The 57,671-nt window shown below is 36.7% G+C and carries 53 protein-coding genes (2 of these 53 running past the window's edge); 7 read left to right on the top strand and 46 right to left on the bottom strand.

What is annotated here, in order from left to right:
• From CS063_RS02710 to CS063_RS02685, 5 genes are all read right to left on the bottom strand, one after another.
• Positions 1-374, bottom strand: partial view of a DUF2815 family protein gene (locus tag CS063_RS02710; RefSeq protein WP_042679885.1) — the 5' portion only. 187 nt of this gene lie to the left of the window's left edge; only the first 374 of its 561 coding nucleotides appear in the window; the start codon lies at positions 372-374; its stop codon lies off the left edge, out of view.
• A gap of 4 nt (positions 375-378) precedes the next feature.
• A complete protein-coding gene (locus CS063_RS02705) occupies positions 379-1,506 on the bottom strand; it encodes a DUF2800 domain-containing protein (RefSeq protein WP_042679887.1) in 1,128 nt (375 codons plus the stop codon).
• The gene (locus CS063_RS02700; RefSeq protein ID WP_042679889.1) at positions 1,503-1,820 is read right to left on the bottom strand and encodes an rRNA biogenesis protein rrp5; all 318 of its coding nucleotides are present in this window, start codon (positions 1,818-1,820) and stop codon (positions 1,503-1,505) included. The genes CS063_RS02705 and CS063_RS02700 overlap by 4 nt, the downstream gene beginning before the upstream one ends.
• Before the next feature lie 318 nt (positions 1,821-2,138).
• A complete protein-coding gene (locus CS063_RS02690) occupies positions 2,139-2,501 on the bottom strand; it encodes an RNA polymerase sigma factor (RefSeq protein WP_308415411.1) in 363 nt (120 codons plus the stop codon).
• 291 nt (positions 2,502-2,792) lie between these two features.
• The gene (locus CS063_RS02685) at positions 2,793-3,002 is read right to left on the bottom strand and encodes a hypothetical protein (protein ID WP_042679895.1); all 210 of its coding nucleotides are present in this window, start codon (positions 3,000-3,002) and stop codon (positions 2,793-2,795) included.
• A 271-nt stretch (positions 3,003-3,273) separates the two neighbouring features.
• Between CS063_RS02685 and CS063_RS02680 the strand changes: the two genes are divergently transcribed.
• Genes CS063_RS02680 through CS063_RS02655 form a run of 6 tightly spaced genes read left to right on the top strand, consistent with a single transcriptional unit; the run spans position 3,274 to position 11,430 of the window.
• A complete protein-coding gene (locus CS063_RS02680; protein ID WP_021401135.1) occupies positions 3,274-3,492 on the top strand; it encodes a helix-turn-helix domain-containing protein in 219 nt (72 codons plus the stop codon).
• Positions 3,493-3,516: 24 nt separating this feature from the next.
• Positions 3,517-4,755 carry an ABC-three component system protein gene (locus tag CS063_RS02675; RefSeq protein ID WP_099448166.1) on the top strand — a complete coding sequence of 413 codons (1,239 nt, stop codon included), beginning with the start codon at positions 3,517-3,519 and terminating at the stop codon, positions 4,753-4,755.
• Positions 4,739-4,978 carry an ABC-three component system middle component 7 gene (locus CS063_RS02670; RefSeq protein WP_021401094.1) on the top strand — a complete coding sequence of 80 codons (240 nt, stop codon included), beginning with the start codon at positions 4,739-4,741 and terminating at the stop codon, positions 4,976-4,978. The genes CS063_RS02675 and CS063_RS02670 overlap by 17 nt, the downstream gene beginning before the upstream one ends.
• Positions 4,956-6,593, top strand: coding sequence for a DUF2326 domain-containing protein (locus tag CS063_RS02665; protein ID WP_099448165.1), 1,638 nt, complete (start codon positions 4,956-4,958; stop codon positions 6,591-6,593). Before CS063_RS02670 ends, CS063_RS02665 begins: the two co-directional genes overlap by 23 nt.
• 19 nt (positions 6,594-6,612) lie before the next feature.
• Positions 6,613-8,922 (top strand): site-specific DNA-methyltransferase, encoded by a 2,310-nt coding sequence (locus CS063_RS02660; RefSeq protein ID WP_042679902.1) that lies wholly within the window; start codon positions 6,613-6,615, stop codon positions 8,920-8,922.
• Positions 8,923-11,430, top strand: a complete 2,508-nt coding sequence (locus CS063_RS02655) for a DEAD/DEAH box helicase (protein ID WP_099448164.1) — start codon at positions 8,923-8,925, stop codon at positions 11,428-11,430.
• Between the two features lie 539 nt (positions 11,431-11,969).
• On the opposite strand, the gene CS063_RS02650 is transcribed toward CS063_RS02655, so the two are convergent.
• The 23 genes from CS063_RS02650 to CS063_RS02555 all read right to left on the bottom strand — a co-directional run bounded on the left by CS063_RS02650 (position 11,970) and on the right by CS063_RS02555 (position 41,143).
• Positions 11,970-18,299, bottom strand: coding sequence for an NACHT domain-containing protein (locus CS063_RS02650; RefSeq protein ID WP_099448163.1), 6,330 nt, complete (start codon positions 18,297-18,299; stop codon positions 11,970-11,972).
• Between the two features lie 18 nt (positions 18,300-18,317).
• Positions 18,318-19,049 carry a Fic/DOC family protein gene (locus tag CS063_RS02645; protein ID WP_099448162.1) on the bottom strand — a complete coding sequence of 244 codons (732 nt, stop codon included), beginning with the start codon at positions 19,047-19,049 and terminating at the stop codon, positions 18,318-18,320.
• A gap of 1 nt (position 19,050) precedes the next feature.
• A complete protein-coding gene (locus tag CS063_RS02640) occupies positions 19,051-19,575 on the bottom strand; it encodes a hypothetical protein (protein ID WP_099448161.1) in 525 nt (174 codons plus the stop codon).
• Between the two features lie 103 nt (positions 19,576-19,678).
• Complete coding sequence (locus CS063_RS02635; protein WP_099448160.1) at positions 19,679-20,086, bottom strand: hypothetical protein; 408 nt, start codon at positions 20,084-20,086, stop codon at positions 19,679-19,681.
• Positions 20,087-20,623: 537 nt separating this feature from the next.
• On the bottom strand, positions 20,624-24,577 hold the full coding sequence (locus CS063_RS02630) for a P-loop NTPase (protein ID WP_099448159.1): 3,954 nt from the start codon (positions 24,575-24,577) through the stop codon (positions 20,624-20,626).
• A gap of 74 nt (positions 24,578-24,651) precedes the next feature.
• Positions 24,652-24,951 (bottom strand): zinc ribbon domain-containing protein, encoded by a 300-nt coding sequence (locus CS063_RS18105; RefSeq protein WP_334293212.1) that lies wholly within the window; start codon positions 24,949-24,951, stop codon positions 24,652-24,654.
• A complete protein-coding gene (locus tag CS063_RS18000) occupies positions 24,952-25,200 on the bottom strand; it encodes a recombinase family protein (protein ID WP_334293206.1) in 249 nt (82 codons plus the stop codon). It abuts the gene before it with no gap.
• Between the two features lie 51 nt (positions 25,201-25,251).
• Positions 25,252-25,740, bottom strand: a complete 489-nt coding sequence (locus CS063_RS17995; RefSeq protein WP_330400955.1) for a recombinase family protein — start codon at positions 25,738-25,740, stop codon at positions 25,252-25,254.
• Positions 25,715-25,903, bottom strand: a complete 189-nt coding sequence (locus tag CS063_RS17990; RefSeq protein ID WP_330400957.1) for a hypothetical protein — start codon at positions 25,901-25,903, stop codon at positions 25,715-25,717. The genes CS063_RS17995 and CS063_RS17990 overlap by 26 nt, the downstream gene beginning before the upstream one ends.
• A gap of 83 nt (positions 25,904-25,986) precedes the next feature.
• A complete protein-coding gene (rlmD, locus tag CS063_RS02620; RefSeq protein WP_099448158.1) occupies positions 25,987-27,354 on the bottom strand; it encodes a 23S rRNA (uracil(1939)-C(5))-methyltransferase RlmD in 1,368 nt (455 codons plus the stop codon).
• Between the two features lie 9 nt (positions 27,355-27,363).
• Positions 27,364-27,555 carry a hypothetical protein gene (locus CS063_RS02615; RefSeq protein WP_099448157.1) on the bottom strand — a complete coding sequence of 64 codons (192 nt, stop codon included), beginning with the start codon at positions 27,553-27,555 and terminating at the stop codon, positions 27,364-27,366.
• Positions 27,552-28,097: a CRISPR-associated protein Cas4 gene (locus CS063_RS02610; RefSeq protein WP_099448156.1), complete on the bottom strand. Its 546-nt coding sequence runs from the start codon at positions 28,095-28,097 to the stop codon at positions 27,552-27,554. Before CS063_RS02610 ends, CS063_RS02615 begins: the two co-directional genes overlap by 4 nt.
• Complete coding sequence (locus CS063_RS18190) at positions 28,094-28,366, bottom strand: PD-(D/E)XK nuclease family protein (protein WP_099448155.1); 273 nt, start codon at positions 28,364-28,366, stop codon at positions 28,094-28,096. The genes CS063_RS02610 and CS063_RS18190 overlap by 4 nt, the downstream gene beginning before the upstream one ends.
• Complete coding sequence (locus tag CS063_RS02600; protein ID WP_099448154.1) at positions 28,363-29,301, bottom strand: 3'-5' exoribonuclease YhaM family protein; 939 nt, start codon at positions 29,299-29,301, stop codon at positions 28,363-28,365. The genes CS063_RS18190 and CS063_RS02600 overlap by 4 nt, the downstream gene beginning before the upstream one ends.
• 147 nt (positions 29,302-29,448) lie before the next feature.
• Positions 29,449-30,771, bottom strand: coding sequence for a S1C family serine protease (locus CS063_RS02595; protein WP_099448153.1), 1,323 nt, complete (start codon positions 30,769-30,771; stop codon positions 29,449-29,451).
• Positions 30,772-30,855: 84 nt separating this feature from the next.
• The gene (locus CS063_RS02590) at positions 30,856-32,367 is read right to left on the bottom strand and encodes a HAMP domain-containing sensor histidine kinase (protein WP_099448152.1); all 1,512 of its coding nucleotides are present in this window, start codon (positions 32,365-32,367) and stop codon (positions 30,856-30,858) included.
• Positions 32,319-32,999, bottom strand: coding sequence for a response regulator transcription factor (locus CS063_RS02585; RefSeq protein ID WP_099448151.1), 681 nt, complete (start codon positions 32,997-32,999; stop codon positions 32,319-32,321). Before CS063_RS02585 ends, CS063_RS02590 begins: the two co-directional genes overlap by 49 nt.
• A gap of 12 nt (positions 33,000-33,011) precedes the next feature.
• On the bottom strand, positions 33,012-35,423 hold the full coding sequence (locus CS063_RS02580; RefSeq protein WP_099448150.1) for an endonuclease MutS2: 2,412 nt from the start codon (positions 35,421-35,423) through the stop codon (positions 33,012-33,014).
• 109 nt (positions 35,424-35,532) lie between these two features.
• A complete protein-coding gene (locus tag CS063_RS02575; protein WP_099448149.1) occupies positions 35,533-36,234 on the bottom strand; it encodes a C40 family peptidase in 702 nt (233 codons plus the stop codon).
• Positions 36,235-36,340: 106 nt separating this feature from the next.
• A complete protein-coding gene (gene trmL / locus CS063_RS02570) occupies positions 36,341-36,829 on the bottom strand; it encodes a tRNA (uridine(34)/cytosine(34)/5-carboxymethylaminomethyluridine(34)-2'-O)-methyltransferase TrmL (protein ID WP_180270650.1) in 489 nt (162 codons plus the stop codon).
• Positions 36,830-36,905: 76 nt separating this feature from the next.
• Entirely contained in the window at positions 36,906-37,817 is a 912-nt protein-coding gene (locus CS063_RS02565; protein ID WP_180270649.1) for an alpha/beta hydrolase, read from the bottom strand.
• 136 nt (positions 37,818-37,953) lie between these two features.
• The gene (locus CS063_RS02560) at positions 37,954-40,131 is read right to left on the bottom strand and encodes a DNA topoisomerase III (RefSeq protein WP_099448146.1); all 2,178 of its coding nucleotides are present in this window, start codon (positions 40,129-40,131) and stop codon (positions 37,954-37,956) included.
• 19 nt (positions 40,132-40,150) lie between these two features.
• Entirely contained in the window at positions 40,151-41,143 is a 993-nt protein-coding gene (locus CS063_RS02555; protein WP_099448145.1) for an asparaginase, read from the bottom strand.
• Between the two features lie 207 nt (positions 41,144-41,350).
• On the opposite strand from CS063_RS02555, the gene CS063_RS02550 reads away from it, so the two are divergent.
• Positions 41,351-41,839: a GNAT family N-acetyltransferase gene (locus tag CS063_RS02550; protein WP_099448144.1), complete on the top strand. Its 489-nt coding sequence runs from the start codon at positions 41,351-41,353 to the stop codon at positions 41,837-41,839.
• Positions 41,840-42,158: 319 nt separating this feature from the next.
• Here the strand turns inward: CS063_RS02550 and spo0A are convergent, their stop codons facing one another.
• From spo0A to CS063_RS02460, 18 genes are all read right to left on the bottom strand, one after another.
• The gene (gene spo0A, locus CS063_RS02545) at positions 42,159-42,983 is read right to left on the bottom strand and encodes a sporulation transcription factor Spo0A (protein ID WP_099448143.1); all 825 of its coding nucleotides are present in this window, start codon (positions 42,981-42,983) and stop codon (positions 42,159-42,161) included.
• Positions 42,984-43,102: 119 nt separating this feature from the next.
• Positions 43,103-44,386 carry a SpoIVB peptidase gene (gene spoIVB / locus CS063_RS02540; protein ID WP_099448142.1) on the bottom strand — a complete coding sequence of 428 codons (1,284 nt, stop codon included), beginning with the start codon at positions 44,384-44,386 and terminating at the stop codon, positions 43,103-43,105.
• A 107-nt stretch (positions 44,387-44,493) separates the two neighbouring features.
• Positions 44,494-46,185 (bottom strand): DNA repair protein RecN, encoded by a 1,692-nt coding sequence (gene recN / locus CS063_RS02535; protein WP_099448141.1) that lies wholly within the window; start codon positions 46,183-46,185, stop codon positions 44,494-44,496.
• A gap of 19 nt (positions 46,186-46,204) precedes the next feature.
• Positions 46,205-46,657 (bottom strand): arginine repressor, encoded by a 453-nt coding sequence (gene argR / locus CS063_RS02530; RefSeq protein ID WP_099448204.1) that lies wholly within the window; start codon positions 46,655-46,657, stop codon positions 46,205-46,207.
• Between the two features lie 7 nt (positions 46,658-46,664).
• Positions 46,665-47,525, bottom strand: a complete 861-nt coding sequence (locus CS063_RS02525) for an NAD(+)/NADH kinase (RefSeq protein ID WP_099448140.1) — start codon at positions 47,523-47,525, stop codon at positions 46,665-46,667.
• A gap of 12 nt (positions 47,526-47,537) precedes the next feature.
• A complete protein-coding gene (locus CS063_RS02520) occupies positions 47,538-48,341 on the bottom strand; it encodes a TlyA family RNA methyltransferase (protein WP_099448139.1) in 804 nt (267 codons plus the stop codon).
• A 4-nt stretch (positions 48,342-48,345) separates the two neighbouring features.
• Positions 48,346-50,220: a 1-deoxy-D-xylulose-5-phosphate synthase gene (gene dxs, locus CS063_RS02515; RefSeq protein ID WP_099448203.1), complete on the bottom strand. Its 1,875-nt coding sequence runs from the start codon at positions 50,218-50,220 to the stop codon at positions 48,346-48,348.
• A gap of 81 nt (positions 50,221-50,301) precedes the next feature.
• Positions 50,302-50,889 carry a hypothetical protein gene (locus CS063_RS02510; RefSeq protein WP_099448138.1) on the bottom strand — a complete coding sequence of 196 codons (588 nt, stop codon included), beginning with the start codon at positions 50,887-50,889 and terminating at the stop codon, positions 50,302-50,304.
• A 697-nt stretch (positions 50,890-51,586) separates the two neighbouring features.
• Positions 51,587-52,036, bottom strand: a complete 450-nt coding sequence (locus tag CS063_RS02505; protein ID WP_099448137.1) for a divergent PAP2 family protein — start codon at positions 52,034-52,036, stop codon at positions 51,587-51,589.
• 9 nt (positions 52,037-52,045) lie between these two features.
• On the bottom strand, positions 52,046-52,921 hold the full coding sequence (locus CS063_RS02500) for a polyprenyl synthetase family protein (protein WP_099448136.1): 876 nt from the start codon (positions 52,919-52,921) through the stop codon (positions 52,046-52,048).
• Positions 52,918-53,139: an exodeoxyribonuclease VII small subunit gene (xseB, locus tag CS063_RS02495; RefSeq protein ID WP_099448135.1), complete on the bottom strand. Its 222-nt coding sequence runs from the start codon at positions 53,137-53,139 to the stop codon at positions 52,918-52,920. Before xseB ends, CS063_RS02500 begins: the two co-directional genes overlap by 4 nt.
• The gene (gene xseA / locus CS063_RS02490) at positions 53,132-54,343 is read right to left on the bottom strand and encodes an exodeoxyribonuclease VII large subunit (RefSeq protein WP_099448134.1); all 1,212 of its coding nucleotides are present in this window, start codon (positions 54,341-54,343) and stop codon (positions 53,132-53,134) included. The genes xseB and xseA overlap by 8 nt, the downstream gene beginning before the upstream one ends.
• Positions 54,344-54,345: 2 nt before the next feature.
• Positions 54,346-54,780, bottom strand: coding sequence for a transcription antitermination factor NusB (gene nusB, locus CS063_RS02485; RefSeq protein ID WP_180270648.1), 435 nt, complete (start codon positions 54,778-54,780; stop codon positions 54,346-54,348).
• A gap of 63 nt (positions 54,781-54,843) precedes the next feature.
• On the bottom strand, positions 54,844-55,230 hold the full coding sequence (locus tag CS063_RS02480; protein ID WP_099448132.1) for an Asp23/Gls24 family envelope stress response protein: 387 nt from the start codon (positions 55,228-55,230) through the stop codon (positions 54,844-54,846).
• A 110-nt stretch (positions 55,231-55,340) separates the two neighbouring features.
• Positions 55,341-56,201, bottom strand: coding sequence for a SpoIIIAH-like family protein (locus CS063_RS02475; protein ID WP_099448131.1), 861 nt, complete (start codon positions 56,199-56,201; stop codon positions 55,341-55,343).
• 11 nt (positions 56,202-56,212) lie between these two features.
• A complete protein-coding gene (locus CS063_RS02470; RefSeq protein ID WP_099448130.1) occupies positions 56,213-56,773 on the bottom strand; it encodes a hypothetical protein in 561 nt (186 codons plus the stop codon).
• Positions 56,774-56,784: 11 nt separating this feature from the next.
• Positions 56,785-57,363 (bottom strand): stage III sporulation protein AF, encoded by a 579-nt coding sequence (locus tag CS063_RS02465; protein WP_099448129.1) that lies wholly within the window; start codon positions 57,361-57,363, stop codon positions 56,785-56,787.
• Positions 57,293-57,671, bottom strand: partial view of a stage III sporulation protein AE gene (locus CS063_RS02460; RefSeq protein WP_099448128.1) — the final stretch only. Its footprint extends 884 nt past the window's final position; only the last 379 of its 1,263 coding nucleotides appear in the window; its start codon lies beyond the right edge, outside the window; the stop codon is at positions 57,293-57,295. Before CS063_RS02460 ends, CS063_RS02465 begins: the two co-directional genes overlap by 71 nt.

Raw genomic sequence — 57,671 nt, 5'->3', positions numbered from 1 at the left:
GAACGATCAAGGATTGGATTGACGTTTCTGTCTACAATTTGTGGAGCAGTATTGCTGTTGGCATTGATAAAATAGCTGTTGGCATAAGCCTCATCATCCGGACGATCAATGTCGCCATCACGCAGAGGGAGCTTGAGAACTGCTTTATTGGGAATCTTCCCACCGAATTTACCTTTACCTTCCTCTATGGCGGCATTCACTGCTTCGTTGATAGCGCTTAAGGTTTTAGTATCACTCTTAGGGATAATCAGGCTCACACTGTATTTTTCAGTACCGCCATTGATAGATTTAGGTTCCCAGACATTGGCATAAGAGAGTCGTACAACTCCTGTGATTACTTTCGTTGGGTTCGTTCTTTTTACTGTTTTTGACATAGTATTATACCTCCATAAAATCATTTTTTGCTGATGATGTGTTCATTTCAGGACGCTTGTCTGAAACTGGTACTAGCGTCGGTTTGCCTGGTGGCTTCATAATTAGTCCACCAATGACTTCATTAAATTTTGTCTTGCCCATCAATTTCTCCATTTCAGTAATAGTGATGAGACTTTGCTTGTATATGTCGCGATAACCTGCATTCTTTGCCGCTTCTGCGACCGCTTCTTCATCTTTGTATTTACGGTTGGAACGGCCTTCGACTACTTTAAAGCCGGGCCACTTCTTTCCATGATTAACTGCTGCATCTGTCGCATAGGCTATAATCTCATTTGTCCATCTGGTGAGATCACCGATAGAAGATAGAATCTCAGCAATTTCTTCATCTGATAAAAGTGGCGGTAGCGCAAACTCAAATGTAGCCAGTTTCATTTTCGCTTCTGCTCTTGCTCGACATTTCACTGCAGCCCGACAAAATTGACACCACTCTCCGGGGCAATAGTTTCCGTCACCAGCGAAGGCCAGTTCAGCTTTAGGTTTCAAAACTTCTTCAGCCCATCGATACAAGCTTTCTTTTGAGACTGTGGACGTGCTGATATTTTCACGACGAGGTTGATAAATTGTCATTAAAACCATCTCGATGTCATAAATACCATCAAAGAGACCTAGTGCACCAAGGGCATATAGTTTCATTTGAGGATTGTCCTCTGCGCTGACTAAGACACCCTGACCATACTTAAAATCAATAATGTGAAGAGTTCCGTCAGCGATAATTACACAATCCCCGGTCCCAAAGCCATCAGGAACATACTTTGAAAAATCAAGCCGCTGTTCTATCAAGATTAAGGGGTCACTACATGTCTGCTTGGCTTGCTCAATCACTTCAAGCACATACTCTACATATCCATCGGTGTAATTATCCATCTCATCTGAGTCATATGGAGAAACCGGCTTTTTTGATCTCATCTTAAGCGCCTTGCGGAGTTTATGTTCACTTAACGCATGGGCAGCTGTGCCTTCAGCTGCAGCTTCACCGCTGTTGTCATCAAACTCCAGCTCCAACCTTGCCGATGGTGTACAGTTCATCCAGCGATGAGCTCCAGATGCAGAGAGAATTGCATGTTTACTCATTTCAATCCCTCCGCATCTGCAAGCAGTGCAGCATACTTGCTTGGATCAATCTGGCTGAGTTTTGATGCACCATACTTTTCTAGAAGTGCTCTTACTTCAGCTGTAAATCCGTCATGGCTTTTTTCCGCAAGTACTGCCCTTACTTCTTCTAAAGTGATCTGCTTTTCTTCAGGCTGTTTTTCAGGCTTTGGTTGCTCTGGCTTTGTACCCTCATTAGGACCATTACTTGCTATTGCATCAGCTACAGCCTGAACACTATCTGCCAACGATCTAAGATCTGACACCACATCGAGAAGAAGCTTAACCTTACTCATGGCCTACACCTCCTTCCTTGATTTCCTTAATTTCTACCGTCTCAACTGAGTCGCCGGGAGTAATTACTAGCAGACTAACTTTCTTTCCAAATAGGAAATCAAGCATTCTCGTTCGGATTGTCTTCCGACTGCTTTGAATTACTGAACTTCTTTCGCCACCGGGCCTTGCCACATTGATAGTAACTTTGTGTTTAAGGCTCATATTCCATCTCCTTTCCGGGGGCGATTCATCTGCCCCTCACCGATAAGCGAAAAAGAGAGTTCTTTCGAACCCCCTTTTGAGAAAAGATTTTTTATAACGGGTCCTTGCGAACCCTATTAGGATAGAATTTTTCTAAGTCGTTCTTGAAGCTTCTTAAGGCGACCGCGAATAGCCGCTTCTGTGACACCTTCTTCTGCTGCTATATCAGTGTTGGATCTTTTCTCAAGGTACACTTTTTTGAAGAGTTCTTTTTGCTGAGGTAAAAGACACTCCATTGCCTTGGTTAACTTGTCCAACATATTTTGATGCTGAGCTTCATCTTCTGCTTGGGTAATTAGATGTTCAGGATTCGTAGTATCATCTGCAAGATACTTATTGCGGTCATTTGCCGCTTCCTCTTCACCATCATGATAAGCATCCAGATGTGTTGTCACTCGATAATCGTACCGGCGCTGCTCGTCCACTTCGTCATCATCCATAGTATGTAAAAGCTCGATGTCCGCTTCGGTGACTCCATCTTCGCCTAGAGTTATAACAATCTTTGTTCCTTCAGCAGTGTAATAGATGTAGTTAGTTCTCTTCTTTTTACTTGTTTTGTACGCTCTTTTCATAATTTGACTCCTTTGGTTTTCAAAATTTGGCTTTGAAAAATCCGCAGAAGCCGAAAAGATCCGTAGAACAAAAAAGGACGCCAAGATAGTTCTCTAGTGTGAGAACTTATCCTGGCCGTCGTGCAGCTCTGCGGATTTTTTATTTAGTTAGCTATCTTTCTATGCTACATTAGCATGACTTTCTACATGAAAAGCAGAATCGCTTAATCGAGTGACTATCGTCACAACACCATCACGTTCAATTCTTAAAGTTCCTCCAATAGGTATTTGTGTACTGGTTTTACAGCGTTTATATAACACTTCTATGAGACCTGTTGTTGCATTGCCCTTGCAAGCTATGCGACCATTACAATCACGAATTTCTTCCATGACTTTACCCCCTTTTCAAAAAGTTCAGCTTGTCTTACCGTCTAACTAAATTTTATAAAGTCATACACTTTAAATCCTCAGCTACAACTCCGCTGACACTCCGCTAGGACTCCACAAATAACAATTCGTTTTTATGATGTCAAACGAACTAAGCGTTCGTAAAGATTGAATAAGCATATTTAAATAATTGATTGTATTTCGCTTAGTAAATTGCTATAATAATAAAGACACGTCTTTGGATACCATCCAATTGTGCTTGGAGGCGATTATAATGGCTTTTAGTTATAACAAATTGTGGAAACTTTTAATAGATAAAAAAATGATGAAAAAGGATTTAATGGCAATAACGAACTTAACGTCGACAACGATAGCAAAAATGAGTAAAGATCTGCCGGTAAGCATGGATGTGTTAGGAAGAATCTGTAAAGCCCTTGATGTCAACATTGGAGATATTGTTGACTACGTCGATGACGATACTTCAACAGATTAAATTCAATGAAAGGAGGCGCAATATATGAAAAAGCTATGTTTTGGTACTTTTGCAACAATTTTAAAGATTTGTAGCGCAAAAAGAATTTCACAAAAACTTCTATGTGGTACCATGCTACTTTCTATTGCGCCTACTTATGATATTCGTGGTGAGGACGGTACTGTTTCAGATTTAATTCTGGGTAAAAAGAATCTATCGCCTAATATAACTGATAAAGCTCCAACAGTAGACCCACGCGCTGTTTCTAATTACTTTAAACAGCACATTCTTAACATGTTGGATAGCAATAAAAGGAGCCTCATCATTCTTGCTCTGAAAGACATTATTGCGTCTGATAATACAATTGAGCCTGACACAATAGTCGAAATAGTGAATGGCATGACCAAGAAATCTATAGTAAGACGTGATGCTTTTGTTTTTGAAGACTTTATCGCCGGAGTTTTTCTTTACACAGTATTAAATGTCGAGAACCGAAATTGCGAAGATAGCGTGAAAGAGACAACTGCCGAGTACATACAGTCCTTTGAAGATCAAAAAATGGATATTAGTTTCATTACAACGTATAGCAATTTGTCTATGGAAACTGCTTACGAAATTGCGATTGATGCCCGCTCTTTAGTGTTGCTTGCAGAAACAGGTGGCAAATGCCAAAAGTGCGGAAGAGTTTTAGGTATAAAAAAAGAAGGCAACGACGTTAACTATGCTAAAGTCGTTCACCTTTCAGAAACTGATGAAGTGGTTTTATGTGTTGAATGTGAGCGCGAAATTCAAAATGCTTCTGAGGAAGTAAAATTAGCTTTACTATCAGAAAAGCATGACTTGGAAGTTCTTATGGCTGCAAGAGATGCAACCTCGAGATATACAATAGAAAAGCAAATCGAACAAGTACTTCGGGAAGTTGACTTAATGGATGTTACTGATGATACACAACTCAAAATTGAACCTGTAAAAGTTGAGAATAAAATCACTGAAAAACGTTTGAAAGAAAGAGTGCTTTTTGATGTTCGGCGGTTGTATCAGGGAGTCAATGATGCATTAGATCGGTTGGCCGGAGAAAACAAGCTGAACGTCGATAAATTTGCAAAAAGCGTCAAACGGATGTATGAAGATGCAAGTGAATCACATATATCTCAAAGCGCAATATACAACCTACTTGTTGAAACTTTGTTTGAAAAAACCGGCCGCAAATATAGAGAAGCTTGCGAGATAATAATCTCCTACTTCGTTCAAAGGTGTGAGGTGTTCGATGAGATTACCAAATAAAGTAACTTCCTATACAAACAGCGTTATTTCTCTTTTCCCAGATATTTTAGAGGCATTAGCACAACAGGATATGTCACCTAAAGAGTTATTTGAACTAACTAGATATCGTGAAAAGGACATGGCTGATTTCCTGAGTGCTTTAGACTGCTTGTTTGCATTAGGTAAAATTGGACTAATTGAAGAAGGGAGGGTGCTACGATATGTTGATAGAGATTCAATGTGATAAATTTGCTCCAGAGCATCAAATTATCCGGTTTAACTCAGGCTTAAATACAGTTCTAGGTAGCGCAGGCGGTAGCAATGCAATCGGAAAATCAACATTCCTATGGATTATAGATTATGTATTCGGCGGTGAAAGCTACTACTCCCTGACAGATGATATAAAAAAGGAAATAGGCCCACATACCATCTATTTCACTTTCGAATTTGAGGGACAGCCATATTATTTCTATAGAAGCACTGACGATCCTAAAAGTGTATATCGAATCGATAAAGAGCGCCATTTCATAACAAAATTGACGCTTGACGAATTTCGAAGATTTCTGTTTCAGGAATATAAAATTGGGCTACCAGCCCTTACGTTTTCAGAAATAACCGAACGTTTTTTCCGTATCTATGGACGTGAAAATACACTAGAAAAGTATCCATTGTTAGTGAAACCTCGTGAGCAAGATGAAAAGGCTGTGGATTTTCTATTGAAGCTATTTGGTCATTACAAAATCCTTGCTTCTATCAAATTTATGGAGGAAGAACTCGGAATTAAAGCTTCACAGCTTAAATCTCGTCAGCGTCAAAAGGTGGACATAGATAAAATCGAAAGTAACCAAAAGACTATCGAGTCATTGAGAAAGAGACTCCAAAAGCTAATGAAAAACAGCGAAGAGGCTCAATTAGCAATGTTTGGGTTTGATACACAAACATTCGAACGAATAACAGCTGTTCAAAAAGAATTGAATAGCATAATACGTAAGCGCAATCGTCTGCAATCACAGCTAAATGCTATAAAAAGCAATATAACAGACAGCAAGGCTGAAACCGCAAGTGAATTTGAATCCTTGCTACGCTTCTTTCCAAATGCAAATTTAAAAGCATTTGAAGAAATTGAACATTTTCATATAAAAATCAGAGAGATTTTAGGCGAAGAAATGGATCAGGAAATCTATCGATTACAACCACTAATCGAAGAATATGATAAGGAAATCAGACGCCTAAATCGAAAAATCGAAGAGTCCGGTATAGCAAAAGAGATGTCTGAGAGAGTACTCTCTCAGTGTGTTAATGTATCAAAAAGCATTGATAGACTTGAAGAAGAAACAGCCGAGTTGATTCATCAAAAAGAGTTGCAGGATGCTCGAGCTGAAGCAGAGCAAAAACTTGAAAAACTATTGTTGCAACAAACTGAAAAACTAGGCGAGATACAAGATGACATCAATCTTCGTATGGAAACAATTAACGGCGTAGTAACTGATAAACAGGAAACTGCTCCTCTTTTGTATATCACTCCCCAGAAGGACATCATCTTCGAAACTCCTGGCAACACAAGTGAAGGAACAGCATTCAAGAGCCTTGTTGTGTACGATTTGAGTGTACTTGAATTACGCCCAATTCCTGCGATCATCCATGACTCCAATATTCTTAAACGTATTGAGGATGTTCATCTGGAGCATATATTGGAACGTTATCAATCTACCAAGCACCAGGTTTTTATTGCATTTGATAAAGCTGATTCTACAACCGAGAAAGCACATAGAATTTTAGAAGAAACAGCAATCTTGCGCTTATCAGACGGAAATGAACTTTTTGGTCGTTCGTGGAGTAAGTACGAAACGAATGATTAAATATAGGAGGATTTAAAAAATGGCTGCAATCAATGATTTACTGCGTCAAATCCCTGACACTTCTTTGCGTAATCGCTTGGAACAGGAATTTGCCCGCATATCAAAAAACAAAAAATTTGGTCTTGTATTTGAGGAGCACATCCCTGAATGCACTCCACTTTATGAAGTTCCTATCAAACGTGGCTCGACTGTTGCACAAAAAACAGGCCACATTAATGATGTATATACGGTACTGAAGTTAGATGGAGATGTTGCCCTTTGCCGCAACAAAGCAACTGGTAATACCGAGAACATACCAATCACGGAGCTAGTTTCAGTTGCTCAATTTGGCGAGCCAATTTTTCCCACTCTTCAACCGATTGATTCTGTAGAAAATGCGCCTGATAGTAACTTATGGCATGCAGTCATTGAAGCAGACAATTATCATGCCCTTCAGTTACTGGAATATCTCTACCCTAAGAAGGTTGATTGTATTTATATCGACCCCCCATACAACACAGGTGCGCGGGATTGGAAATACAATAATGACTATGTTGATTCTAGTGATAACTGGCGCCACAGTAAGTGGCTCTCAATGATGCAAAAACGATTAAAGATTGCAAAAAGAATACTTGCTGATGATGGCGTTTTGATTACTACAATAGATGATAATGAATATGCACATCTATGGGTTCTACTTCATGAACTTTTTCCAAACCTAACTCATACTTGTGTAACCATTCAGCATAATCCCGGTGGAACTCAGGGCAAAAAATTCTCTGTGACTCACGAATATGCGATATTTTCATATTCAGCAGAAAGTACTATTTACCGCAAGCAACATACTGGTGGAGATGTATATAATCTAAGACGTTGGGGGAGCACATCAGGCCGATATGAAGGTGCGACATGTTTTTATCCAGTAATTTTAGACTCTAATTATAATATCATCGGTTTCGGTGATTTACTTGATAAAGAATTACACCCTACAGCTCAAGTAGAGCATAATGAAGATGGTACAATTTATGTTTGGCCCATTGATAAGAATGGCATTGAAAAGAAATGGAGATATGGGCGCGATACTGTAGAATCAGTAAAAGATAGAATGTTTATTGAAAAAAAAGGAGATCGAATAGAAGTTATCCTTCGTAGAGAAAGCGAACCTCCAAAAACGGTTTGGACTGATCCTTTATGTAATGCAGAAGCCCACGGTACAGATATGATTAAATCCATACTTGGTGGTGGCTTCTCATACCCAAAATCGCTTTATGCTGTCCATGAAGCATTAACATTCGCTGTATCCGGAAAGAAAAATGCTCTAATTGTTGACTTTTTTGCAGGTAGCGGCACCACATTACATGCAGTAAATTTACTTAATTCTGAGGATGACGGAAACCGCCGCTGTATATTAGTAACAAATAATGAGGTATCCGATGATGAAGCAAAGGCCTTGAAAAAAAATGGCTATCAGCCTGGCGACATTGAATGGGAAAAACATGGAATTTGTCGTGCGGTAACTTGGCCAAGGACAAAGTATAGCATTCTTGGCAAGCGAGATGATGGTTCAACCCTAACAGGTGAATACTTCACGACTCAGACTGCATCTAATGAGATTGAGCGCTCATTCTATCAGTTGGGTTTTGTAGATAATCCTTCTGAATTAACCGCTACTGCAAAAAAGCAAATCGTCTCTTTACTCAAAAACAAGGAAGGAAAGGCACAACTACCGCAATCACTAGTAAGCAAAGACAGTAAATTCATCGTTTCGGATAAACATACAGCTTCAATTCTCTTTGATGTAGATTCCGCTGATGAGTGGTTGACTGCTCTTGAGGAACAGGATCATATCACAGACTTTTATATTGCATCAAAATCAGCTGCCATATTCAAGTCTATCAAAACACGTGTTTCTCACTTACTTGGGTCAATCATCGTAACATCACAAGTTAAGCGTCCTATGAGTGAAGGCTTTCCTGCAAACGCTGAATACTTCAAGCTAGAATTCTTGGATAAAAACAGTGTTTCATTAGGTCAACAGTTCCGCGAAATATTACCGTTACTATGGCTTAAATCTGGTGCCATTGGAAAACGACCAGAAGTAAACAGCAATGATGAACCTGAAATGCTAATTTTACCTCAAAATGGCTTTGCTATCCTGGTTGATGAAACAAAGTTTGCTGAGTTTACCGAAAAGCTTTCTGAAGAGGATAATATCCAAGTAGTCTACTTCGTTACTAACTCCGAGGAAGCTTTCCGTGAAATGACGGCTGGAGTAAAAGCAAATAACACATACCAACTTTATCGCGATTATATCGATAACTTTGTGTTGGGAAGCAGGAGGGATTCATAAATGAGAGATATATTATTTCCTTTTCAGGAAACGGCCCTTGCCGAACTACATGATAAAATTAATAAAGCGCATTTGATGTGGAGCGAACGCGATCCACAGATAATATCCTTTTCCGCCCCTACGGGTTCAGGAAAAACTATCATTATGACAACACTTTTTGAGGATATATTATATGGCAGTGCTGACAGCATTGGAGAGCCAGATTCTGTTTTCATTTGGCTATCCGATTCACCGGAGCTTAACGAACAAACAAGGCTGAAGATTGAAAGTAAATCTGACAAAATTCGTGTTCGTGATCTGGTAACAATAGAATCAACCTTTAACATTGAATATTTCGAGGGTGGTTGCATTTACTTTTTAAATACTCAAAAACTCGGTTCTGATAAACTGCTAACAGGGACTTCAGATACACGCCAATATTCCATCTGGGAAACACTTACTAATACTGCTAAGCGCAGTCCTAAACAATTTTATGTGGTGATTGATGAAGCGCATAGGGGTACCTATACCTCCGTTCAAGCAGAAAACAAGGCACAGTCAATAATGCAAAAATTTATTAAAGGCAGTAAAGAAGACGGACTTTGTGTCATGCCTTTAGTGATCGGTGTGACAGCGACACCCCAGAGATTTGATAATTTAATTGCCGGAACGACATCAACCGTCCAGAAAGTCATCGTTCCACCTGAGCAGGTACGTGAGTCCGGTTTGTTGAAAGACAGAATCATCATACACTATCCAGATATTCAATTAACTGCCGATATGACAATGTTTAAAGGTGCAGTAGATAATTGGCGCAAAAAATGTGCTCATTGGAAATCCTACTGTGAGCGCGAAGACGAGAAAATGGTGAACCCTATTCTTGTTATACAGGTTGAAGATGGCAATGAGCGTGAAGCAACTCATACTGATTTAGGAACTTGTATTGATTTACTAGAAGAAACAATAGGACGCAAATTACAGCCAGGTGAAGTCGTGCATACATTCAATGACCGTGGCACACTTAAAGTACGTGATGTTGAAATACAACAAATAGAAGCGTCTAGAATAAATGACGAAGAAAATGTGATGGTTGTATTCTTCAAAATGAATCTCTCTACAGGATGGGATTGTCCACGTGCCGAAACAATGATGTCATTCCGTAGTGCGCAGGATTATACTTATATTGCTCAATTGTTAGGGCGAGTTATTCGTACACCTTTGGCCAGAAGGATATCTTCTGATGCTGAACTTAACAGCGTCAGCTTATTCCTTCCATACTTTGATGAAGAAACGGTAAAAAATGTTGTTAATGCTTTACGTGACAGTGAAGCAATTATGCCAACAGAAACAGGAACTAACAAAGAGCTTGTAACATTAGGGCGAAACTTGGCATATACAGACGTGTTTGATGCAATGGATAACCTCATCACTTACCGGATAGATTCAGTTCGTAAGCAAGCACCATTAAAATTATTAATTCAGATTTCTCGTGCTCTTACCATGGATGGTATCGACTTAGAAGCTCAAAAGACTATCAAAAACGCAGTGTTGTTAAAAATGCATGAGGAAATCACGCGGATCAAAGAAAGTGGTGATTTTGAAAACCGAGTAGCTGCAATCACTGGCTTTGAGCTTGGCACGTTGACATTTGATTATGGAGACAATGCCTATTCTTTTGATGAGTCCTCACAGACTATGACAGTATCAGAGTTTGATATTTCTCGTCATTTTGAACAATCAGGAAAATTGTTAGGGGAAGGCTTGCACAAAGAATATTGGATTCGGAATAGTACCAGGGATCATATTGATGTAAAAGTTGAAATAATCGTTCTTACAAATGATACTAATGCAATGGAAAGAATAAATGATTTCGCAGAGGAAGAATTTATTACACTGTATGAAAATAACAAACGCGCCATTGCAAAGCTAAATGAGGCACGAAAGAATGTTTATGAAAGATTAATCAACGCTTCAGCACAACCAATTGCAGTGCCATGGGTATTGCCGGATTCAATCGATTTTTATCTGCCAGACGATAGAATAAAGTTTGAACAACATCTCTACTGTGCTGAGGATGGCACATTCCAAACATCACTAAATAAATGGGAAAGCGGAGTTATTGATGAAGAACTAAAAAATGGCGCTATTTGCTGGTTGCGTAATCTTGATCGTAAAAAATGGTCACTCGAAATTCCGTATGAAGTTAACGGCGTTACCACTTCCATGTTCCCAGATTTGGTAGTTGTGAGAGCTGATACAGAAGGTTATGTTTTCGACATTCTTGAACCTCATGACCCTAGTCGTAAAGACAATTACCCCAAAGCTGTAGGATTAGCAAAATTTGCTGAGAAACACTGGGATAAATTTGGTAGGATTCAACTTATTCGACTAAAAAAAGGTGTGGATGGTCGTGACCATTTCTATCGTCTTGATATGGGAAAAACAACGGTTAGAAACAAAGTACGTGGCATTATATCAAATGAGGAGCTTGACAGAATTTTCGATACAGATGCGGAGAGAGAAGATTAAATTCTACATCTATCCTGTCAACTCAACCCCTACAAAAATAGGCGTTATCTAACCTGTCAACTCAACCCTATCACTTTCAGGGCAGTTGATTATGTTACCTCAAACAATAAAAATAAGGGTTTCCTGATATGAGAACCTCCGGCAAAGTAGCCTATAGAAAAGCTCAATGTCTGGAAACCCTTTATTTATATAGGCATTTGCAATCCTTCTACTTCTCCACCCTTGACATCAAGACAACACACTCAACGTGCCTTGTAGCAGTGAATAAATCAACTGGTTTTTTAGTGATTTTTACCAATAAATCCATATAAATCATGCATATTTTGCGCTGACTTTGTGCAACCTTACCATCTTTTTATGTCATCTGTTTTATCGCTTCAAGGGGTGTTTGAGTAGTTTGCTCTTAACATTTTCTAATTTTGCTACATAATACACTACAAAAGCATTACTTTCAAAGTAATTATTCGATAAGTTTTGAAAGACACAGACACCATATATAGTAGTCCATAATATGTTTCCTATTGTCTTAAAACTATTCATTAGCAATTTCTTGTTCTATATAGAAAAGTTAAGTTTCCGTCGCCATCTGGATCTATAACATAAAAATACTTTTTCTTAATGCCTTTACTTGGAATTCCATAAAACTTATAGCTGTCATCCTCAAATGATATTAAAACCTCGAATACAATAGCCTGGTTTTTTACTTTTAATTTTTCCACCAAACATTCCTTTTTTATACTTACCAGATTTCCATAAGTGCTATGTTTTTCATATCCACTTTCATTTTCAGGTTCGCTCCAATGATACATCTGAACAGGAATGTTCTTATCATTACATACTCTTGTATATAAAATTTGCTTATCTCTTGATAACTTGAAACACTTTTCAAAATCCTGTGACAATCCCATCAAATAATTGGATGCAGTAAGATAATCCTTTAATAATAAATCCTTTTTATCTAGTGCATAGTCTGGGAAAGTGGTAATAGTATCACATGTTGGATAAAGAAAAAATGCAGGGTTTTTGCCGTATCTATATCCATCAGCATTATGATAAAAGTCAAAAAATTCTGTGTTGGGTTTATGAAATTCATTGACTAGCTTATGAATATTTTCTTTATCCACAAAACCACTTTGTACTCGAATATATCGGTTGCTTTGTTGAAAATGAGCTGAATACCTTAAATCCAATGAAATTCCTAATGAATGCTCGATCATTGACTTTGGCAAATTCTTTGGAATAACATAGTGTGGATTTGGTTTGCTTTCTACTGCTTTTGTAAAATCCCAAAGAAATGGGAGTAGCGGAACATGACTGCGGAATTCAAAACACCACAATCCATCTTTTCCCGGTAAATATCCTTTTAGCCACGAATCATAGGTTTTATAATCATTTTCAACTGTTTCTCTAGTCTGACGGTACTTATCCGCTACATAAAACATTGCGTGCCATTCTGCATATTTTTCAAGCGTTTCAACCGTCGGAATAGTACCATGATTATTATATGTCTTACTATAATCCTGTTGAATTAAAAATCCTTTATTCCATTTTCTGCATTTTTCGTTTGTAATCCCGAATTGTGCAATAAAATAATCACAATCATTAGCCACTTCATTTTGTGCGCATCCAAATATTTTAGCGACATCATCATACCAGTATCGCAATGTGTCCATTGTATCAAAATTGAATTTCCATTTTTCTGAGTCACCTGCGTTTTCTCGTTGATATTTTCTTGTGTTATCAATATTTTTACTGGATATACATTTATCACATACATCAAGTTGTGCCATTCCATCTGTGTCACAATGTGGTGAAAGCAATAAACAAATTTCTCTTGCCAATCTTCTTTGCAAGGCATGCACTACTTCGCCACTACATGCAATAGATTTAAAAAACGGATATATGGAAAGCAGCGATATAGGATTTTCTTTTGCAATACGTAAACAGGTCGCCAGATACCAAACTCGTGCTGATTCTAAGAAAAAGTAGTTGTCTTCATCCATGTAGGATTTTGGTATTTGTGTATGGTACAATTGTGAGATATTTGTTACCAACTCCAAATTCCCAAGCTTACTAGCATGCAACAAGGCATGTGCTGCTTTACAGCGAATCCCTGTATCTTTATGACCTAACAATCGCCAAATAAAGCATTCAACCGGATAACTAATATTTTCATTGGCTATTATCTCGCTACCATACTCCACCCCGTCTCCTGACGCAAGATGAAGATATAGCATTTCATTGTCTGTTGACCAATTTAATAACTTTATTGCTCCCTCCAAAGAAAGAACATCAGACATTCGACAAATTACCTTTACCAGTTGCTCGTCATACAATCCAGTATGATTTGCCACGTAACTTAAGAAAGCTTCATATTGCACTTGAGCATTGGCTGGAAAAATTGTTAATAACGACTTGTAAGTCTCCTCATAGCCACCATATAGATGTAGCAATTCTTTTCCAAATAATTCTATATAGTATTTTTGCATAGAAGTGTCGCTACGCCATTTTTCTATTGAGGGCCATTCTTTTCTACTGTCTACAAAACCAGCAATGTTTATTAGCATTTTATTGCTTCCATATCGATAAAAATCACTTGCCACAATTTCTAATAGCCATTGTAGCGAAGTTACATATTGATTAGGCAAGAGATTTTCCAACCACTCTGCTACAAATAATTCTTTATCTGCTGTTGATAGTAAGTGGAGTCTGTCCCGAAGTATTTCCTGAGATGAAACATGAACTTCAGATAAAAATTGCTTTATATCAATACGATTTGTCTGCTCAGTTTTTGAAGTAAACTCAACATGATTTCTATCTTGGATTTGCTGCAAAAAGCTATGCATAGCTTTGATTTTATCTGTACCTAATTCGGGAGACAATAGATTTGAGTCTAAATACTCCACTATCCTCTTACTTCTATATTCCTTTTCATCCATAGGAATATTATATAAAATATCATGTGTCAAAATTTCCAGTATTGGTTTTTGTCGAGATGGTTTTTCCTTAGATATTCTTTCTAAAAGTATATCCACCAAATCGTTGTATTGAGATGATAAATCAGGGAGTAATATACCCATTAAAGATACAGTTTCTTCAATAGAAATTTTATCTGCGCTTAATAGTGTAGTTAGCGCAATAGAAGCAGTATCTTGTAGCGAAAATCCATTATGATCGTCTCTATCATCTAAACGACAAAGTGACCCCCAAATACTTTTAGGAGATATGATAGCTACTGACCCTATAGACTCTTTATATGGGAAATTCTTTTCATCTCCCATTTTTCGGCAAAAATCCTCGCACAACCTTATGATTTTATATGCAAGTTTAGGATTGTCTATATCCGCCATTCCTATTTTATCTGCCAACGACTTATAAAGATAAAGCTTTCTATAGGCCTCGTAATCTAATCCTTTTGTACATTCTATTGCTTTTTTGAAATATTTAACTCCTAAATCACTTTGAATTTGTCTTCCTATTTGAGCACAAGTTAAATAAACCTCAGACATTTCTCTTGCTGAAGCGGGATATTTTTCATAATTACTATTAATATCGCTCAATATTACCAATGCAGCCATAGAGGCATTTTCATTGCATACGAGCTTATCTAATAGCTTTGTTTTAAATTGAGGTGCAGTATTGCACATACTTAATACCTTGCTTATTAAATCTTTAAATTCTTTTTGAGTAAAATCAGCATACGATATTGATTCAACAAATACAAGCAATCCTGCTTCTAACAATTGTTGCTTCTCGTATGTATGAAAATTCCATGCTGATCGTTCCAATTCAGATAGCGTTTTGTTGCATACATTTAATAGTCCATTACTATTTTGAATACAATTTAGCCGCAACAAATAAAGCGGAAATAGGAAATCAACCATTTGCTTAAATGATTTCTTGTTTTCTGTATCCTGTTTTGATGCCGCTTTTTCTTTACTTTCCCATAAATCACTTAATGCTATTTGTTCTTCTTTGCATATATGCCTTAGGGCATGATAGCGTAGCACATATAAAAATTCTTGTTTTTCTTCTTCCATATATACAGATGGGACTCTAGAAAATTTATTGTTTACAGAGAACTTGTCTAATAATTTTCCTGCAAAATCCGCACTTTCGGTATGGAAAATGTATTCTGTAAATAAGAGTACCTGCCTATAGCTGAAACGAGTCGCTGGAATGAGATTAATTTTCCCAAATAGTTTTACAAGATACTCCACAAATATTTGGGGCGGCTCTTTACCCAATGAGATATACGCACATACAATTGCCAGTTTGTTAGGACTTGACCATTTTTGTGTAAGCAATAAATTACAGATGCTAACATCTTCATTCTTCAAGAGTTTAAGAAAAATTCTAAAAATATGTTTTGTGGTAACTTTTTTGGGATTCCAACCGCAGAGCAAATTTACAGCTTTTTGTGTTTCACCTAATCTTAACATCGCTTCAGCTGTATCAACTATATTATCTGTACTTGGTCGTGAGTGATATCCATGCTCATTTTCATCTTTATTGAAATAAAACTCGGCATTTGCCAAATAACTTTTTATGTATTGGCGAACATCTGTATGGTAGAACGGTAAATATGAAAATACAAGTGCAGATCTCGCTAAACTGTCGAAATCATGTGCCTCCGTATGAAAAACATTATAAACAGACATCTCATCACAATACAAAACTGCCTCATTAGGTGCATTCCTTAAAAATTCATTAAGTGCATCTTCTTTAGCATTATAATCAATTAATTGATAAACCAATTTGCATGCCAACAGTTGGTTTGGAGCGATTTTCATTTCTGATCTCTTGAGGGCAAATTGTATGCGATGTTTCATTGCTTGATTAACTTGCACCAACCCGATATCGGAATCATCGATTTTTTCATCTAAAGCAATTTGGACTAGTCGTTCAAAATCATTTGCCTTATCAATAAAAATGTGTACATATCTAGCGCAGTATGGATTTGTTGCTCTATTGGCGTACATATAATCCGCAATACTTTGAAATGCCATTGTATTGTCATTATGGTGAGTTCTTAAGTATGTTTCAAAATCTTCATCTTTAAGTAAGATGTTTGTTTTATCCATATAAAAGCCTTGATGGCATTCCACGCTAATACTTAGGAGCGCATCTTGGCTTAAGGAAAGCAACTCGCAAAACACTCCGATTGGAATAGGTCTTGGTAGATTAATTAATGCCGCAAACAGCATATCTACGTCTATCAGCTTATCATATTGCACTTTGACTGCGCTAACAAATCCTTTAAATAATGATTCCATAGTTTTGCCATTTGGTTTTATCTGCAACAGTATGTCAGCTATCGACAAAGCTCCTGATAATAGATATGACTGCATACGAGGATTTTCATTGCTAAGCAAATGAAAATCTTTGCATTCTGCATCAGTTGCATCATTGAACACAGAACGAATATGCTGTGAACTTTCATTAAGATTAAATGCCGGTAGATCTATAGTCACCGGTTTGTCATTGAATGGAATTAAATGAGCTCTTTCTGTTCTTGTAGTAACAATCAAAAACACCCCTTCGGGGAGAACCTGTCGCAACAGTCCTTTTAAAAAGCATTCTTCGTTAAATAAATCTGAGGCAATCATAGCATTATCAGCTGCATCAACAATAATTGCTACTACGGCATCAGGATTTTGTTGTTTTGCATAAAACAAGGCAGATTCTAATCGTTGGTTTAACTGTCTCCAATATTCATAAACATGCGTCGGGTTACCAATAAGCCATTCTGTTCCACATTCCGTTGCTAAGGTATTGCAGATTTGTGGGATAGCTACCCCTGTTAAATGCCTACGCTCACTCTCTTGTAAAAAAGCACCGCCTCCATAGCAATCGTATAAAATAGACACAGAATTCTCTGGCAATAGTTCCTTAATATGGCTTACAAATGTTGTCTTGCCAATACCTGCAGTTGCTTGAATGCAAATAATATTTTTCTGGCTATCTTGAACGCTATCAAGAATCATATTACTTAAATTACGTTCGATATATCCATTTTTTAAATCTTCTATTTTTGATGGAGCAGGAAACAGTTCGTTGCTACTTGTATCCAATGCGGCTAATACATAGTTTCTATCCATGGGAAATCCGATAGAGCTTTCAGGCATCATCATTTCCCTAATATGCTTAATCAAAGAATCATATTTGCTACGCAAATTACCTGTACTCCATTTACCTAACTGCTGGATAATTTCAGCCCTATGAATACTCCGAATGTTGGTACCGCAATCGTCAAAATCTAAGATTAGTAAGAATTTAATAAAGGAAGCCGATGTAAGACCGGAAGCCTTCTGCAATTTTTCAATATCCTTTTTACATTCAGGTGATACATTTTTCAGTAAGTCCCCAGTTCGTTTATATCCTTTTTCTTTAAGAAGAGTTATGCATTCACCGATATGTGCCGAAAACTCTTGATGTAATTTTCGGTTACTAACCAATTTTAGCGTTAGCTTTTCTGAAACATCTCCAAACTGAGTATTGAACCCATTATACGTATCGGCCAAGCGATGGATAATGGAATTATCCTTTGTTTTACTTGTCTTCGCACACAATCCAGATGCTGTCCACGGTTTATCCGTTTGATAAGCACTATACTTTAACTGCGAGAAAATAACACTATTAGCTTGTTCAAAATCTATCCCTCCATAATACTCGGCCAAGTCAATAGAATATAGTTTTTGTTCGTCCTCAATTTCTATTGAGTCTGCCCATGTAGGACCTTCAACTGATATTGCTGTTAGCTTACTATTAGGTTTCAATATATCTAATAATTTTTTACCCGCCCAAATCAGATGAAAGTCATCGCCAGCATTGGAAGCTATTGCACCAGCATTATTCTGTTTCTCCACTATAAACACCACCTTCTTTTAATTGTTACGCATTTCCTTACCTTTCACGTACTCATGTGGACGCTCCACATAATCTTTAACCTTATATTCTCCAATGCTTTCATAGTTTCCAGTTACAGTAGCAGAAACATCATCCTCATTAAGGCTATCGCCTAATATTGCATCGGCAAAAATTCGTTCAAGATATTCGTGTTTCGAGTAAATTCCTTGAGATGCCCATACCAAGGCATTTCTCACATAAGCCGAATGGACTTTAAAGAGCTCATGATTGACTTCAAAGCCAAGGTGTTTTGCTAGTAGTACAGCAAATACAATACAAGTTCTAGTGTTGCCCTCTCTAAAGGGGTGTATCTGCCAGATTGTTGCTATAATTCTCTCTAAACGAAACACGATATCCTTATCATTGCTGTCTGTTCTTTTCAGTTTCTTTACTTCCTTCATTACAGCATTAAGCTCTTTCTTGATCTGTTTAGGGAAAGTATATCTAACCGTATCTCCTCCCAGTACATCCTCATATTTAGCAATTTGAATTGTACGAAACTCACCAGCCCAATCGTATATTTGTCCAAAAATATTTGAGTGAATATCTTGCAATGTTTTTGTATCAAACACTTTATAAGTCTGGTTATAGACAGCAAGCATAGATAAGTTCGTTATATCTGCCTCGGCTCTACTTAATAAATCATGATCTTTGATATTGGCGAGATTTTTTAATATATCTACATCATCATATAAATAAGGATCCCTCATCTTACACCTCCGCCGTAAAGCCGTACATATTTAATGTGGATTGAAATATAGAAATAAAAGATTCATCTCCGACCTTCCACTTATCAATATTCTGCTCTGTAGTTTTGCTTGCATATATACCCTCAATGGCATTTAGTGCGTTGGCAAAAGATGCACTACGTTCTTTTTGCACACTACTTAGCGAATCCATGCCACAAGATAATTTAAGCAGGGTAAGGTGTCTAGCAATACTTTTATCTATCAGTTTGGCTGCCTGTTCCAGCTCTTTTAGGCGTGCTTCAATTTTAGGAAGTTCAGCTTTATATTTCTTGCAAAGCTCTACTTGTTCTTTTACAATATCAACTTCATTTTCTTTTAGATACTTGCTTGTTATTTTTCCATCTACTCTATTTTGTAGATAGTAATATTGTTTTTCTTTGATAGTTTTCGTAGAAATATACCCCTCAGGAAGGGAAGGAAGTGTTTGTTCTATTTCATTTTTCTTTAGTAAAAGCTCTTGGTATTCATTTATAATAATAGCTGACATTCCTTATCACCTCACTATTTAATATAATTATTATATCATATATTAACCTAATTATCAATATTGTATCCATTTGTAGGTTAACCAGTGCGTGATATTTTTTAAGCTACGACAGGGAAATAATGTTGCCATTTTTAATTAGAATACAATCTTTAACACAATAAGTAGGAATACCACTTTTTAAAATAGATTTTTCAATACTATCGATAGTATTTTCATATCTATCCAAATCGCTTTTAGATTTAAAGATAAGCAAATCAAGCTTACCTTTGTTATACAAATCAACGATTTTTCTTATTCTATGGCTTCCTCTTTGAAAACCTTTTTCACTTGTAAAGAAACCAACTAAATCGAAAAACTTCATTCGTCTCAGAACCATATCTGTGGAATGTATGTCGGGATTGCTGAAGTTGTTTGGGATAAAAAATGCTACTTTAAGGTTTCTTCCTCTTATCCCAAGACTACTTTCAAATTTAAACACTGGTGGAATAACAGTTATACTTTTGCAGCTCATGATAAACCTCCTTGCTATGCTTGTAAAATATTTTTATAAAAAGACTTGACATTTTAAAATCACAATTTTTAAAATATTTATAAAGAAAAAATAGTCAGCGGATTTTATAATGATCCACTGACTATCTAACTACTTCCTATTCAGTTTTATGGGTAAAATCTTGAAAATTACGTATGTCATCTATATTTTGGCCTATTTTTTGCCCTCATATAGATGACATTTTTGCCTGTTTTTTCGCTCCAAAATCTCTCCAAAACCACTATATATTGTGGTTTAACCCTCGTCTTTTGCCTTATCACCACAATACGTCATCAGAATTATCGCTTCAACGTGCCTTGAGTAGACAATAATGATGTCGTGGATACCCACTGGTTCCTTGGCGCACCCTTTTTCTTCAAAAACAATTATTGAGAACCAATTTTTTAATCCTATTTCGCTATAAGAAAAGAAACTATAGATACTGGTTTCGCACTTGTAAATCTGTAAATCATTCCATTTTGTTAATATCGAATATAATTTTCTCTATGCAAGCTGGAGTTAATTTAAGCAAATACTGATGAGATTATTGTAAAATGCATTTAGTTCCACATCCAAAAATTCCTCGCCTTCAAATACAGCCTTGCAAATATTGGAGATTTCAGTAAAGTGCTTATCTACAATTTTACTATTAATTTTTCCAAGAAGTTTTAGAATTTCATCTTTATACTTCTTTTCAATAATATTAAAATACTTTGCATCCTGATTATCGATTAACACTTGTCGAGATTTTGAGAGTGCCCACAAAAGTTCACCTATACGGTCAACATTTTCGTATCCAGTAACAGCGGGTTTTTCAACCTCATATTCATTTGTAAAACAGTTCACCATCTGTGATGTAACCTCTACAGGAAAAGGCGGGCTCAATTTATTTATCAAAGACTCATCATCATTTTCGACACATTGTTTTAGTGTCTCAAAAAATCTCTTTGGAATCTTAAACCCATTAGGAATTAAGATATTGGGTTTGTTGCAACATAAGAGAATCAAATAATCATATTCTAATTCGGCAAAAGGAGTGCATAGGAACAAGAGATGCATAATCTTATCACCATCTGTCATATCAAAATTGTTCACAACAATAGGATAATGACTTAGTATCCCATCAAAAAAATAATGTTTAGGGAACCTTATAGAATATGCAACTGATAAATCACATAAAGCATCTGAAGTTTTTACAAGTCTCTCTTGATAGTTCTTCTCATACCAGATACTTATTTGATATTTATTAAAGTATTTACTCGGTTTGTTTTCATTAAAATACTGGCATGAACTCATCAGGCGTTGATATGCTTCGTCTTCATTTTTGCACAGCTCTTGATATTTTTCCATTAGTATTGTTTGTTCTATACATATCTCGTTAAAGTATGTTTGCATTTTCTTTAGCGTCGACAATGCTTGCCGTAAATTTATCAATGCTAATCGAGATTTCTCATTATCTCTACTCAAAAATCCAACCACCTGGTTATAGAAATTTTGTATGCTTTGAAAAAAGTCGCTTTTGATTTTACTTAACCCTTCTGGAAGATTTGCTTTTTCGTCAAAAGGTCTATCCTCATAAGGATACCTATACTCTCTAATCAGTTTTTTATTTAATTCTTCTCTAAGTACATCTATTTCATCTGCAAGCTTGCCTAATTGTTTTTGCTCCAATAGTTTATGGATGCACATAACAATTTTATTAGACAAATTCACGATATTGGTTCTAATATGAAACCAATGCTCTAGCCATTCATAAATGCTATCACATTCATAATTGCTGAGAATTGTCTTGCTCCAAAGGGATGTAAATTCCTGATGAAACATAATTACAATATTTCTGATTGGCATAGTTTTATGTGCATCATTAGGAATTTCATATCCAGATAGTACATCTATCACTGGTTTAATAGCGTCAGCACAATAAGTATCAAAAATGGGAAGCATTTTGCATATGGTTTTTAATCTTGATACACTTTCGTCGTTACCCTTGTTGATCTCGCTTGCAAAGAGAATATAATTCACATGGATTTCATCTCTTTTCTCGTTAACATATACTTGTAGTGATTCAGTTTCATTCCTTAGATATGCTAAAATACCATCTAAATTTTCATTAACATGCATCATGTATCTTTCTCTGTTTCCACAAAAACAAGTGTACATAATAGTTGATATAGTATCCATCGAATAACTGTTGCAGCGCTCCCAAAGCAATTTTAGGGAAATGTTATTTGATAAATTAAAAGCAGGGTCAATATTGATGAGCCAATAAATAATTGTAGCATATGAAGTAATGTCCGATGTAATATTAAAGGCTTCATCATTTTTAAAACGTTCATGTAGAGCTTTACACAGAAAGTAGATGTCTGTTTTTGATAACTCTATTTTAGGTGTTGTATTTCTAAGGTTGCATAGATATTCTATATTTTTGTTAGCAGGCATTATTTTTTGTATATCATCTAAAGTGTTTAGGGAGGTGTCTATCTCCTCAAATTTAGTAAATGGGTTTAACTCCATATCTAAAAGTAATAAACCACCATGTTCGTTTGCATTATCATAAATACTCTGATGGGCAAGGTAATATTGCATAACACTACCAGAAAAAATGCCACGCAAAGCATCTACATAGGGGGTTAAATTGGTTTTATCCCATATCACTTCAACTAATTGTAAATAAAAATTTTCTTTATTACTTATTAGCTTAGGAAGATAAGAAAACAGCTTGGCATAATAAGTAGAATCTGCAATATTTATAACTTGCAATGCAGTAGTTTCTAACTCAATAAATTCATGCAGCTTATCAACAATGTGTTGTGAACGAACTGGATGTAATCCTTCTATATATTTTTCTGTACTATCAATACGAATTAAAAATTCATTTTCAATGCTCTTTAGCAGTTCACCATAATCTTGAGAGGTTGTTTCTGTTAAACTACCTATGAGTTTATTTGCTGAAAGTTTAATTCCGCATATGTCCGCAAAACAAATCTTGCGAAGAATTTCGCACTTAATTTTACCGGAATTAGTACCACTAATTTGAATAATTTGATTATTGATTCGCTCTGATAGCATTTCGCCATGAGTAAGTAAATAAATATATTCAATCAGTAATTTCTTTTTTTCAACAATCCTAAACGATTTTCGCCAATCTGTAATTGAGGGGTGCAATTTACCTGCTTGACCTAGCACTTTAAAAATATCCTGTGCTTCTTCTTCACCAAGAAACAATTTAACTACTTGTAAGGATTTAACGCTGCTTAAATCTCCGCTATAATTATACCAATCATCTTCTCTGGTCGTTATTACTAATCTGTAATGATATGCTACTTCATCTTGTAGAAGTTGGGCTAATCTATTCCACTCACTAAGTTGAGAATCAAGATTATCAATAATAATTAGTGGCTTTTCTCCCATTTTTACTCTCGTGGCAAAATAAGAAATTATATTACTCAACTCTTTATGATCATTACACCATAAAAGCTGATAAATTGTATATTGCTCTTGCAAGTCATATGCAACTTTAAGAGCCAAGGTTGTTTTGCCTTGACCGCTCGATGCTTTAATTACAGTTACTCTATTTTCTTTGACAGATATAGCAACTTCATTTTCCAACAAAGTTCTTTTAACTGGTAAGTGCCGTGCGATATCCTTATAAGAAGGTTTTTTTCCTTCATAATAGCTATAGTCTGTTTCGGTGTTACCTCCAGATTCAAAAACAACTTTTTTTATCCAACTGTGTGCGGGGTTATGTACACCCTTGCTAATGTCATCTTTAATATTAAAAATTAATGTATCAAGCTCATTTTTATTGATGCTATTTCTTTGTTCCATTTTTTCTAAACAACAAATTTTAAGACCATTTGCAAATATAGAAATATTGTCTGTTACAATATCGTAAGTGCCTATCAACAGCTTTTCAATTTTTTGAGATAAAGTGCTTTTTTCTATTTTTTCAAAAGAAAGTTTAGAGATAAAGCTATCGTATGAGAAGTCATTCCAATTCCAAAAAGGATTTTCTTCTTTAATTTGTTCGATTATTTTTTTCCAATAAGTATTGGATGTAGCATCTAAACTGCTATCGAAAAGTTTACTCAAATTTCCCTTAGCAACCTGAAAATCATAAATCAATTTAAACTTTCGATTTTTATCAATAAGATAGACTTCTAAATAGTTTTTTAGAACATCTTTTAAAAAACTGGCATCTTGTTTTTGAGTTGAATATTTTAATTGTATATGAGTATTACAATCATCCGGATCTACAAGTCTAATCTTATCAATATCTTCTATTCCCTCTAAATAAAAAACAGTATTCTCATCTATTTCAGATAATATTAAATAGCATGAATATAGAAATTGATAAGTAAATCCTGTAAGTGCAATTTGCCCTCCAGTTCTTGACACTTGCAATTCTTGAATAGTTGACTTAGATGTACAAGAATTTATCTTTTTTGCTTTACCTGCTTTCTTTTTCGCCATGTGCCCACCAACTTTCTATCTAAATTAATACATATATTTTAAGCTTTGTGGTAGCTCCTCTTTTTACATACAAATTATAACATATTTACACAGCAAATAACTCTTCTCACATCGTATCTTTTAATTAAAATATGTCCATCATACACTTCAATCCTATCCACCTTATTCTTCACTAGCCTTTCATTGTAAGTACCGTTACATATTAGCTCTGAGAGTTGTTCTATTAGCCATTTTTCATTTATCGTAGGGGATAGGGAACACTCATTTTTACCCTTTTCAATTCTAGTGGCACATCTCCATAAAACTTTGCCACGTTCTGTTCTTCTACGATAGGATGCGCCACAGTCCCCACATACTAATAGATTGCCTAGAATTTACTTGCTATTAAATTTAATCTTAGACGTTTCTATACTTCCATCATCATTATGAACAACTCTTTCACGACGCTTCATCTCTTCTTGCACTCTATCAAATACATCTTTTGATACAATAGCGGGGTGAGTATCTTCTACATAATATTTTGCCCTCTCGCCATGATTTACTTTTCTTTTTCCAGTAAGGTAATCCTCAGTAAAAGTTTTCTGAAACATGGTACAACCTTTGTACTTTTCATTTTTAAGCATCTTCTGGATAACATAGGTTGCCCAAACATCTTTACCTGTAGCAGTTTTGATTTACTGACTTTCTAACTGCTCTTTTATCTGCTGTAATGTCATACCATCTAAATATAACATAAATATTGTTTTCACTACTTCTGCTTGCTCAGGTACAATAAATAAGTTGCCATTTTCACATTTATAACCCATAAAGTTTTTATACTTCGTAAAAATATCTCCGTTTTCAAACTTCCTTTGATACCCCCATTGAATATTCTCACTTAGATTTCTGCTTTCCTCCTGAGCTAAAATACCACTAAGAGTGATTGCAAATTCTGCTTCATTTTCGATTGAGTTTAGGTTTTCATTTTCAAAATACATATTAATACCCCTTTCTTTTAATTTTCTTATGATGATTAATGTATCTAAAACATTCCTAGACAATCTACTGAGAGATTTCGTGAGAATGTAATCAAATTGACCAGAACAAGCCTTATTTATTATGTTCTCCAAATTAGAACGACCTTTTTGCCTTAGTCCACTACCATAATCGTAATAAACTTGCATATTCCCACTGAGGGTTACTTTGTATGACAGTTTCATAATTAGATATTTGTAAATCAATGCTGCTTTGTTGACTTTCAAATTTTGTGCTAACCCTACAATACGCAGCAACCTTCAACTTTTTATTTTCTGCTTTAGTAGGTACTATTCTTCTAGGTTTTTTCACATCAACCTCTTTTCTTAATTTATAGATACAAAAAAGCCGTGAGCTGATTTCAACTCACGACTTTCGCTAATTTTTATTCTATTTTATTTCTCAGAATGTTGCAACAGGGTTACAACCTCACAATGCACGGTCTGTGGGAACATGTCTACAGGTTGAACCTTATCCACTTGATAGCCTTGATTGGTGAGATATTTGAGATCCCTAGCTAAGGTAGCTGGGTCACAAGAAACGTAGACAATTTTGTTAGGTGACATATCTATTAGGGTGGCAAGTAGGTGGCTGTCACAACCTTTTCTAGGTGGGTCTACTACAATAGTATCCGCAACGATGCCTTGTTTGTAAGCATTGGGTATGATTTCTTCTGCTTTTCCAGTAAAAAAGGTTACATTAGTAAGCCCATTAAGCCGTGCATTTTCTTTAGCCATTTCAATGGCTTCTGGGACAATCTCCACGCCATAAACGTGTTTTGCCTTTTTGGCTAAGAAAAGTGAAATAGTACCTATCCCACAGTAAGCGTCCCAAATAGTTTCTTCTCCTGTTAAGTCTGCAAACTCTAAAACTTTCTGATAAAGCACCTCTGTTTGCATAGGATTAACTTGAAAAAAGGATAAGGGTGATATCTTAAACTGCAAGTCTCCAATTTTATCAATAATGGTGTCTGTCCCATAGAGTACTGTTGTATGTGCACCCAGAATCACATTACTTTTTTCTTTATGATGATTCAGTAAGATACTTGCTACACCTGGAATGGTACGAAGTTTCCCAACTAACTTTTCTGCCTGCTTTAAGTTTTCGCCATTAATGACTAAGCACACCATGATGTCTGGTGTATGATAGGCTGTTTTAATGAGTAAATGTCTTACTAACCCTTGGTGGGTTTCTTCATTATAGATTGGAACTTGTTCTTCTTCTAAATAGTCTCGTACTTTTTCTACAATATGCTGGGCACGTTTATCTTGAATATGACAGACTTCAGAAGCTACCACACGATGAGAACCTTTAGCAAAAAAACCGATTTTAAGCGTCTCACCTTCACGCCTAATAGGGTATTGTACTTTATTACGGTAGTGAAAAGGCTTTTCCATTCCTAAGGTATCTTCTACTTGACAATCAGCTAGCCCTCCTATGCGTCGTAGTACTTCTTTCACCTTTTGTGTTTTCCATTTAAGCTGCTCCTTATATTGAAGGTGCTGAAGCTGACAGCCTCCGCATTGATGAGCTACTTGGCAGAGTGGCTCACTTCGAAGGGGTGAAGGTGTTAGGATACGAAGGAGCTTCCCATAGCCATAGCTCTTTTTTGTCTTTAAAACGAGTACTTCTACCTCGTCACCTGCTACAGTATGGGGTACAAAAAGAGTAAAGTCCTGCACCTTACCAATTCCTTCTCCTTCACTTCCCATATCTTGAATCCTAAGTTGCACGCGGTCATTTTTTTTAACAGGTTGTTCCATAACTATCTCCTAATTTAAATGTTTAGATTGATTTTTGTCCTCATACAAGAGTGTTTTAATAGCCTCTGCAATCATTTGCTCATCTACTTGTTGCATTTTATCAGACAAGCTACGTTGTATGTAGCGTTCTAATAAGGGTGAACCCTTGGTCTCTAATTCTCTAGGTTGCTCTTTATGCATCTTTTTTTCTTCTTTTTTCATTCTGACTCTTCTCCCTCCCAATATTCACAGACCGTTAAGCGACATATACAATGCTTGCATTTTACAAAAGATGGGCTAACCTCCATCCTTCTTGGCTTTTGAAGCATTTGCCGCATTTGACCGACTATATTTAAAACTTCTTTGCGTATCTTTCGGGTATTTCGTAAGGTAAAGGTCTTATTGGCATATACCAGCTTGCCATAAGGAGGCCTTTTACCATACACTTCTTCTATTATAAGAAAATAGGCGGCTAATTGATACATATCACCTGGATGAGGAAAATCCTCCTTTAGCTGCCCACTTTTAATTTCTAGTGGGATATAGCGTCTCATTAGCCATGTCTTAAAAATGTAATCAGGCTTACCTTGAAGTTCTAATTGTTTTGCCACTAATAAATGGGTTCCTTTTTCATCTGAGTAAATAGGACTGGCTAAAGGAACCCCACATTCTCTTTTATTTTTCATCTTCCACCTTGGCCTTAGTCCCCAACAGAGTGCTACTACGCTACATACGAGAAGGCTACCTGCTAATAGATCCTTCATCGTCTTATCCATCCAATCCACAAAATAATGGCAATCAATACAATGAGAACCTGCAAGAAACGTTTTCGGCGATATGCCTTATAATAACGTTGATGGAACTGCTGTCCACGTACAAAGTTAGCTTCATGTGAGCTTGTAGGCTGTTCTAACGCCTTGTATTGCTGCCTTAGTGCCTTAGCGCCATAATAGCGATTGTAGTACCACTGATAGGGACAATAAATGAACCGGTTGATTTCATTAGCAGAGATTTTTGTATTTCCATTTTTCATAGATTAACCTTGCAAATATTGCGATTAAGAATCTTATTAAAGCCAATAAAGCCCTCTTTTTCAGGACTACTTGTAAGCATTTCTTCAAGGAGCTTAAGCTTTGCATCATTATTATCTGCTAAATGAACGATCATGGCTTCTATGCATTTAGGTCGTTTAGGGGAAGCATATTCATATTCCCCATGATGGGCTAAAACAATATGTTTTAAAAGTTGTTCAAGGTGAAGTGGAAAGTCTGGAATAGTTTTTGCTTTATCATGGATTAGTTCACTCCCTAATACCAAATGGCCGATTAACTGCCCCTCATCTGAATAATCATTTTGTGGAAAGGCTGTTAGCTCTTGCAATTTGCCAATATCATGTAATAAGCAACCTGCTAACACTAAATCACGCTGAACCCCTTCGTAGAGTTCACACATCTTAAGCCCAAGCTCCGTCACTGTTAAACTATGTTCAAGCAAACCACTAATATAGGCATGATGGACACTTTTGGCTGCACTGTGCACCAAAAACTCTTTATAAATAGCTTCATCATAAAATACTTCCTCTAGTAATTTTTTGATAAATGGGTTTTCTACTGAGTCAATATGTTTAAAAAGGCTTTCCTCCAGTATTTGAATATCTTTTGCTGAATGGGGAATATAATCTCTTAAGTCATAGCTATCTTCTGTCAAAGCTGTAATCTTATTAATATTAAATTGTAAATTTTCTTGATAAACAAGAATTTCACCTTCTACCTCTACAACATCATTTACTTCAAAAGCCCCAATACCTAAGTGAATGGACCAAATTTTTCCGTCTATACTACCTGATTGGTCTTGAAGACGTACACTTATATAATCTTTACCATTTTTATTCTTTAATAGTTGTTTATATTTACACAAGTAGTTACCTTTCACAGTATCTTGTGGTTTTAACTCACTAATTAAGCTCATCTTATCGCTCCTATTCTTTTTCTAAAGTAATACTACCAAAACCCCCGTTGTTTTTCAACGCTTAACCTTTAATCTCTTTGAAAAGATAAAGGAAGGGATTGCTACAAAGCTTCTTATCTACCTTGTAACAATCCCTTTTACTTTTTATTAATATGCAGAGGGTGCTTCTCTTAATTTTACATCAATGGTCTTTTTGCCGTTACCCCTTAATACTTTCACTTGTACCACATCGCCCACCTTCTTTTTATTTAACAATTCCTTGAGTTGAGTCATACCCGTTATTTTTACGCCATCAAACTCAAATAAAATATCATCTACTTTTATACCTGCTAGGTCCGCACTTCCACCTTCAACAACTTGCTCAATATAAATCCCCATAGGGAGTTCAAATAATTCTGAGCTTTTAGCACTAATATCTGTCCCTACAATACCTAAAACAGGACGTGAAATCCTACCACTTGTTAAAATCTCAGCAATAATAGGCTTCACATCATTGATGGGAATGGCAAAACCCATTCCTTCTACTTCACCAGCTAGTTTCACACTATTAATCCCTATTACTTCACCTGTAGCTCCTACCAATGCCCCACCACTATTCCCAGGGTTGATAGCTGCATCTGTTTGAATCAGATTAAGCGTTTTTTCGCCTTGTGAAATTTGCACTTCGCGATTAAGGGCACTAATATAACCACCTGTTACTGTATTATTATAGGCCTCTCCAATAGGTGTCCCTATAGCTACAGCCAGCTCACCTACTTGTAATTTATCACTATCACCAAGAGGGGCAATCCGAATCTGTGCTAAAGCTTCCTCAGGCACATTTTTTTTCGCCACCGCTACTACGGCAATGTCCGTCAATGTATCTCCACCAATTAATTCTGCTTCTACTTTCGTATTACCTAAAAAATTAACAACTAAACTATTGGCACCTTCTACCACATGCGCATTGGTTACAATATAAATTTTGCTATCATCTTCTTTAAAAATAACTCCTGAACCTAAACCTGATTGATTGAATTCTCCAAACCAGGTAGCTACTACTTTGTTATTTTTAATAGAAACAACACAAGGCCCGATGTTTTTTGCAATATCTACAACAGGCGTTGTAGTCGCCACAAGTTTAGGCGCAACTTCTTGTCCTTGCTGAATATCCGTACCATTGGGTGAAAGGGTACCTCCCTTATTATAACGTGTATTATAATAGTCAGTGGCATAAGGTGATAAAAAGGCAAAGCTTGTACCTATGGCTCCTCCACCTACTACACTGACAATCAAAAGACCTACTACAAAGCGTCCAAAACTACTTTTTTTCTTTTGGGATGCTTTGTGAACAGGCTCCGTCCATGTTGCTTGTGACTCCTCTTTAAAACTTGCATCCTCTCTTGAAGATTGCCATTCATAGGACTGTGTCTCTTCTTCCATTTCTTTATCTCCTGAATGCATCTCTTTATTTAAATCCTCATCAAACATGGCATCTGCCTCCTCATTCAATTTTTCAAGTGTGAGTATAAACGGTAATTATGAAGAAACTGTAAAAATCCACCCTTAAAAGCTTTATATCTTATGATTAGAAACATCTTTTGCAAGAGGCAATGAAAAACAAAAACTCACCATGCCATCTTTCTCTGATGAATTTACCTTTATATTTTCATCATGCTGCTTTAAAATCTCTTTAACAATGACAAGTCCAAGTCCAAGTCCTTTCTTATCTTTTCCTCGTGAACCATCTCCCTTATAAAAGCGGTCCCATATTTCTTTTTGCTCTTCTTCTGGAATATAAGACCCTGTATTACTCACGACTGTCCAAAGCTTACCGTATTTAAGCTTTGTAGTAATCTCTATTCTACCACCTTCATTTACAAACTTAAAGGCATTATCCATGAGATTTTGAAGTACACGACTCATCATATCTATATCTCCCCATACATAAGGTTCATCTTTTTCAAAATGGGTAAAAACGCCTATCTTACGCTCATGCATAATCGGTTCAAAACTAGCTAAAGAAGATTTCACTAAACACCCCATATGAAAAGACACTCTACGAAGAGGCGTTACCCCTTCCTCTACTCGGCTGAGCTCTAAAATGGTATTCGTCATCGTAATCATCCGTCGTGATTCATTAAGAACAATCTTTAAATATTTTTCTGCGCTTTCTGGTGGGATAGTCCCATCTAAAATAGCCGTTACAAACCCTTGTATAGATGTAAGAGGCGAACGTAAGTCATGGGATACATTTGCTAAAAACTTTTTGCGCTTATCCTCAATTTTATTGAGTTCATAAGCCATATTGTTAAGTGAAAGCCCGAGCTGTGCAATCTCATCTCTTCCACTTACCTCTATACGTTTACTAAACTGTCCACTGGCAATTTGTTTAGCCACTGCATTCATTTGCTTAAGAGGCTTAGACATTTGTTTAGAAATCATATAAATCCATAAAAAAACAATGGTTCCTGTAATAGCTACTACTTTTAAGATAATATTTCTGACTTCATCAATGGTGCGTAAAATAAGAGGCATAGGTGTATGAATAAAAAGAGCATACTGTACCTCGTTTCGCATTTGTATAGGATAGCCAATGGTCAAAACAGGTGTAGAAAAATATTCCTTAAAACCATTCTCAATGCGTACAATATTGCCTTCTAAAACCTGCTGCACATCTTTTTGGTTTGGAACAATAATTTGACTTTTGTTTTGACTAGCATGTTCAGAGACCACTACTACACCATAATTACGGTCAATAAGCCACGTTGTGGATTCTAAATAACTATCCATTACCTTAATGCGATACATCATTTTAGCTAATATATCTTCTCTTGATGTACTATAAGTTCCTATCTGATAATACTCTTCTGCTAAACCAGTAGCTTGTTTAATCATGATATTTTGCGTGTATTCTACAAAATAAGATTGAAAAGCATTGGTAAAGGCCACAAATAGTACAATAAGTGTTACTACTAATATGCTAATATAAACTGTTACTAATCGACTAAAAAGGGTGGGGAAAACTATCTTCTTTTTTATCTCTCGAATTTGTACCCAACTCCCCATACGGTTTTTATACTCCATGTGTGATCACCTTCAAATTTATCCCGTAGCCTTTTAATGTGTACATCTACTGTACGGGTATCTCCAACAAAATCGTAACCCCAAATCTTATCTAAGAGCTGTTCTCTTGTGAAAACTTGTTTAGGATGACTTGCTAAAAAATAAAGAACTTCTAACTCTTTAGGAGGCAGCTCCACAAGTTGACCTTGATAAGTTACTGAATAATTGTCCTTATCTATAATCAGATTATCAAGAACAATACGTTTTCTGTTCGTCTGAGGTTCTACTTGCTGAATAGTACGCCTTAAAACAGCTTTTACCCTAGCAATTAACTCTTTCGGATCAAAAGGTTTTATAATATAGTCATCTGCACCTAACTCGAGCCCAAGTACTCGGTCAAAAACCTCTCCCTTAGCAGTTAGCATAATGATAGGAGTCTTACTATGTTTACGAATTTCTTTACATACGTCATACCCATCTATTTCTGGTAGCATAATATCGAGTATAACAAGGTCTGGTGCATAGTCTTCAAAAACCTCTAATGCCTTACGCCCACTAAATACTTCTTGGGTTTGATAACCTTCTTTTTTTAGATAAAGTGAAATGAGCTCGGCAATGTTCGTATCATCATCTACTATGAGTATTTTTATCATATTTTTCTCCTTTTACTTGATTGTGACAACTGTTACTCCCATTTCTCCCTCTCCATATTTACCAGGGCGGTATCCTTCTACATGAGGATGCCTTCTTAACATGGTATTAACAGCCGCTCGAAGAGCCCCTGTTCCTTTCCCATGAATAATAGTTACTTGTTTAAGCCCTGATAAATAGGCATCGTCTAAATATTTATCGACAATGGGAAGTGCCTCATCCACCATCATACCTCGTACATCCACTTGTGTGGAAATGGTACTGGTTTTAGAAAGATTATAGCTTACTCCACCTGCTGATTTTGGCATTTTATTCTTACTTTTACTCTTTGTTACCTCTTCTTTGGGCTCACTTATACGCTCCAACTGGGAAATATGGATTTTCATTGGCATAATGCCAAGCCTTACAACTACATTACCATTACTATCTGGTGCTTCAATCACTGTGCCTTGCTGCATTAAGGAAGCAACAAGCACTTCCTCTCCTACTGCTACGGTCTTAAGTTTAGGTGTATTTTTTTGATTACGCCCTGTTATCTTATTAATCTTCTTATTCTGCCCTTCAATGGTCTCACTCATACCTTGTTTGGCAGCTTGCAAGTCCTTTTCATCGATTAATACCTGTGCTTTACGCGCTGCTGCACGCACCTCTTTAAGAGCTTTATCGGTTTCTAATTCTGCTGCCTTTAACATTTCTTTTGCTTTTATTTCGGCTTTTTCTAATATTTTCTTCCTTGCATGATCAATCTTTTTACGTTCTTTGGCAATTTCCTCTTTTAGACGTTCTGCTTCAGCACGGTACTCTTTCGCACGCTCACTTTCAAGTTCAGCCAGCTTTTTACTCTCTTCTAAATCCACTAAAATACTTTCCATATTGACATTTTCTTTTTCTAAGTATGTCTTTGCACGTTCAATAATATAAGAAGGCAAACCTAACCTCATGGAAATAGCAAAAGCATTGCTCTTGCCTGGAATACCAGTGAGTAGGCGGTAGGTTGGACGTAAGGATTCTACATCAAATTCACAGCTAGCATTTTCTACCCCTTCTGTTGAAAGAGCATATAACTTTAACTCACTATAATGAGTTGTAGCTACTGTGCGGATTTTACCTTTTCGCAAGTTTTCTAAGATGGACATGGCTAAGGCGGCTCCTTCAATAGGATCTGTTCCTGAACCTACTTCATCAAGAAGTACGAGTGACTGAGGGGTTACATTTTGTAAGATACTTACAATATTTGTCATATGAGCCGAAAAAGTACTCAGACTTTGTTCAATACTTTGTTCATCCCCTAAATCTGCATAGATTTCATCAAAAATAGCCATTTCACTCCCTTCTCCTGCTGGTATTTGAAGACCACAAGCAGTCATCACAGCAAATAAGCCTACTGTTTTAAGGGTAACTGTTTTACCACCTGTATTGGGACCTGTAATGAGTAGCGTGGAAAAGGTATCTCCCACTTCTACGTCAATGGGTACCACTTGCTCGACTTGTAAAAGAGGATGACGCGCTTTTTTTAACTTAACCCGCCCCTCCGTATTAAGCCGAGGTTGTCTGCAATTATATTTTAAAGAAAATTCTGCTCTAGCAAAGATGGCATCTAACTTCACTAACTGTGTATAGTTAGTAAGAACATAGGGTGCTATTCCCTGTATTTGAGTTGTTAAATCAATAAGTATTTTTTCGATTTCTTCTTGTTCTTTAGCTTCTAAGCTTTTAAGTTCATTATTAAGTTCTACTACCGTCATAGGCTCCATAAAAACAGTTGCCCCTGTTGCAGATTGGTCATGCACAATCCCTTTGAACTGGGTCTTATACTCTACCTTAATAGGTATACAGTAACGTTCCCGACGTATAGTAATAACAGGGTCTTGTAGCATATCTTGATAACGGGTTGAATAGATAATTCCTTGTAAGGCTTCTTTAATTTTATTTTGGAGTTGTTTCATTTGACGCCTAATTTGGTAAAGCTCTGGTGTTGCCTCATCACTAAATTGATCAGGTCCTACTATGCAACGTTCAATTTCTTTTTCTACTTGGGCGTGTGTGGTAATAGCCTCAAAATAATCATCAATAGCAGGATAAGGTATTTCTTTTTGGTCACCTTCCCGTTGATAATTTTTTACTGTACGTGAAGCTTTCAAAACAGACCCTACATTTAAAACTTCTGTACTACTTAAAATGGCTCCAATTTCTACCCGTTTGATAATAGCTGCTACTTGTTTTAAACTTCCTAAGGGCAAACGCCCCTTTTTCACACTCATTGCTAAGGCATCTGCAGTCTCTCTTTGAAGCCTATCCACAACCTCAAAATGCACTTGAGGCTCCATTTTTTCACAAATCTCTTTGCCACCTTCAGTCAGTGCAAAATGAGTAACAAGTGCTTTTACTTTTGGAAATTCTAATTTATATAGACTTTTTACGTTCATTTTCTACCTCTTATCCCTTATTTTACCTTATCCTTATTATGGCACAAGTTGGGCTTTTTGAAAATATGTAAATCCTCGGCAGGTTAACCTTCCGAGGATAAAATGTGTCTTATGAATGGAGAACTCGAGTACTTGCCACATAGTTCCTCTTATAATAAGCACTGTTTAGGTTACTAATCATAACACCTTTGGTACCATCCGCATGTACAAACTTATCATTCCCAGCATAAATCCCTACGTGTGAAATATTACCTCTATTTTTCCCTGAGGTATCAAAAAACACTAAATCACCAGGCATGAGTTCTGATTTGGCAATTTGTTTGCCATCCTTAGCCTGCATATAAGATACACGACTAATATCAATATCAAAGGTTTTATAAACTTCCTGCGTAAGTCCTGAACAGTCTACACCACGCTTTAGATCATTGCCACCCCATACATAAGGTGTGCCAATAAACTGCTTACAGTAGTCTACAATCTCATCTCCTAAAACTTTACTATAAGGAATAGCCTGACTGGAGTCTAGCTCTACATATTGTTTATAAACCCAGCCTTCTTCTCCATTTAATTTAATCTTATACCACTCGCTATTTTGACCAAGCACATATACTTTTTTGCTACTTGTTCGTATAATCACTTTGGCATATAAATTAGGGTAGCTTCTTATATTAATGTTCGTCCCACGAATTTGCCCAATAATCCCTATAGCCTCGGGGAAGAGTTTTTGACTTTTGGTTTCACTAGCGTAGACCTGCACCACTGTCAGACAAATAAAACTTACAAGTAATACACATCTCCTTAGTCCTTTCATTGTTGCCTCCTTCATGACTTTCAAAAATGAATTAGTTATTTAAAAATTCACATTTGATAGTATGAAGACTTTTTTATATTTTTATACACATTAGGCCTTAGTATTTTTACCAATGATAACGGTGAAGCTCACCTTCTGCCTTTAATCCTAAAAATTGATTTTGGCGTAATGCCTCATAAAGTACAATATTAACAGAGTTAGACAGATTTAAAGACCTTGCTTCTTCACGCATGGGAATACGAATACAGTTTTCTTTATTTTGAAGGAGGATTTCTTCTGGAATACCTGCTGTTTCCTTACCAAACATGATATAGGCATCTTCTTCATATTGAACATCTACATAGGTTTGTTTAGATTTTGTTGTGGCCATATAAATTTTAGGGTCATTGTTTTTTTCAAGAAACTCTTCATAGTTTTTATAAGTAAAAATCTCTACAAGATGCCAGTAGTCTAATCCTGCACGTTTAATTTGTTTCTCCTCTAAAGAAAAGCCTAAAGGTTCAATAAGATGAAGCTTGGCCCCTGTTGCTGCACAGGTTCTTGCAATATTACCTGTATTTTGTGGAATTTCAGGCTCGTGAAGTACAATATTCATTTTCATTCCCTCTTTTTCTTTTGTTTCATTTTATTTTTATTTTAGCATGGGGTTCTTTTAAATACAACTTGCCTTCTTATCTAAAATATTTTTTAAGGAAATATAAAACCCGTCTTTGGTACTCCTTTTTTTGCAACTTATGCCCTAGGATATGCCCTTTAATATTGGGAATCCAAAGCTCTACTTTTCCTTTATGAGGAATGGCTTCATAAATAGCCTTTGTCTCCTCAGAAGGTATAATTTCATCTTCTTTGGCATGAATCAAAAGAAGAGGCTTGTCTTTTAAAGAACGTATCGCTTCGATAGGGCGTAATTCCTTCATATCAATTTTTAAAAGCCGGCTGACTATTCGAAGAGTTACTACTGTAAAAGGGAAACGGGGTAATTTTGTATAAACAGGCATCGTCACATTTAAACATTCCTCTAAATCTGAAAAAGGACTATCTGCAATAATCACCTCTACGTCTTCTGACAAAATCCCTGCAAAAAGAGAAATTGCCGCTCCCATAGACCATCCCATAAGAGCAATGTGTGAGCTTTGCTTATTTTTTTTGACATACTCAATCGCCCCAAGTAAATCGTATTTTTCAAGATAGCCACCTGTTATAACCGTCTTTTGTGAATACCCACAGTTACGTAAATCATACATCATTACATTGTATCTACTTCGTACAAGAACGCGTACCAAATCTAGAAGCTGAATACCTTCTAGACTTCGTGCGTTATGATAGCCATGGGATAAAATAATGGTGTGATTAGAAGAAATGAACCTGCTTTTACTTTGAGCAGGAATCCACCAACCAGATAAATGAATTTTATCCTTCATTCCCTCAAAAGTAATGTCCTCATAGTATAAACCATAATCTGTAGGTGTTTGTGTAATGGCTTCTGACTGTGCATGAATCATGCAATAAGCTAAATATCCACACCCACCTAAAACCCCTAAAACACTTAAAAGAATCACAAAAATACTGATTATTATAATCATAAAATCCCTCATTAAAATACATGCTTTTTATTAGTTTGACTCAAACAAGTCGTTCTTATCACACAAAAAAACAGAATGCTCTTAGTAGTATATTCCTACTCTTCACATTCTGTTAGTACAGTGCTTTTTCTATTTTTTACTTTTTAAATTTGGCAAAAGCTTCTGCAAAGGCAAAGTTACCTTCCTCTTCTTTTTGCTGCTTTTTCAAATAATTTTGCACAGTTTTTTTATCTACCTTTCCAGGTGTACTACGATACTTTTTATTAAAAGAAGCAGCTTTTTCACGGAAAGTACAGGTAGGGCACACATAAATTTGCCCTTCTCCCTCTCCTCTTAATTCTAAACGCTTATGGCAGTTTGGACACCTTGTATTCGTAAAGCGACTCACTGTTTCTTTATAGCCACAACTTCGGTCTTGACATACATACATCATACCGTGCTTTCCTTTAACTTCTAAAAGGAATTTACCACATTCGGGGCAGCGCTTACCTGTCATATTATCATGTACATAACGCTCTTTGCTATTTTTCACTTGTTGTACAAGACTGGCACTGTAAGCTGTAATCTCCTTCATAAAGCTTTGGTCACTTGCTTTTCCTTTACTAATTTTCTCTAAATCCATTTCCCATTTGGCTGTTAAAAGGGGGGACTTGAGTTCTTCTGGTACTAATTCAATCAGCTGTTTCCCTTTAGATGTAGGGACAATCTCCTTGCCACTTTTTTCAATATAAAACATAGCATAGAGCTTTTCGATAATGTCAGCGCGTGTGGCTACTGTACCAATTCCACCTGTTTCACCTAATGTTTTTGCTGCTTGTTTATCCACCTGTACATAGTTATGTGGCTTTTCCATCGCTGATAATAAAGTAGCTTCCGTAAAGCGTGCAGGGGCTTTCGTAAGCTTTTTATTTTTTTGAAGACTTAGTATGTGAAGCTGCTCTCCCTTACTTAAAAGTGGAAGCTTTTGCTCTTTATCTTCTCTGTCTTCATCATCTTCTACTGTTTCATCTTGCTCATAAACCATTTTCCAGCCTTTGTCTATAATGTTTCTACCGTGAGCTGTAAAAATTTCTTCTCCTATCTTAACTTCTACTTGAAGGGCGTTATAGAGGATAGGAGGAAGTAGGACACTTAAAAAGCGTTTTACTACTAAATCATAAATTTTCCTTTCCTCTTGACTGAGTTTAGCGAGAAGGACTGTTTCTTCTGTTGGAATAATGGCATGATGGTCAGATACTTTGCTATTATCCACAAAACTTTTATTGACTTTAAAACCTTTGTTTAAGAGGGTAGAAGCAGCTCCGCGATAAGGTCCAATTGCAACACTTTTCAAACGTTCCTTAAGGGTAGGGACAATATCCTCTGAAAGATACCGAGAGTCTGTACGGGGATACGTAAGAATTTTATGGCTTTCATAAAGGCGCTGCATAATAGATAAGGTTTCCTTTGGGCTAAAGCCAAAGAGGCGATTGGCATCACGTTGAAGCTCTGTTAAATCATAAAGTCCTGGTGCATATTGCTTCTTTACCGACTCCATCACTTTTATTACTTCTGCTTTCTGCCCTTTACACTTTTGAAGTAGTGTATCGATTTCTTTTTCTTCCCAAACACGCTTCTGCTGTGAAGCTTGATGAGTAAGCTCAAATCCAGGTGCTTTGGCTGTTAATGTATAGTAAGGCTTTGCCACAAAATTTTTAATAGCTTCCTCTCTAGCTACAATCATAGCTAAAGCAGCAGACTGTACGCGGCCTGCTGAGAGCTGGGCATTGTAACGGCAGGTTAAAGCCCGTGTCACATTAAGCCCCACTAACCAGTCACCCTTTGCACGACAAACTGCTGCCTTATAAAGGTTATCATAACGACTTCCAGGCTCTAGCTTATTAAAGCCTTCCCGAATTGCCTTATCGGTTACTGAAGAAATCCAAAGACGTTTAATAGGTTTTTTACAATGTGCTTTTTCTAAAATCCACCTCGCAACTAACTCGCCTTCACGTCCTGCATCTGTGGCAATGATAATATCTATTACTTCCTTACGTCCAAGTAGCTCTTTCACAATGCCATATTGCTTGCCTGTTCCTTTTAAGGTGACTAGCTTCATTTCCTTTGGAAGCATTGGAAGGGTTTCCATGCTCCATGTCTTATAGTGATCACCATAGGCTTCTGGGTCTGCAAGGCCTACTAAATGGCCAAGTGCCCATGTCACCACATACTTATCTCCCTCTAAGTAGCCATTTCCACTCTTTGTACATCGAAGTACACGAGCAATATCCTTTCCTACGCTAGGCTTTTCAGCTAGTACCAAAGTTTTTCCCATTTTTAATCTCCTTATTTCTCTATAAATTATAATTCTCTTCTTTGAAGAGTGCTCGAATCTTTTCTCTATCACGGGTTTTACCAAGAGCAAGCATTAGCTTTAAGCGTGCTTTGGGACCACGCATATCACCGCCCATAATGACACCTAAATCTGAGAGCTCTTTACCACCACCTGCATAACCATAGCTTTCAAATACCCTACCTGAATGACAACGTGATACCACCACCACAATACACCCCTTACTTAAAGCATACTTGATGCCTTCTACCATAGCAAGTGGCAAATTCCCACGTCCCATGGCTTCAATAACAAGGCCTACTGCACCTGAATCCACCGCATAGTTAATAAAGCGTCCATCCATATCTAGCACCGCTTTAATTAAATCCACTCTTCGTTCCACTCTATCCGTATCAATATACTGCCTATAAGCAATATCACGGTATAAAATGAGGTCATTGGCATCCACTGCACCTAATGGTCCATAAGGTGATTGGAAGGTATTAAGGGCAATGGTACTCGTTTTAGTTACCTCTGATGCTAAGTTCACTTCATTATTAAGTACCACCAATACACCACGGTTCTTAGCTTTTTCAGAAATGGCTGTACAAACAGCAGCTGCTAGATTGCTAGAACCATCATAGCCTAGCTCTGAGCTACTTCGCATAGCCCCAACAATAACAACAGGCTTCATATGCTGAATCGTTAAATCTAAAAAGTAAGCTGTCTCCTCTAAGGAATCCGTCCCATGTGTTACAATCACTCCGGTGATACCTGGCTCATTAAGCTTTTTTTGAATCAGCTTTTTAAGCTCTATCAATTTATCAATAGTCATATGAGGTCCTGGAATCTCAGAAAAGTTGATAACTTCGCTATCAGCTAATTTATCAATATTAGAGACCATAGATAAAATTTGTTCTCCAGATAAAGTTGGAATAGCTGCACCCATTTGTTCATCCACTGTCATGGAAATGGTGCCTCCTGTAAAAACAATACATACTTTAGGTTTATTCATTGAAGTCACTTCCTTTACTTTTTAGATTATACTTCCTTTTAGCCTTTCCATACACCTTTTCTTTTATTATTTTTTACCTTTTTACTTTTCCACCCTCTAAAAATAGCACTGCCACCTTCATTTATAAGGCTGCACTGCTATTTTTGATTCCATTATTCTATCTTTTATGATAAAATAATCTATATTCTTACTAAAAGGAGATTGGTTATGACCCTTTCTATTCGCTCTGTTACAGCCCAAGATATTGATACTATAACACAAATTGAAGCCCTTTGTTTTCCTATTGCTGAAGCAGCATCCTTTGCAACTTTTAAAGAACGTATAGAAACTTTCCCTGACTGCTTCTTTGTAGCCGAATATCAAGGTAAAATGATAGGCTTTATTAATGGTTGCTGTACGCAAGATAAAACAATTTCTGATAAACTTTTCGAGTCTGCTAGCTCTCATGATCCAAAAGGTATTTATCAAGCTATTTTTGGACTAGATGTTCTGCCCGAATACAGAAGGCAAGGTGTTGCTGCCTTACTTATGCAGCATATGATTGCAGCTGCTAAGACGAGAGGTTGTAAAGGTGTTATTCTTACTTGTAAAAAACAGCTTATTCCTTACTATTCAAAGTTTGGCTACACGAATCAAGGTCTTTCTCATTCTGTTCACGGTGGAGCTACTTGGTATGATATGATTTTAGAGTTCTAAAAATCCATTTATTCTTTAATCTATTTCTTTCTTACTCTTTTATATTCCCTGCTTTTTCATATTTTCTGCCAGTATAATAAAATGCAAGTCCCCTATCCATCACCTCAACAACTTGCCATTCTAGTTGCTGCTTTTGGTAAAACTGTTTTGCTTTCTGATAGGCTTCTTATATAATAGTTTACTTATCTTCAATTTTAACCCAATATCACATCTATAAATACATAAAACTCTCCTCATTTATGGATTATATTTTATCCAATCAATCAAGAGAGTTTTTACATTTAATTATATGATTTTTAACCCCTTATCCCCTAAAACTTTAACCCACTTGCATTTCAAGACGTAATCTGTCAGCAATGAGTGCGATGAATTCTGAATTAGTAGGTTTGCCTTTGCCGTTGTTTACGGTATAACCAAAGAGTTTATCAATGGTATCCATCTTGCCACGACTCCATGCTACTTCGATCGCATGACGAATAGCACGCTCTACACGACTTGGAGTAGTATTGTATTGTTTAGCGATAGATGGATACAGTTGTTTGGTAATGGAATTAAGAACATCCATGTCATTAATAACCATAATAATAGCATCACGAAGATATTGATAGCCTTTAATGTGAGCAGGAACGCCAATTTCATGTATAACGCTAGTTACTTCTGTTTCTAAACTATGTTGTGTAGGCATACCCTTTGCTTTTGGTAAAAATGGCTTAGAGGAAGCTACGCCTGTTAAATTCATTCCATTTGATTTAATAGAGCTTGTCATAGACTTTAATTGGCGAATACGATTAATTAATGTTTCCATGTCAAAGGGTTTTACAATATAGTATTCTGCGCCTAATGCCATAGCTCTTTCCGTAATTTTATCTTGTCCTACTGCTGAAAGCATAATAAAGAGTGGTCTTTTATTCAGTTCTGTTACACTTATTTTCTCTAGAACACCAATCCCATCTAAATAGGGCATAATCACATCTAATATAACGATGTCTGGCCCAAGCTCTTGGATGAGTGTAAAAGCTTCTTCACCATTACCTGCTACTTCCACTACTTCCATATCTTCCTGTCTGTCAATAAACTCTCTTAAAATGTCAGCAAAGTCCTTGTTGTCGTCTGCTATCAATATTTTCATTTTTTGCTCAAACAAAAATATCCCCCCCCGGATTATTTATTTATATTTTGAAAAATCTAAATTAATTATAACTAAACTCTATTCATATTACAATACCAAATTTTGTAATTTTTATTTTTTTTTTACATTTCATCCTACTTTTTTTCATTATTAATCATATTTTCAATGAAAATACCGTAACCTCGGGTAGGGTCCTGCACAAAAACATGCGTAACTGCACCAATAAGTTTACCGTCTTGTAAAATAGGACTTCCACTCATCCCCTGTACGATTCCATTCGTAAGCCTTAATAATTCTTCATCTGTAATTTTAATAACCATCCCTTTAGCAGGTTCATTACTATAACGTGAAACTTTTTGTATAGTTACCCCATATTCTTTAATAATCCCATCTCTTAAATCTACTAAAATACTTGCTTTTCCTTCATGAACCTCATCTTGAAAGGCAATAGGTACTTTCTGAGCATCTAAATGGTGAAGTGCCTCTGCACTTAAAACGCCATAGATGCCGATTGCTGTATTATTCTCTACTTCTCCAATAATACTCCCCCCATCGTAGTGAATAGTCCCACTAATTTCGCCTGGTGTCCCTTTTTGCCCTTTTTTAATATTAGTAACTGTTGCACTAATAATAGTCCCTTCACGTATGGGCATCAGTTTCTTTGTATCTACATCAGTAATCCCATGCCCTAGCGCACCAAAAACTCCTGTTTCAGGATCTACATAAGTAAGGGTTCCTATACCTTGTGTACTATCTCGAATCCAAACACCTAGCTTATAGACTCCTTCACTGTCACAATAGATAGGCTGAACCTGTACTTCATGCATTTTTCCCTCTCGCATGACTTTAAGCTTCATAGGCTGATTTTGGGATGCTTCTATAGCGTCTTTTAAATCTTCTTTGATTTCTAAAGGAGTGCCATTACATGTTAAAATCATATCACCTACCTCTAGGATTCCTTTAGCAGGAGAAACCATACGTCCTGCCTTCTCAAACTGACCTATTCCTAAAACAAGAAGTCCCTGTGTATCTACTTTAATCCCTACAATTTTTCCACAAGGAATGACTTGTCGGTCTTTAATAGCTTGTACAGAAACGGTCTTTACTGGAATGCCTAAAAGTGAAAGCTTGATATCTGTTTCGCCTTCTTCTTCCATGCTTACATAAAGGGGACGATTTAAAGGAATACTGCTCTTTTTGAAGTGGTCATCATCCATACCTTTAATAGTAAGCGTTTCACTTTTAAGTATACTGGCATAAAGAGGAATATCAAAATTAAACACATGCTCTCTGCCTGCAATAAGCTTCACTTCTCCTGGTAAATAGTAGTAAGAAATAATAAAAGGACTACTTATTAAAAGTCCTAGTATAAACACCATAGAGCTTTTCAAAAAAAAACCTTTTTTCTTATTTTTCATTCTGTTCACCTACTCTGTCTTTTGCTGTCATGTTTTTAAAATATCCTTTTTTAAAAGCATTTATACAGCCAGAAAAAGGTTTTCATACAAAAAGAGCTTATGGGTTCTTAACCACATAAGCTCTTTTTGTAATTTTCAGCCATATGACGTATTTCTTTAGCACCTTGCAATGTATTTTCTGTCACAAAACCACCCATCATCCGGCAAAGCTCTTCCTGAATGCCCTGCTCTTCTAATACCCGAAGCACTGTCGTTGTCATTTTCTCATCCACTCTCTTCTCAATGAGAAAATGACTATCTGCCATGGCTGCAATTTGCGGTAAATGGGTAATACATAGTACTTGGCGTCCTCTTGCAATAAGCGCCAGCTTTTCCCCTACCTTTTGTGCTGCAACGCCACTGATTCCAGTATCGATTTCATCAAAAATAACTGTATCAATCACATCCCCTAAAACAAGCACTGTTTTAATAGCTAACATCACACGTGAAATCTCTCCACCTGATGCGATTTTAGAAAGAGGATGCATATCTTCTCCTAAATTAGTACGAATAAGAAATTCTACATCATTTTTACCCATATTATTAAAAGTATCTAACTCATTAATAGCTACTTCAAACTTAGCATAAGGCATCTGCAAATCATGTAGATGGGTATCTATCTCCTTTTCAATACTACTAGCAATAACTTGACGTCCCTTGGAAAGTGCAGTAGCTAACACATCTAACTCTGCTTGAAGCTCTTTCTCTTCTTTTTGAAGCTTTTCTCTACTATTTTCTCCATCTACTAATTCTTCTAGCTCTTTTTCACACTGTGCTTTATAGTCCAATATATCTTCTATAGTGTTTCCATATTTTTGTTTAAGACGATAAATACTATCTAACCGACTTTGTGCCTCTTCTAGGGCCTCTGGTGAATAATCTACTTGATCGACAAAACGCCTAATCGCATAAGTAGCTTCTTGAAGTTCAGCCTCTAAGGCACTTAACTGTTCATAAAGACTACCTGTCTCTGGGCTAATATGACTAATATCTTGCAATGCTTGAAGCGCTTTTCCTAGTAGTAAGGAGGCACTCATCTCACTTTCACCATCTAAATACGTATACGCCTTTTGGCATTGACGCATGATTTTCTCAGCATGAGATAGGATTTGATAATGTGCTTTAAGCTCCTCTTCCTCCTCAGGTTTCAGCTGGCAACTTGCAATTTCATTAATCTGAAAGCTGAGCATGTCCTTCAGCTGTAAACGCCTTCTATCATTATCACCTATTTTAGAAAGCTGTGCCCTTACACCTTGTAGACGTTCATATAGCTTTTTATAAGTTGCTTTTTGCTTTTTAAACGCCTCACCTCCAAAGCAATCTAACATTTGAATATGTTTAGTAACATCTAAAAGAGATTGGGGTTCATGTTGACCATGGACATCTATAAGCAGGGCTGAAAGCTCCTTTACCATCTGCCTGGTTGCCATCATCCCATTAATCTTATAGGTCGTACGTCCCGATTGATAAAGTGCCCTAGCAATACAAATCTCTTTGTCCTCATAAGGAATACCATTGGTTTCTAAATACTCTAATCCCCAACCGCCTTCATCTTTAAAAAGAATTTCTACTGTCCCACAGTCTTGCCCTTTTCGAATAATTTGACGTGAAGTACGATTACCTATAGCAAACTGAATAGAGTCAATAAGCATGGATTTACCTGCTCCTGTCTCCCCACTAAAAATATTTAAATGCTTGTCTAATTCAAGATGTACTTTTTCAATAAGTGCTATGTTATTGGCCTTAATAGACTTGAGCATTTATGCATCACTCCTTACCTTATGAACCCAGTATCTCTTTAAACTTATTCATTATAGTATTCATCTCATCTACTGTTTTAATTACACAAAAAATAGTATCATCTCCAGCTAGTGTACCTACAATTTCTTCAAAGTTAAAAGCATCAATAGCTGCTGCTACTGCATTTCCCATACCTATTAATGTCCGAATAACCAGGATATTGCCTGCACATTCCATCCCTACAAAAGCATCCTTAAAAACACGAATAACCTTTTCTGATACTTGCTGCTCATAATTAGTAAGGGCAACATATTTTTGTCCCCCACTTTTACTAGCTACCTTGGTAAGCTTGAGCTCACGAATATCACGTGATACAGTAGCCTGTGTTACACGAAAGCCTTGATTCTCTAAAGAAGTTGCTAAGTCCTCCTGTGTCTCAATCTCATGTTTTTGAATCAAACTAAGGATTGCCGATTGTCTTTGTTCCTTCATTCCCATCTTATCTTCGCCTTTCTACTATTTTTTTTCTAAGAATATCAAAAAACTTCAACTCTGATAATTTAATCAGTCTCGTTACATAAGGGGACTTATCAATTTGTATAAAATGATTGGGCGTTAAATACATCTTTATATTTCCATCAATATTTAAAGCCATATTCATATTATCATGGTTACAGGTTTTGATTTGAACAACATCTTCTTCTGCTAGAATAATGGACTTAGAATAAATCGTATGTGGACAAATAGGTGTTAAAATATACGCCTTCGTATGAGGTAAAACAATAGGTCCTCCTGCTGACAGATTATAAGCGGTCGAACCTGTAGGTGTTGAAACAATAATACCATCCGCTGGATAAATATCACAGAGCTCATCATTTACTAAAATTTCAAACTCAGTCAGCCTTGACACATTCCCCCTTATAATATTGATATCATTAAGAGCATTGAAGATATACTCCTTCCCCCCAGGTGTAATGATTTTGGCTCGAAGCATCATACGCTCTTCAATACGGTAATTTTCCTGTAAAAGCTTATGCAAAGAGGCGGTAATATCTTGTGGCTCTATGTCTGCTAAAAAACCTAAGCGTCCTAAATTAATCCCTATAATAGGTACATCGGCTAAGCTCGCTTTTTCTGCTGCTGCTAAAATAGTGCCATCTCCGCCTATAGCAATGAGAATATCACTGTTTATATAAAGTTCTTCTTCACTTTCACAAGGAGATAAGCCCTTTACTTGATCTGCAATATGACTTGAACCATACGTCTTATAACCTTCACCTATGAGCCAATCTACCACATGCTTTGTAATCTCTAACTCTGTATCCTTTAATAAATTAGGAATAATCCCTATCGTCTTCATACCTGCCCCCTCTTATAAGCTTTGATGTGATGAAGTGACTACTTGGCTAATGCTTTCTTCTTGATTTGCTAACAGATCTTCCCCATCTTTTTTTAGGTGAATGAGGTATTCTATATTACCTTCTGGACCTTTAATAGGTGAAAAATCTAATCCTTGTATACCAAAGCCAATACTTTTTGCATAGTTCCAAACATCATAAATAACTTGCTCATGTACCTTTGGCTTACGCACAACACCATGCTTTTCAACTTGATCTCTGCCTGCTTCAAATTGTGGTTTAATAAGTGCTACTACGTCGGCTCCCTCACTTAAAAGATGAGAAAGTGGCTCTAATACTTTCGTTAGAGAAATAAAGGAGACATCAATGGAGCTAAAATCAATTGTTTCACCAATTGCTTCTGGTGTCACATAACGAATGTTGGTTTTCTCCATACACACCACTCGCTCATCTTGACGAAGCTTCCATGCAAGTTGTCCATATCCCACATCTACCGCATATACTTTTATAGCGCCATTTTGAAGCATACAGTCTGTAAAACCACCTGTTGAAGCACCTACATCCATACACGTTTTACCTTCTAATGGCACGCCAAAGCTTGTCATAGCTTTTTCTAATTTAAGCCCACCTCGGCTTACATATTTCATTCGCTCTCTTACCTCTAACTGAGCAGAGCGTTTCACCTTAAGACCTGGTTTATCTTCCTTTTGTCCTTCTACATAGACAACACCAGCCATAATATAGGCTTTTGCTTTTTCTCTTGACTCAGCAAGTCCTAGCTCTACTAAGAGCACATCTAGTCTTTCTTTTTCATCCATATATCTATTTGCTCTCTTTCCCACATAATCTTTGTATTTGCACACTGATCTTCTGAGGTGTAAGACCTTCTTTTTCTAATAAATGAGCAATATCTCCATGCTCAACAATGCCACTCTCATATCCGAACTGATGGCCTTTTATAGTATAGCCTTCTTGAATAAGTAGGCTAAAGACCTTCTCACCAAAGCCTCCTAATAGTATACCATCTTCTAGTGTAAAGAGGTAGTCATATCCTTGAGCAATCTTTAAAAGCCCTTCCTTATCAAGAGGATAACAACAAGGTGCTTCTATAACAGCCAAACTCTCTCCTTGTTCTTCAAGTAATTGACTTACCTCAAGCGCTAAGCCTACAAACTTCCCACAAGCTAATATAGCTCTAGTATGACCAGCTTTTAAGGTTTTCAAACTTACGTCTTTATAGTCATGATGATAAGCTACTTCTAGGGTAGCCGTTCCCCTTGGATAACGGATAGCAACAGGTGCATTAAGATGTAATGCATAACGGATAGCCCCCTCTACTTCTTCTGGTACCTTAGGAGCTAAAATATGCATATTAGGCATACTACTTAAGTAGGCTATATCATATAGACCTTGATGCGTTGCTCCATCTTCACCTACAAGCCCCGCTCTATCTATCCCCAAAATAACGGGCAAGTTTTGCAAACAAACATCATGTAAAATTTGATCATAGGCACGTTGTAAGAAAGAAGAATAAATAGCGGCTACAGGTCGTATACCTTGCGCAGCTAAGCCTGCTGCAAAAGTAATACTATGTTGTTCTGCTATCCCTACATCAAAAAAGCGACGAGGATATGCTTTTGAAAACTCTAAAAGCCCTGTTCCCTCTGGCATAGCTGCAGAAATAGCTACCACATCCTCTCTTTCAGAAGCCATTTGCAACATGGCTTCACCAAAAGCAGAAGAAAAGCTTTTTCCTTCACATTTTTTACTTATTTCTCCTGTTGCAATATTAAAGGAGGAAACTCCATGGAAGGCCGAAGGATTTTCTTCCGCTAGACGGTAACCTTTGCCCTTCTTAGTCTTTACATGAATAAGAACAGGCCCCTTCATCCCCTTTGCATTCTCCAAAATATCTAGAAGTTCTTCATAAGAATGTCCATCAATAGGTCCTAGATAGGTAACACCCAATTGTTCAAAAAGTGTATTTTCAATTAAAAAGCTTTTGAATTTACCTTTTGTACGTTTAATGGTGTGTACCATATGCTCGCCAATAACTGGCACTTGATTTAAAGCATCTTCTACACCTTCTTTAGCTCTTAAATAATCTCTGCTAGAACGAAGCTTCGTTAAATACTTTACCATGCCCCCTACATTTTTCGAAATAGACATTTCATTATCATTTAAAATAACAATAAGGTGAGTATGTCCACGCCCTGCATTATTAAGTGCTTCAAAAGCCATACCACCTGTTAAGGCACCATCCCCAATAATTGCAATCACTTGATGGTCTTCTCCCTTTAAATCTCTAGCCACTGCCATTCCAAGGGCTGCTGAGATAGATGTAGAGCTATGCCCTGTTTCAAAAACATCATGAGCACTCTCCTTTGTTTTAGGAAAACCACTCATTCCTCCAAATTGTCTGAGGGACTGAAAACCTTTACGCCTACCCGTAAGTAATTTATGCACATACGCTTGGTGACCTACATCCCATATCATCTTATCTTGCGGAGAATTAAACACATAATGTAGTGCAATGGTAAGTTCTACGACACCGAGATTAGAGGCTAAATGTCCTCCTGTTTGTGCAAGAGATTGAACAAGGAATTGCCTCACCTCTTTAGCAAGTTCTATTAGTTCCTCTTCTTTTAAGGCCTTTAAATTTTCTGGTCCTTTAATTTGTTTTAATAATTTTAGCATACGACGCCTCACTTTTACTGTAATCTGTCTTTCTTTTCCATCTATCACTTAAAAAAAATGACAACCCCATTGATTGTCATTCTAGTTCTTTTTTCTACTAAATAGCCGCTTCATATAGTAAAGGCATACACCTACATAATAAACAATGTAGCGTGAATACATAATGGCATAACTCTTACCTAATGCTTTACCACCGACTGTCATAGCAGCAATAAAGCCACTCATTGCAATGGATAAAAGGATGGATTTACGACCAAAGCCTTCTTCTAGAGCCAGGACAATGGCAGTCCCTGTACTCCCTGATATAATCCCTGCAATGTCACCTATGACATCATTAAAAATATTGGCTACCATAGGAGCATTTCGCACCAGTTTGATACTCTCCTTAGCACCCTTTACTTTTTGGGCTGCCATGGAATGAAAGGTTACTTCATCAACAGATACAACGGCATTACCAATACCGTCACAAATAATTCCTATAATAATAATACTAACAAGCATTAGAAAAGCCACCAAAAGGGGCACATCTGCCATAAGTACCTCAAAAATATAACTAAACGAAGTCGCTATGATAAAAGTAACACCTATAATAATCTCAAAGGTTTTTATAGATTGCTTTTTAAGCTTTACCTTTTTAAATTTGACTTTTGCTTTTTTGGGTTTTGGCATTTCTTTTTTGCTCCTTTTGTAAACGACTTATCACCCACTCTTCAAAAGATGAGACAGCCTAAAATGTAAATTTTGTGGCATATGGTCTAGCAGGTTTTCCCAAGCCTCTACTCTTTTGTCACCAAATGAGTGGTTTCCCTTTAAAGAAGCCCCAGCACCTAAGTGCCAAGCCAGATCGCCTTGAAACCACACTGTAATCCATTTAAGACCTTCCTTTGAAACAGTCTAGGAGTTTTCCTCGCGCAAGCTATCATGTTCCTATCCTCTTTTGCGAATTAGGTTTCTACCCACAATCCTCCTCCCTTCTTGGCCGAGAAAGAAAAAGGTAAATGAGTGTCCTCCCACCATCACTCAAGGCAGGCTACTCTACCCACAGCCTATACCGCATGGTAGGTTTCATCCTAAGTCATACATTATTCCCATAGGAATAAGCACAAACATAGGTCTCCACGGTAAAAGGGTCAACGCCCATATGCCCTTATGGATCGCCCTCAAACCTTAACCCCCAGCATCAGCCCATAACGGGGCGCTACAAGCCAACACCAGGAACTTCATCGATATGCCCTAAAACGGATTTTTAGGCCCGTCTTCAAAACATGCCAGCTTGACTAGAATACTGCATCTTATCTTTTGAAAAGCGTGTCATAAGTCGCTTTTAACACATTATAGCAGTCTCAATTTATTTTTTCAACTGTCTTTATACACCAAAGAAAATGAGAGCAATGACTACACCTAGTATGGCACCAGCCGCTACTTGCACAGGTGTATGACCTAATATTTCCTTTAAACGTTGTTCCGGATTTAAATTAGGATTACCTAATATTTCAATAATTTGATTAATCATAACGGCTTGTTTCCCAGCTTGCAAACGTACATGTGCCGCATCATACATAACAATAAAACTAAAAACAGCCGCTATTGCAAAAAATGGACTGTCATAGCCATAAAGTTGCCCTATACTAACAGCTAAGGCTGTAACAAAAGAACTATGTGAACTCGGCATCCCCCCTGATGCAAAAAAAAGTTTAAGGTCTAAACGATGTTCTTCAAAAAGTGTAATCACTATTTTCAAAACTTGAGCCGTAAACCAACTTAAAATAGACACCCATAGAACTGAATTTCTACTGATTTGTGCAATGTAGTTCATCGCTTCCTCCTAATTTTTTCTTTTTATAAGTGTCTCAGCAATTTCTGCTAACAAGCTGGTATCCCCTGGTATCTGTTCAAGAAGCTTAAGTGCTTTGTCTGTTAACGCCTTTGCAATAGCATAGCTCTCTTCAATGGAGTAAAAACTTAAGTAAGTATTTTTTTCATTTTTTTCATCACTATGCACAGGTTTACCTAGCTCTTCTGCTGTAGAAATAGCATCTAGGATATCATCTACGATTTGAAATACCTTCCCTATATACTTACCATAAGCTTCTAAAGCAGCTATTTCCTTGCTACCTCCACCACCTAAAACTGCCCCCATTTTAGTTGCTGCAGCAATAAGTGCACCTGTTTTATGAAGTTGAATACAATCTAAAGTGGCTAAATCAATGGTTTTATTTTCACTTGCCATATCTAAGATTTGTCCACCAATCATCCCTCCCATACCACTGGCTTCGCTTAAAATATGGGCAGCACGTATACGTTCTAGTCCCCCATGCCTCAGTGCATCACTGAGCATTATTTGAAAAGCTTCTGTTAAAAGAGCATCCCCTGCTAAAATGGCTGTTGCTTCACCAAAAACCATATGATTGGTAGGTTTCCCTCTTCTTAAGTCATCATCATCCATAGCAGGTAAATCATCGTGAATAAGTGAATAGGTATGAATCATCTCAATAGCCATTAAGAAGCTCTCAATTTCTTCTTTACCACCTACTGCCTCATAACAAAGCTGCATCAAAACAGGCCGAATACGCTTACCACCGGCATTAAGACTATAGCGCATGGCCTCGTGAAGCTCACTAAAAGGACCATGTGGGAGACAAATGGCTTTCCCCATCAATTGATTCATTTGCTCACTATAGGCATTTAGTGTCTTTTTCATTTAGTCACCCCCTCTAATTTCTTATACCCTTCCTGCTCATAAATAAAAATCTCCTGCTCCGCTTTTTTAAGCACAGTTAAACACTCTGTCGCTAGATCCATGCCCTCTTTATATCTCTTAATGCTTTCTTCTAACGTCATATTTCCAGCTTCTAGGTTCGTAATAATTTGTTCCAGTTCACCTAAAGCTTCTTCAAATTTTTTTTGTTTTTTAGCCATTTGTTTTCACCTCTTCCTGAACCTGCACACCTATGCTCCCATCCTTTAATGTGAGCTGCAAGTGTTCACCCTTTTCAAGCATTTTTATAGAAGTCACTACTTGCCCTCTCTCATTAGTCACTAAACTATACCCTCTTTTTAAAGTGGTAAGTGGAGAAAGCTTCTCAAGCTTCTCTAGTGCTAATTCATAGAGGCGCACTTTATCTTGCACTTGATGCTTATACTCTTTATGGAGTTGCTGCATCAAAAGATCCACTTCCTGCATCTTATCTTTATAGTATTTATCTTTTGACCGGTAAACAGGTCTATTTAAAAGGGCTTCTAGCTTACCTTGTGCTAACCCAAGCTGCTGTTTCATCATATAAGTTAAATGTGCTGCGTAGCGCTCTACTTGTTCTTTGACTTCAGCCTGTGAGTAAATCACAAGCTCTGCTGCTGCTGAAGGTGTTGCTGCTCTTAAATCACTTACAAAGTCTGCAATTGTAAAGTCAATTTCATGTCCTACTGCTGATACAATAGGGAGCCTTGAGTTAAAAATTGTACGCGCTACTTCTTCTTCATTAAAGGCCCAAAGATCCTCTATGGAACCACCACCACGTCCTACAATGAGAACATCTACTAAGTCATCTTCATTGGCTTTTCTAATAGCTGCTATGATTTCTGGAACAGCCAAATCACCTTGTACATGTACGGGATAAATATAAAGAGGAATGCTCGCATTACGTCTTTTTGAAATTTGACAAATATCTTCTATAGCAGCTCCTGTAGCTGAAGTGATGATTCCTACTCTTTTGGGGTATTTAGGAATCGGCTTTTTATATTGTGTATCAAATAAACCCTCTTGTTCTAAGCGCTTTTTAAGAGCCTCAAATTGCTCATACAAAAGTCCTTTACCTTGTTTTTCAACATCAAAAACATAGGCTTGATAAGCGCCTGTTTTTTCGTAAATCGCAAGTCTAGCTCTTGCAAAAATTTTCATCCCTTCTACAAGGTGAAAGGTAAGTTTTTGTGCATCTCTTTCAAAAAGTACTGCATTAATGCTTGCCCTTTCATCCTTAAGGGTAAAATACACATGGCCAGACTGATGATATTTACAGTTAGATATTTCACCCGAAACCCATACATCACTTAGCATATAATCTTGCTCTATAAGCCCACTTACATAATGATTAAGTTGCCAAACCGACAGGATTTTTCTTTTCATTTTTAACCCTCTATTAACTTGATAATATTTCCTAATACACCATTAATGAACTTAGGTGATTTATCGGTACTATAGCCTTTTGCAATCTCTACTGCTTCATTGACTACAACCTTAGGCGGGATATCTGTCCACTTCAGTTCATAAATAGCTAAGCGCAAAATCATATGATCCACCTTAGCAATACGCTCAATTGACCAGTTGGTTGCACTTTCTTTAATCAGTGTATCAATTTCTTCTAGGTGTTCTAAAATACCATGAAACTCCTTTTCAATAAAACTATACATCGCTTTATTGCTACCCTTTTCATGATTTTGCTTTTCTTCTTCTTTTAGGGCAGCACACTTTTCTTCTAAAAGGCGCTCTCTATCCTGCTCCTCATGAAAATCACAGGCATAAAGCATCTGCATAATGGCCTCTCTAGCTTGTCTTCTTGTCATTTTATCCTCCTTAGCAATTAAGCTAACCCAAGGCATAGGGTTAGCTTAAGGTACCTTCTTTTATTAAGCTTCTTTTTGTTCTTTATCAAAAGTTACACCTACAACGTGAATGTTCACAGAAGCTACATGTAACCCTGTCATTGTTTCTACTGAATTCTTTACTTTTTCTTGTGCTTCTAAACATACTTTATTAATCTTTACACCGTATTTTACAATAGCTGCTATGTCAATAAATACTTCACCTTGAGCCACTTCTACTTTTACACCTTTGGGTGCTTTCTTACGGCTAATAGCAGCTTGTACAAAATCTGTTTTACTTTGAGCTGTATCTACCATACCTTCTACTTCTAAAGTAGCAATTTCTGCAATCACTGCAATGACATCATCTGCAATTTGTACTTGATCCATTTCGTGTTCAGTATCTATTCCTATAATTTGTTGTTCACTCATATCATTCGCCTCCTATATAATATATCTTTTTCTTATTCTCTTATTATATACAAAAAAGAGAGGCGTTGCAATTTTATTTTACAACGCCTACTTTACTAAAAAGATGGCTATTACTTATTTTGGGCATCTTGACTTAAGCCTTTTAAAGGTGTGATTTTAATTTTACCTACACTATAACCTGTTTTACGATTAACAATCTCTTCTATTTGAGCAATATCAGAATCCGTTAAATCTGCTTTATTAATGACTACATCTACACTGTCTTCATCAATACGCACATAAACTTCTTTGAACCCTTTTGCTCTTAAAAGAGCTTCTGCACTGCTTTCTTTTTCAATACGTTCTTGAATAGCTAATAAACTTGCAGCAGCTTTTGACTTAGATTCTTTGTCTAAACTCTCATTAGCTACATACTGGCTAAGCTGTTCGATTTGCTCTGCACGAGATTGTTCTCTTAAGATTTTCTCTTCTACAAAATAGCTTACTTCAAGATTTTTATTACTGCTAGCTTCTGCTACTTCTTCACTATTTAACATTTCTTTTTTAGTAATGGTTGCTGTAAAGCTTTGAGGAGCAGTGTTTTTTGTTATTAATACTTGATTAGAGTCTACTACTTGACTGGCATCAATAGCTTGGCTAGAGTCTACTGCTTGATTCGCATCAACTACTTGCTTGGAGTCTACTGCTTGATTCGCATCAATAGCTTGATTAGGAGCTACTGTTTCATTGGTAACCGTCATTTGGTTAGGCTCTACCTGACTTAGGCTCACTTCTTCACCATCGGGTGGAAGCTCTTGAATCACAGAGTTGTAATTTTCAAAAAAGTCTTTTTCTTCCATTTCTTCTCCTGGCACTTCAACAAGCTGAGGTTTTACCCCTGCTACAGGTTCCTTTGTATTTAAATAAGCAGCTACAGCAATCATAAAAACAAGTACCGTAATAATAATTTGATTTCTTTTAAATGTAAACATTTGATTTCCTCCTATTTCCCTTTTTTATAAACAGCTACTTTATGTACTGGAACATCTAGAAGTGAAGTAACCGATTGAATAATATTACTTTTTACCTCACTGTTTTCTGCTCCTTCAGCTATAACAAGAACCCCTTTTATAATGGGCTTATTTTCTTTGATCACATAAGGGACGTTTCCCGTCTGAAGAATAATTTTATTTTGCATATCCTCCTTCTCTGTGATTCTCGTTCCTCCGCCTTGGTCGGTTTCCTGCTGCTTTTGATGACTCTGCGTCTTTTCTTCTGCCAATATTTTTTCCTTATCGGAAACGGTTGTAATCATCACATTTACCTGACCAACTCCCTCCATTTTTTGTAAAATGATAGTTAACCTCTTTTCTAAGGCTTCCTCATAAGTTAAAGGTTCTTTTGCTGCTTCACTACTTGGTGTAACAACTGCTTTGGTTGGTGTTTCTCTAGGACTTATAGGAAAGAAAGTAATTCCTAGTCCTAAAAGTAAGAGTAATAAAACACCCGTTAATCCTTTTTTGTTTTGTGGTCCTTTCACTTTATTAAACCATTTCTCTAGCATCTTTCTGCCCCCTAATCATTCTTTTGTACTGTAATATGTATATTACAGACTTGTACGTTATAGAAGTTTTTAAGACAAGTTTTTATTTTATTTTTTAAACTCGTCTCATCCCCATTTACCGTATGACTCTTCTCACCTATTTGGATACGAGGTATTTCAATCTTTCCCTTTTCTACTTTATCCCTCACTATTAAGTTTATTTCTTTTATAAGAGTTCCTTCGTTACTCTCCTCCCACTGCAGCTCTAAACTTGCTACTGTCACATCTACCTCTTTTTCAATAAGCTTTATCATATTTTCCTTCACTGTTTTTTTAAGAACCTCCTGTTGCTTTTCCTTTTCCTCTTGATAAGCTTCTGTGAAACCTTGTCCTGTTGTTAAGGTAAACTGATTTTGATAGTAACCTACGTAGCTATCATAGCTTCTTCCATCTAATGTAAGCCAATTTTTAAGTGGATTTAATAAGGTATATAAAATAATGCAGCCTAAAATAAGTTTTAAATATTTGCGATAAGCCGAATCAGGGAAAATCATTTCTACCACAAGCACAAAGAGCATGACCCATATCAGCATTTGTAAATACTCTTTCATCGCTAACCTCCAAACGCTGTGTACCTACACCCATACATATCACCAGGACAAAGAGACACAAAATAGCTACGACTCCAACGGTACTCATAATAAATTCGCAGCCCTTTGCTAAATGTGTGGCAAGACTCGCCATCCTTTTATCTCCTAGAGGTTCAATGACTGCGCCTGCTACATGGTAAATAAGACAATAGGCTAAAATTTTAATAAGTGGAATGCTCACTAGGCTAATGACTAGTAACATCACGCCAATACAAAAGCTATTTTTAACTAAAAAAGAACAATTCATCATAAAATCTACTGCTCCTCCT

Origin of the sequence: Sporanaerobium hydrogeniformans (assembly GCF_002735925.1) — a bacterium.
In the GTDB taxonomy this organism is placed as follows: Bacteria; Bacillota; Clostridia; order Lachnospirales; family Cellulosilyticaceae; genus Sporanaerobium; species Sporanaerobium hydrogeniformans.
Note: the sequence above shows the minus strand (reverse complement) of the source record. Positions and strands in the feature narration are given on the sequence as shown.

What these genes read in the sequence shown, in the direction of transcription:
- CS063_RS02505 (WP_099448137.1), bottom strand. Translation starts at nt 52,036, where the DNA reads ATGAACTACATTGCACAAATCAGTAGAAATTCAGTTCTATGGGTGTCT.
- CS063_RS02465 (WP_099448129.1), bottom strand. Translation starts at nt 57,363, where the DNA reads ATGAAAGAGTATTTACAAATGCTGATATGGGTCATGCTCTTTGTGCTT.
- CS063_RS02525 (WP_099448140.1), bottom strand. Translation starts at nt 47,525, where the DNA reads ATGAAGACGATAGGGATTATTCCTAATTTATTAAAGGATACAGAGTTA.
- CS063_RS02480 (WP_099448132.1), bottom strand. Translation starts at nt 55,230, where the DNA reads ATGAGTGAACAACAAATTATAGGAATAGATACTGAACACGAAATGGAT.
- CS063_RS02585 (WP_099448151.1), bottom strand. Translation starts at nt 32,999, where the DNA reads ATGATAAAAATACTCATAGTAGATGATGATACGAACATTGCCGAGCTC.
- CS063_RS02555 (WP_099448145.1), bottom strand. Translation starts at nt 41,143, where the DNA reads ATGAATAAACCTAAAGTATGTATTGTTTTTACAGGAGGCACCATTTCC.
- CS063_RS02680 (WP_021401135.1), top strand. Translation starts at nt 3,274, where the DNA reads ATGGCTTTTAGTTATAACAAATTGTGGAAACTTTTAATAGATAAAAAA.
- CS063_RS02575 (WP_099448149.1), bottom strand. Translation starts at nt 36,234, where the DNA reads ATGAAAGGACTAAGGAGATGTGTATTACTTGTAAGTTTTATTTGTCTG.
- CS063_RS02655 (WP_099448164.1), top strand. Translation starts at nt 8,923, where the DNA reads ATGAGAGATATATTATTTCCTTTTCAGGAAACGGCCCTTGCCGAACTA.
- CS063_RS02520 (WP_099448139.1), bottom strand. Translation starts at nt 48,341, where the DNA reads ATGGATGAAAAAGAAAGACTAGATGTGCTCTTAGTAGAGCTAGGACTT.
- CS063_RS02615 (WP_099448157.1), bottom strand. Translation starts at nt 27,555, where the DNA reads ATGAAAAAAGAAGAAAAAAAGATGCATAAAGAGCAACCTAGAGAATTA.
- xseB (WP_099448135.1), bottom strand. Translation starts at nt 53,139, where the DNA reads ATGGCTAAAAAACAAAAAAAATTTGAAGAAGCTTTAGGTGAACTGGAA.
- argR (WP_099448204.1), bottom strand. Translation starts at nt 46,657, where the DNA reads ATGAAGGAACAAAGACAATCGGCAATCCTTAGTTTGATTCAAAAACAT.
- xseA (WP_099448134.1), bottom strand. Translation starts at nt 54,343, where the DNA reads ATGAAAAGAAAAATCCTGTCGGTTTGGCAACTTAATCATTATGTAAGT.
- CS063_RS02560 (WP_099448146.1), bottom strand. Translation starts at nt 40,131, where the DNA reads ATGGGAAAAACTTTGGTACTAGCTGAAAAGCCTAGCGTAGGAAAGGAT.
- CS063_RS02635 (WP_099448160.1), bottom strand. Translation starts at nt 20,086, where the DNA reads ATGAGCTGCAAAAGTATAACTGTTATTCCACCAGTGTTTAAATTTGAA.
- CS063_RS02590 (WP_099448152.1), bottom strand. Translation starts at nt 32,367, where the DNA reads ATGGAGTATAAAAACCGTATGGGGAGTTGGGTACAAATTCGAGAGATA.
- spoIVB (WP_099448142.1), bottom strand. Translation starts at nt 44,386, where the DNA reads ATGAAAAATAAGAAAAAAGGTTTTTTTTTGAAAAGCTCTATGGTGTTT.
- recN (WP_099448141.1), bottom strand. Translation starts at nt 46,185, where the DNA reads ATGCTCAAGTCTATTAAGGCCAATAACATAGCACTTATTGAAAAAGTA.
- CS063_RS02685 (WP_042679895.1), bottom strand. Translation starts at nt 3,002, where the DNA reads ATGGAAGAAATTCGTGATTGTAATGGTCGCATAGCTTGCAAGGGCAAT.
- CS063_RS02630 (WP_099448159.1), bottom strand. Translation starts at nt 24,577, where the DNA reads ATGGCGAAAAAGAAAGCAGGTAAAGCAAAAAAGATAAATTCTTGTACA.
- CS063_RS18000 (WP_334293206.1), bottom strand. Translation starts at nt 25,200, where the DNA reads ATGCTTAAAAATGAAAAGTACAAAGGTTGTACCATGTTTCAGAAAACT.
- CS063_RS02640 (WP_099448161.1), bottom strand. Translation starts at nt 19,575, where the DNA reads ATGTCAGCTATTATTATAAATGAATACCAAGAGCTTTTACTAAAGAAA.
- CS063_RS02700 (WP_042679889.1), bottom strand. Translation starts at nt 1,820, where the DNA reads ATGAGTAAGGTTAAGCTTCTTCTCGATGTGGTGTCAGATCTTAGATCG.
- CS063_RS02645 (WP_099448162.1), bottom strand. Translation starts at nt 19,049, where the DNA reads ATGAGGGATCCTTATTTATATGATGATGTAGATATATTAAAAAATCTC.
- CS063_RS02690 (WP_308415411.1), bottom strand. Translation starts at nt 2,501, where the DNA reads ATGGATGATGACGAAGTGGACGAGCAGCGCCGGTACGATTATCGAGTG.
- CS063_RS02565 (WP_180270649.1), bottom strand. Translation starts at nt 37,817, where the DNA reads ATGATTATAATAATCAGTATTTTTGTGATTCTTTTAAGTGTTTTAGGG.
- CS063_RS02610 (WP_099448156.1), bottom strand. Translation starts at nt 28,097, where the DNA reads ATGAAGGATCTATTAGCAGGTAGCCTTCTCGTATGTAGCGTAGTAGCA.
- CS063_RS02470 (WP_099448130.1), bottom strand. Translation starts at nt 56,773, where the DNA reads ATGCTAGAGAAATGGTTTAATAAAGTGAAAGGACCACAAAACAAAAAA.
- CS063_RS02580 (WP_099448150.1), bottom strand. Translation starts at nt 35,423, where the DNA reads ATGAACGTAAAAAGTCTATATAAATTAGAATTTCCAAAAGTAAAAGCA.
- CS063_RS02665 (WP_099448165.1), top strand. Translation starts at nt 4,956, where the DNA reads ATGTTGATAGAGATTCAATGTGATAAATTTGCTCCAGAGCATCAAATT.
- CS063_RS02595 (WP_099448153.1), bottom strand. Translation starts at nt 30,771, where the DNA reads ATGTTTGATGAGGATTTAAATAAAGAGATGCATTCAGGAGATAAAGAA.
- CS063_RS02705 (WP_042679887.1), bottom strand. Translation starts at nt 1,506, where the DNA reads ATGAGTAAACATGCAATTCTCTCTGCATCTGGAGCTCATCGCTGGATG.
- CS063_RS02475 (WP_099448131.1), bottom strand. Translation starts at nt 56,201, where the DNA reads ATGTTTACATTTAAAAGAAATCAAATTATTATTACGGTACTTGTTTTT.
- CS063_RS02510 (WP_099448138.1), bottom strand. Translation starts at nt 50,889, where the DNA reads ATGCCAAAACCCAAAAAAGCAAAAGTCAAATTTAAAAAGGTAAAGCTT.
- CS063_RS02675 (WP_099448166.1), top strand. Translation starts at nt 3,517, where the DNA reads ATGAAAAAGCTATGTTTTGGTACTTTTGCAACAATTTTAAAGATTTGT.
- dxs (WP_099448203.1), bottom strand. Translation starts at nt 50,220, where the DNA reads ATGCTAAAATTATTAAAACAAATTAAAGGACCAGAAAATTTAAAGGCC.
- CS063_RS02670 (WP_021401094.1), top strand. Translation starts at nt 4,739, where the DNA reads ATGAGATTACCAAATAAAGTAACTTCCTATACAAACAGCGTTATTTCT.
- rlmD (WP_099448158.1), bottom strand. Translation starts at nt 27,354, where the DNA reads ATGGAACAACCTGTTAAAAAAAATGACCGCGTGCAACTTAGGATTCAA.
- CS063_RS02660 (WP_042679902.1), top strand. Translation starts at nt 6,613, where the DNA reads ATGGCTGCAATCAATGATTTACTGCGTCAAATCCCTGACACTTCTTTG.
- trmL (WP_180270650.1), bottom strand. Translation starts at nt 36,829, where the DNA reads ATGAATATTGTACTTCACGAGCCTGAAATTCCACAAAATACAGGTAAT.
- CS063_RS02550 (WP_099448144.1), top strand. Translation starts at nt 41,351, where the DNA reads ATGACCCTTTCTATTCGCTCTGTTACAGCCCAAGATATTGATACTATA.
- CS063_RS18190 (WP_099448155.1), bottom strand. Translation starts at nt 28,366, where the DNA reads ATGAAAAATGGAAATACAAAAATCTCTGCTAATGAAATCAACCGGTTC.
- CS063_RS17995 (WP_330400955.1), bottom strand. Translation starts at nt 25,740, where the DNA reads ATGCAAGTTTATTACGATTATGGTAGTGGACTAAGGCAAAAAGGTCGT.
- CS063_RS02600 (WP_099448154.1), bottom strand. Translation starts at nt 29,301, where the DNA reads ATGAGCTTAATTAGTGAGTTAAAACCACAAGATACTGTGAAAGGTAAC.
- nusB (WP_180270648.1), bottom strand. Translation starts at nt 54,780, where the DNA reads ATGACAAGAAGACAAGCTAGAGAGGCCATTATGCAGATGCTTTATGCC.
- CS063_RS02500 (WP_099448136.1), bottom strand. Translation starts at nt 52,921, where the DNA reads ATGAAAAAGACACTAAATGCCTATAGTGAGCAAATGAATCAATTGATG.